The sequence below is a fragment of the Syntrophus sp. (in: bacteria) genome (assembly GCF_040768185.1).
GTDB lineage: Bacteria > Desulfobacterota > Syntrophia > Syntrophales > Syntrophaceae > Syntrophus > Syntrophus buswellii.
Window position 1 is genome coordinate 1 of sequence record NZ_JAXGNC010000011.1, and the last position, 57,671, is coordinate 57,671.

The window sequence follows — 57,671 nt, forward strand, 5'->3', positions numbered from 1 at the left end:
ACGGCGATTCAATTTCCCCCCCTGGGCTTGCTTTACCGGATTGACGGGCTAGTTTTGGTCCGCCTTTTTATTCCGGGGATCGTTTTTTTAACTTCAAGAAGAGGAGTTTTGAAACTGGAGGTTGGAAATAGGGTTGGAAATTGATTTTAAGCAAAAGAAAACAGGGACCGGAAAAATCTCCTAAGTCCCTGTTTTTATTATTGGCGTCCCCACGCGGAGTCGAACCGCGGTTACAGGCGTGAAAGGCCCGTGTCCTAGGCCTCTAGACGATGGGGACAAACCGGATATCTGTTGGATGTATTTTCAGCACGGAAAATTCCGTTGCGTGCGAATTTGGCCTTATACCCTGATGACGGGGAATATGTCAAGCTTCAAATCAATCTCCGCCGAATTTTCTTTGATGACGGCCAGCCATCACCCCTCCCATTCGAAGACGACGGGTTCCCTAAGAATCGCATCCCGGGCTTTGACGGCCAATTCCGCCATTTCGGGATGAGTCTCTCTCAGGGAGGCAATCTGCCTCAGATTGTCCGCGGTTCGCAGGATCAGCATGGCCATTTCTCCGTCGGACACGCCCAGAAGCTCCAGGATGCCGTCCCAGTCTTCTCCGGAAGCCCACGCATACACCGCGACACTTGTCCAGAAATAGAGGGGTTGAACAGGGAATCCGGCGGCCGTCATTCGTTCCGTCAAAGGACCGAGGTTCCGGACCAGGCGTGCAAAGGCCCGGCTCAGCTTGCGGGAGGTCCTGCGCTTATCCAGGGGGATCTCCTGATCGGAATCATATACGAACGGTGCAACCAGGGCGGCCAGCAGCTTCTCATCCTTTTCGGGAAAACCCTGAGTCCTCAGGCCTTCCGCTATCAGCAGGGGTTGATCGAGACGTAACTGAGACGCCCAGATGCCGTTATCCGTCAACCGGTCCGAAGAGTCGACGAATCCTTCGGATTTCAGAAATTCGAGATGCCGCAGGAACTCCCTCCACAAATTGTGCTTCTGGAGCTGATAGGAAGCCAGGGAGTTTTCAAAGATGTCCCGGATCGTTTCCGGAGTCTGGGACAGCAGAAGATTCAACACCATGGAAAAATCATTCCGGATCTGGCTGAGAATCTCATCCGGCGGCTGAAAGAGAAGCTTCTTGACATGAACCAGGTCCATGAATCGTCCCGGCACCGCCAGCATGAAGCCGATATTGTCCTGCCCCCTGCGCCCCGCCCTTCCGGTCATCTGGTGAAACTCCGTCCCGCTCATGGGACAGAACTCGTGTCCGTTGAAGAGATCGGAATTGAACAGGACGATCGTCCTGGCTGGATAATTCACCCCGGCGGCCACGGTGGAGGTCGCGAAAATGGCCCGCAGATGACCCTTTTTCATCATGGTCTCCACAAAAAATTTCCATGCCGGAAGCTGTCCGCCATGATGCGAGGCAACCCGATAATCGATGAGGCAGGATAACTGCCGGTGCTGGCGCAGAAAGGGGAAACGGCTGAGGAGCTCTTCAAGATCGTAGAAAAAACGCTCACTGCCGGACTTCCCGGCAAGCCGCGTGCAGGATTTCAGGGCCGCATCGCACTCCGAACGGGATTTCAGAAAAAAGATGGCCGGCAGAAGGTCGTAACCCTCCATCAGACGGATGATATCCCCGATGTGGGGAGCAGCTGACTTACCCCCTCTGCGCGTCTTACCGGCAGCGATGTATTCCACGACCTTGCCGTACAATTTCCTTCCTTCCATGAGCGGCATCACCCGTCCCGAAGGATGGAGGAGAAGCGGAAAAAGGGGTACGGGCCTCCTCTCTTCCCGGATCACGGTACAGGGTTTTTCCCGAAGAGAGAAGAGCCAGGCGGCAATTTCCTCACCATTCCCAATCGTTGCGGACAGGAGAAGCAGGTTTACACGCACGGGCAGGTAGATCATGATCTCTTCCCAGACCACCCCCCGGTCCCGATCTCCCAGATAATGGGCCTCATCCAGAATGACCAGGTCGCAGCGCAGGTTTTCCCCCTGCTGCATCACATCGTAAAGCTGATTGCGAAGGATTTCCGTTGTCCCGACGATAATGGGGGCATCCGGATTTTCCTTCGTATCCCCCGTGAGGATTCCCACATGCTCCGCGCCGAATTGCTGGCTGAATTCCACCCATTTGGCATTGCTCAACGCCTTCAGCGGCGAGGCATACCAGCATCGTCCCCCCGCTCGGAAGACGGACAGAATGGCCTGCTCCGCGATCCAGGTTTTTCCGGAACCGGTGGGCGCCATCACCAGGCAGTCGGTTTTCTTAATGGCATCCAGGGCCTGAAGCTGAAATTCGTCCGGGATAAACTCCCTGTCCGGCGGCTTACCGATCCGGGAAAAGACGCCCTTCAGAACAGGTTCGATGGACGGTTGCAGGCGGGATAAAGAGGCGCTTCGCCTTCGCCCTCTGACCTGCGGTTTGGAGTCCGGCGAACGGTCTGCGGGAGGGGATTTCCTGCCCCCTTGTGTTTTTATTCGATGTTCCGTGGAAACATCCTCCATTGCTGAATTGGAATATTCTTCCGTTCTTTCTATCATGGATCGGACCTGCGGTAAAGGCCTGTTTCCGTAATAAACCTCTTTTTTCATTGACAAATCAGCGCTTCCAACCTAAAGATGCCCCGTCACGCAGGCTTTCAGGGCAGGAAAGGGGTCTTTCATCATGGGTATAAGGCGGAATCTCTACTGGGGCTGGTACGTTGTTCTCGGTGCTTTTCTGATCATGGGGATCAATTACGGAGCCCGTTACTGCTTCGGCATTTTTGTGAAGCCCATGTCCCTAGAATATTCTTGGTCCCGTTCCGTAATTTCCCTGGGCGCCTCCCTGATGATCCTGACCTATGGCATCGGCGGGATCCTTTCCGGCTATCTGCTGGATCGGATGGCTCCGCGGAAAATCATGATGATCGGCGCCATGCTCGCCTCTTCGGGAATGGTTCTCACGGCCTTTGTGACATCGCCCTGGCAGTACTACCTGACCTATGGACTGCTCTGCGGAGCGGGAACCTCCTGTTTCGGCGTGGTCGTCTGCAGCTCCTCGGTAGGGAAATGGTTTGTGACAAACCGGGGCATGGCCATTGGAACGGCGTCCGTGGGGATCGGGGTGGGAACCATGATTCTGTCCCCCCTGCTGGGGTATATCGTCCAGGAAAGCTGGCGGAAGGGGTTTATCTTTTTAGGGCTTGTCATCCTGATCGGCGTGGCGGGTCTGGCACAGGGGCTGATGAAGAAAACGCCTCCCGATAACGATGGAGGAACATCATGCCCCGGAGCCGGGCAGGCTGGTTCAGAATCGGCCCCGGATTCGACGCAAAAGGACGGACCGGCCCTCTCCCGAACGCCGGCGCCGGCAGCCTCCCTTGCCCGGGTTTTCAGAGACTCCCGATTCTGGCTCCTTGCACTGTGCTACAGCCTGGCCGTCATGTCGGAGATGGCTATCTTTGTTCATCAAGTGGCCTTCGCAATCGACCAGGGCGTCAACAGGATCGCGGCGGCTTCTTCCCTGGGATTTCTCGGGGTGGCCAGCATCCTGGGGCGGTTTTTCTTCGGCTGGTTCAGCGACCGGATATCCGATGCCAAATATGCCTCGAGCATCGGTTTCTTCATGATGGCTCTCGGTGCAGCCATCCTTATGAATGCCGACAGCACGACCACCCTGTTTCTCTACGCCTTTTTCTTCGGCTTCGGATACGGATCCATCGCCCCGATGATGCCTATTCTTCTGGCCGATCGCTTCGGTTCGGACGTGCTGGGGACGACCTATGGCGTGCTGACCTTTTTTGCAGCCGGAATCGGCGGCAGCGCCGGTCCGCTGCTGTGCGGAATGATCTATGACCGGTATGGCTCCTACGATTACGCCTGGCGGATCAATCTTGCCGTCCTGGTGATCATCACCTTCCTCATCATGATTCTGAAGCCCCGGAATCCGGGCTCGTACAGTCCAGGGATGAACCGGACCTGTCGGACTTCTTCCTCGGAGGAATAAGCAGCCGTTCAAGCCTTTCCGACACCTTTCCGGCAAGCTGCTGAAGCAGGCTCGTATCCATCCCCGGATAATAGCGCTCCGGAGAAGCGTCTCCGAGATTGAGGCTGCCGATGAGAACCCCGTCCAGAAACAGAGGAACAACGGCAATGGATTTAAGAAAGTATTTCCGTGTTTTCGGAAACAGCTTGTAAAAGGGGCGGAGATTATCATTGGCAAGGACGGTGGCTGTGTTCCCGGAAAGAATTTCAAGGAAGGATGCCTCATCCAGAATACCCACCTGCTCCTTGAGGCTTTCCGTCATGGCAAGGCGCGCAACCAGATCATTCTTGCCAGTGTGCTGCACAAGGGTAAACCACCGGTAGGGAATGTTGAATTCGGTTTCCAGCTCCCGAAGAACCGTTTCCAGCAATTTCGAGGGGGTGTTGGCCAGATTCAGCACCAGCTCGACCTTCAGAAATTTTCTGGCAATTTCTTCATTCTTTTTCAGCGTATCCAAAATGTCACTCATATATCGCCGCTCCTTCCCCCCTTTTCTTGTACGACAAACTCTTGCGCCCTCATTTTCAGGTACGCTCCTTGTCGATGACGATACCGGCTTCATGACGCGGCTCATGGACACATGCCCCGCTTCCCTGCCGTTCCGCGTCGGTCGGCTTTCACCCGGCATGGCACACGTCCGCCCCTTTCCGCCCGACCTTCATAACATGAAGTCTGCAAAGAGGACCACATGATCCGACGGCTTGTCTGCCGTCCGGGAATTCATGTCGATAGCGCATCCACTGCAGCGTTGGGCAAGGCCAGGCGTGGAAAGAATGTGGTCAATGCGCCAGCCCAGTTTTCTTTCCACCGCCCCGGGAACGCGGTAATCAAAAAAGGTGTAGCTCTGCGGCTCGCCGGGATGAAACTTCCGGAACAGGTCCTCCAGCCCCCAGGACTTCACACGGGCAAAGGCATCCCACACCTCGGGCGTAAAGCAGACATGCCCCAGAAGCCGCTTGGGGTCATGGACATCGATGCTTTCCGGGGCCACATTGAGGTCACCGCACCAGATCAGCGAATCGTCCGGCGACCAGTTCCGCTCCAGAAAGCTCCTGAAGCGGTCGTACCAGCGGAGCTTATAGGCAAACTGAGGGTTTTCCTTGCCCCGGCCTTGAGGAACATAGGTATTGATCACCCATATGCCCGAATGGCGGACGGCAATCAACCGATCCTCGTCGGCCTCCTCCCCTCCTGCCTCCAAACCGAGCAGCACGTTTTCAGGATCGCCCAGAGAAGCCACGGCAACGCCGTTGTACTGTTTATTTCCCCGAAAAACGATGGAATAGCCGATATCGGAAAAGGCGCCGGCAGGAAAACGGTCATCCGCCACTTTCGTTTCCTGCATGCAGAAGACATTGGGCCGGTTTTCCTCGAGCCAGGAGAGCACGATAGGGAGACGGGATCGAATGGAATTAACGTTGTAGGTGGCGATCTTGAACCGGTCCACCGCTTTTTCCTGATTCTCCTTCATCTTGACGGCTCCTGTCTCCACCCCACGGTGCGTTCCATAAAACAGCCTCAGCAATCCTGATTCGCTTCCCCTGGCCGCCTGAACACGCCCCTTAAATCCGCGGGTGGCTGCTTCGCGTTGAGTTTTTTCAGCATCCGGGCGATCTTTTCCGGAGGCAGAATATATGACGCCGCATTCATTCCGATGGCCTCTCCCGGCATCCCGAAAACGACCGAACTCTCCCTGCTCTGTGCGATGGTAAGCATCCCCTTGTCCTTCATGGCCTTGAGTTCGTGAGCCCCGTCTCTTCCCATTCCCGTCAACAGAACCCCCGCGGCGTTCTTCCCATAGGCGCGAAGCACGGAACGGAAGAGATGGGACACGGAAGGGCGCAGCCCGTGATCCGGCTCGCCTCTCGCCAGGACAATCTTTCCGAAGCCATTCACCCCCATATGCAGGCCGTCCGGTGCGACATAGGCGTGACCCGGACGGATTTCCTGGCCGTTGACGGCAACGGAGACGGGATAATGAGAGGCCCGGGACAGCCAGTCTGCAAACCCGCCGATAAAACCCTGGGTCATATGCTGCACAATGAGGATGGGCGCCTGAAAGTTTTCGGGCAATCCCGACAGGACCGTTTTCAAAACCGTCGGCCCCCCCGTTGATGCGCCTATGGCCACAACATCGAACGGCTGTTGAACCACTTTCCCGACATCCAGGTCATCCGGAACGGTCAGGGCTGCTTCACCCCTGGAATTCCGCGCCCACCGACGCACAACCTTGACCTCGGACATGACCTTCACGGCCCGGATCAGCTCCCGCGCCCGAACATCGATGCCGACGGAAGAGGCGGACGGCTTTTCCAATACCGCCAGCGCCCCCGCTTCAATGGCCCGGAACGTCTTTTCCACCTCGGTGCTGACCCACGCCGCGCTGACGATAAGAATCGGGGTGGGGACTTCCTCCATGATCCTGCGGGTAGCCTCAAGCCCGTCCATGCCGGGCAGGATGACATCCATGGTGATCAGGTCGGGATGAAGGCGCTTCGCCTCCCTGAGGGCCTCCTCACCGCTTTCCACGGCCCCGGCGACGCGGATCTGCGGATCGGAATCCAGGATGGAAATCAGCAGATCCCGAACCACGGGGGAATCCTCCACAATCAGGACGGAAATGTTTTTGTTGTCCTCACAGAAAGGCATTCTCCGATACCTCGATTATCCCACTCTTCTGATGACATCCAGCAAATTGCTCTGATCAAAACGACTCTTGACGATGTAGGCATTGGCGCCGACATCGATTCCCCGCTCCTTGTCCTCCCGCGATTCCAGGGCCGTGACAAGGATCACCGGCATGTCTGCGAGTTTTTTATCCGCCCGGATCCGGGCCGTTAAATCGAATCCGTTCATCCTGGGCATTTCCACATCGGAAACCACGAGATCAACGGACTCCGTCCGCAGAATCGTCAGGGCGTCGATTCCATCGACCGCCGTCATGACCCGATAGCCGGCAAATTCGAGAATATTGCGAATAAGCGTCCTGGATGTGATGGAATCCTCCACGACGAGAACCGACAGCCGCTGAGATTCCTCGGTGCTCTCCCGTCCGGGCGCCGGCCCTGAAGATCCTCCCGAATCCAGTTGCCTTATGGCGGACTTGATCAGGTCAGCCACATTCAGCACCGGAACCGCCTCGCCGGTTCCCAGTATGGTCGCCCCGGCGATATTTCGCACGCGCACAAGCGGCCCCCCCAGGGGCTTCAGGAGGAATTCCTGTTCATTCCTGATCCGGTCCAGGCCGAACGCAAGGCTTGTGCCGGCGGAGCTCAACACGGCAATCTCCACATGTTCCCGTTGCTGCACCGCATCGACGGCCTGGGGAAAGCCCAATACCGGCCCGAGAGAAACAAAGGACAGGGTCCTGTCATACAGGCGGACGGTTTCCCGGTTTTCCGCCGTCTTGATCTCCGAACGGCGGATTCGCGCCACCCGTTCCACATTTCCAGTGGGAAGAACAAAAAGCTGCCTGCCTGCCTCAACAAGAATACCCCGGAAGGTCGCCAGAATCCTCGGCAGGATGATCCGGATGGCTGTTCCCTGATCCGGTGCGGATTCCGCGGAAATGGAGCCTCCGAGTTTTTCCACCTTTTCCCGAACAATGGCCAGCCCAAGCCCCCTTCCGGAGACATCCGTCAGAATGGGTACCGTGGACAGTCCGGAGAAAAAAATCAGATTCAGCTCATTCTCCCCGGTCAGTTTGTCCGCCTCCTCCCGGGAAAGCAGGCCGCTCCTCAGGGCAGCCCCCCGGACATTGTCCCGGCGGATCCCGGCTCCATCATCCTGCAGCAGGATCTCCACCTTCCCGCTTTCCTTCGATGAAATGCACAGCCTGATTTTCCCCGACGCCGGCTTCCCCTTCTCCAGCCGCCTTTCCGGCGTTTCGATTCCATGATCAACGGCATTTCTGAGAAGGTGTATCAGGGGATCCTTCATCTCCTCCAGGATTCGCCGGTCGATTTCGATGCCTCCGCCCTCGACCAGGAACTCCGTCTCCTTGCCCAATTCCCGGGCCAAACGTCGAACGACATGAGGATACATGTCCAGCAGAGAGGAGAAGGGCAGAAAGAGGGTCATCTTCATGTCCTCCAGAAGATGATCGATCCTGCCGCTGAATTCATAAGAATTCTGCTGAAGAGCTCGAGAGGCGGCCTTGAACTCATGCTCCAGCGATGACAACCGCTTCTCGTTTTCTTCAAGAAAATTGATCATTTTCGAAAAAAACGGGAGCGCTTTGCCGTCAATGCCAGCCCCCTCCGCGTGTCCCGGGGCATGCCACACTTTTCTGACTTCCGCGGAAGTCCTGGTCCCCTCCAAGGCCACATCAAGGAGCTTCCGCTCCAGGTCCTGCAGATCGGCATACCTGGCCCGGATATTACCTTTAAAAACAGAGAGTTCCTCCACCTGCTGGAACAGGTGGTTCAACCGTTCCGTCGGGATTCTCACCGTGTCCTCGGCCAATCCTCTCCCTTCGGCGGGGGCCGCAGCCCCTTCCGTGGCCGTGTCGGGCAGAGGGGACACCCGGCTGGTTGGTTCCTCTTCACAATGATCCTCGGGTTCCTCCAGCGCTTCTTCCGTCTTCCGCTCCGGTAACCGGCCGGATGCCGCGTCGTCCAGTTTTAAAACCGTCTGCGAGACGAGGGACGCCTCCAGCGCCCGGGAATCGGGAGATTCCGAGGCAAGGATCCGCTCCAGGATATCCATTGCCTCATAGAGAACGTCATACAGGGCAGGTGTCGCCCGCAGGGAGTCATTTTTCAGGGCGGCGAAGACATTTTCCAGCGCCTGGCAGAGAATTTCAATCTCATCCCAGTTGACGGCACGGGCGGCTCCTTTCAGACTGTGAGCCTCCCGAAAGATGGTCTCCAGGATCTCAGGATGCCGTTCCGAATCCTGGCGCCACTCCAGGTCCGCCAGCCCCGCCAGAATCGTTTTTTGATGCTCGGCGGCTTCGACGCGGAAGGTGCCCATAAGCTTTTTCAAAAAGGCTTCCTGCTTGGTTACCATGGCGCCTTACCCGGATTAGAGCCTGTACCGGTCGATCAGCTGCTTGAGCTGCTGACCGAGATCATGGAGATTCTGAGCGGCATTTTCCACCTGCTTCGCCCCGGCAACGTTCTGTGAACTGGCCTGATGGATATTCGTAATGGCAAGCACGACCTGATCCATTCCAACGAGCTGCTGCTGGCTGGACGCCGTAATTTGAGTCGCTGCCTGAGCCGATTCTTCAATGGTATCCGCCAGGCGGCGGAAAGAATCCCCCGCTTCGGAGGTCTGCTTCATCCCCGTCTCAACAGCCTTGATCTCCTGCTCCGTCGACATGACCGCCTCACCGACCGCCCGCTGGATTTCGTTCAGGATGGTCCTCACCTGCGCGGTCGCCTGCTTGGACTGCTCCGCCAGGTTTCTCACTTCCTGTGCGACGACGGCAAAGCCTTTTCCCTGATCGCCCGCCTTGGCCGCTTCGATGGCCGCATTGACGGCCAGCAGATTAGACTGATCCGCTATATCGTTGACCGAGGCGATGATCTCCCCGATGGCCTGACTGCGTTCGCTCAATTTCATAATGCTTTCGGAAATGGCGTCGGTCTGGGTCCGAATGAAAGTCATTCCCTCTACGGCCAGGTCGATGGCCTTCCGGCCCTGCTGAGAAACATCCGTGGCCTTCCGGGCGCTGTCAAAGACATACTTTGCCTTCTGTGTGGACAGATGGGCGGTCTGCTTGACCTCCTCCACGGTGGATGTGGTTTCGCTGACTGCTGACGCCGTCTGACCGGCCGCCGAGGCCAGCTCCGTGGTCGAGGCGGAAATCTGACTGGCCGAAGAGGCGATGACATTGACGGCTTCCCGGATGGCCTGCATCTCGCCGCGCATCGCGGCGACCATGGCGGCAAAGGCCCTGCCCATCACGTCTCTGTCCGACGGGGTTTTCACCGTTACCGTGAGGTTTCCGTTGGCGATCTGCTGGAACAGCTCGGCTTTTTCCTGGAGAGACTGGGTCATCTTCATGAACGACCGCGCCAGCACCCCGATTTCATCCTGACGGTTCTCGTCCGAAATCTGAACACTGAGATCGCCCTCAGCAATCTGCTCCGCCGCTGAAACGACTTTTTCCAGCGGACGGGTCAAACTCCTCGAAAACAAGTAGAAAAAAGCGGCAGCGATCAGCAGAGAGACGACCCCTACGCCAGCGATCAGGTTGCCTGTAAAGATCGCCGGCTTGAGCAGCTCCGACCGGGATATCGTCGTGAGCGCCGTCCAGCCTGCAACTTTCATGTTCGAAAAGGCAAGCACCTTGTCCATGCCCTCGAATTGATATTCCACCACCCCGGTTTCCTGATTCGCGACCTTTTCCACCATGTGCTCCAAACCTTTGACCTGCTTGTAGTTGAGCTTCAGGATGTTCTCCTTCACGGGGTGCGCCAATATGTAACCCTCTTTGTCCACCAGCAGGGAATAGCCGGTTTGACCGATTTTTACCCTGTTCACCATATTCATCAGGTGGGTGACATTGATCATGCAGCTCGCCACACCGATGATTCTTTGATTCCTTCCCGAGAAAATCGGGCAGGCGGCCATGCAGACGAGATTGCCGGTCGCTTTGGATTTGACCACATCGCCGAGGTTGCACTGGCCCTGAAGGGCCTTTCGGTAGTACTCCCGGTCCGAGGCATTGATTCCGACATCCCTTCCCTTGACACCGTCGGCAAAGACAAGCCCGTCCCGCCCGAAAAGGACGATCGTATCATAACGGTCGCCGGCGGCCTCCCGTATCTTGCCGAGTTCGCGCTGAGCGAGGGCGATTTCACTCCCGCTTGCCTCTCTGCCGGCCTCTGCCACCTTTTCCGCGGCAGCCACAACACTGTTGGAAAGTGAAATCGCCTGGGCAAGGCGCAGTTCCTCCGAAAGTCCAAGGTCGATGGTATCCGACAATACCTTGGACACATTCAGCATCTCTTCATGGGCAATAGACGAAATGCTGTCTGTCGCCTTGTAAACCGAGGCAATGCCGATCACGATCAAGGGAATGACAACAACCAGAAGGCCACCGGCCAGCAGCTTCGTCCCCAGTTTTCTCTTCATCTTTCGCCTGTACCCCTTTCTTTATATAGCCTCATCCCTCGTCATTGACCAGGATCCGGTCATCGGAGAGGATTTTTTCCGCCTGCAGCACAATCGTACCCGTATCCGTGACACCGGCCAGATAGTTTTCACGAACGCCGGTCAGGGTCGGGAGGGATGGCTGCAGGGAATCCTTCGGAATCTCCTGGATGCCCAGAAGGCCGTCGGCAACAATCCCCACCTCCATCGTTCCATGACGGACAACAATCAGTTTATGGAGGTCCGTCAATCCGCTGTCAGGAAGATCGAAAAATTTTTTAATGTCCATGACGGACAGAATCCGCCCCCGGACATTTGCGATTCCCAGGATGAAACCGGGCAACCCGGGAAGATACGTCAAATTCCGAAGCGGCATCGTCTCGGTGACGCACCGGGCTTCGATGGCATACCGCTCCCCTGCCAGCATAAAGGAAAGGACCTCCAGGCAGGGAACGGATTGAGCCGATGCCTCCGGCTCTTTCGCCAGGCGCAGGGCGCGCTCCTTCAGAATTCTTTTAATGTCTTCCCCGTCCGTAACCGGTGAAGCGTCCTTGGATTGCCTCGATTCCGCCAAATCGCCCCTCACTTAAAGAAAAGATCATCCTCCCGGTGGGAAGAAACTCTGCATCTCCGCCATCACGATAATGTCTCGTAACCTCCCGGCCGTCACCCCATCGGATTCCGGGATGATATCCTCCGGCTGATAGTTCTGCAGCATCAAAAGGGCATGTTCAAAATGCTTCGACGAGAGGGTGATCCGCCCTCTTTGCCGGGCAAGGCTGCCCAGGGTAAAATGGGCCAGAACAAAATCCGGCTTCAGATAAAGGGCGCAACGAAGGGCCTTCTCCGCTTCATCAAAGGCCTTCTGCTCAATGAGAATAACAGCCCGGAGATAGTGACAGCCCGGATCAAGCTTATGAATTGAAAGTGCTTTTTCACACGCCGTTCGGGCTTCCTGGAGATTCCCCGAATCCGCATAAAGCCTGGCCATCAGTGCATACCCCTGGAAATGTTCCGGATTCTGCTCAAGAAAGGCCTTCAGGATGTCTTCGCATTCCCGGTGGCTTCCCTCCCGGAAAAGGTGCAGGGCCTTTTCACAGGGGCATTCCTCTGCTTCCTCGGCAGCCGTTTCCCCGACCGGAAGTTCAGGAGGAAGGGGCGCATTCCGTTCCAAGAGCGGATCCGCACTCCACAATGCAGCGGAAACAGTCGCATCCCCCGGCGGAACGGACGGCTCGCTCAAGGAACCGGACGGGCCGTTTGCCGCCATTCCCTCTTCAGGGGCATTCCAGGGGGAATAGAGCGCCAGTTCTCCTCCCCGATTCTCCTCCTTCTGGTAGAGAATCACCCCGGGAAAGGTGACCGAAACAAATGAAGTCGAGAGCAGATGAAAGCCTTCCGTGACACTGGGAATGGCCCAGCCGCCATCAATGAGCGCCCGGTGGAACCGTTGGATGATCCTTTTCGCCAGCGCGGGCTCCATATACATCAGGACATTCCTGCAGAAGATGATGTCCATGGCGTTCGTGTTGTTGAAGAGCGAAGGATAAGGATCCGAAGCCAGGTTAAGATAATTGAAGGTGACCATCTCCCTGATCTTGTCTGAAATCCGGTAGCTGCCGTCCATCGTCCTGGTAAAATACTGATCCTTGAGCCATTGGAAACTACCGCGGAACGACCATTCCCGGTAAATTCCCTGGGCGGCTCTTTCCAGGAAACGCGCATTGATATCCGTAGCCAGCAGGGTGATCCGCCATTTTTCAATGTCCGGAATAAGGCGTTGCAGCAGGATGGCGAGCGTGTAAGGCTCTTCACCCGTTGCACAGCCGGCGCTCCAGATCCTCAGATATTTCATGCGCCGGCGGGAAGCGATCAACTCCGGAAGAATATATTTTTCCAACGCCTCCAGGCTGATCATTTCCCGGAAAAAATAGGTTTCTCCAATCGTCAGATAGCCGGCCAGCATCTCAACCTGCCGCCGCGTCAGCTTTGTGGAAAGCAGCCAGGAGACGAACGGCTCGATGGAGCCAAAAGAGAATTCCCCCGCAGCCGACAACAGGCGCCGCTTCAGGTCCGGCAGACGATCCTGCGGAAAGTGCAGCCCCATCTGGAGGGTGATCCACTGGGTCAACTGCCGCCATTGTTCATCAGAAATCAACCGGTCCATGCCCCTCTATGAGAATTGCAGCAGTTCCAAATCCAGAAGATCATGATCCTTCGGGGAGAGATAGCTTTCCGGATTCTGAAAGATCAGGAGTTCCTCACCGTTTTTGACAATGCCCTCGACGGACTTCAGCGAACGTGTAATCTCCTCCGCAGCGGTCCACTGCCCTTCATTGCATTCCTGCAATCCAAGAACGTCATCCACCCAAAGGGCTGCCATCCGTCGCTCAAGCTGCAGAACAATCAGACGATCACTCAATTTCAGGCCTCGCTCCGGAAGACCGCAGCACAGGCGAAGGGAAACGACCGGGACGATCCCGCCCCGTATGTTGACGACCCCGGCAACAACCGAAGGCGATCCCGGCAGCGTCGTTATTTCGACCATGGGAACCACCCTCTGCACAAAGGATATGTCGAGGGCATAGTTCCGATTCTCGACGCGAAACACCAGAAGCCGGCAGGGAAAATGTTTCAAGCTCTCATTCATAAAAAAGCGGACATTGCGTTTACTATCATGTTTTTCTTGAATATTGAAGCATTCAGATTCCATCCTGAAGAGATTTTTTCCAGGTTTCGGGATGGGTCTCTGTCCGGGCTGCAAGAACAGCGCTCCGACAGCGCCTCCTGTGCGCCCTGCGGTCTGCACGGGCGCGGCCTCCGAGGTGGAGCCACCTTCTTTCTCAAAATTTTCAACACCTTTATAAACGAGAGAACCGGTTTTGTCACGAAATCGTTGAAAGAAAAAGGGCAGGCGGGGCGGCGCGGACGCTCACGGGGATTTTCTGCAGATTTCAGGGATATTCCGATAATGCCTTCCGATATTCACGAATCAGAACAGCCTTGTCGATCCCGTGATCGATGAAATCCCAGGGGAGGAATTCCGAGAGGCCCTTGGGGCGGTAGACATAAAAATCCGGATTGAGAGGAACTTTTTTCAGTGCCTGGGACCAGTTGCCCTCCAGTTGATGAACCTCTGCGAGGATTTGGCCGACCCGGCGATCCCCCAGGGAGAGCAGCGTCTGAATGTAATTCCATTTGGGGAGATCGTGAAAAACCTGCACGGGCCCCTCATTGTGAAGGGCCTTTTTGATTCTTCGAAGTTTTTTTTTAACGTCCTTCACCTCCTCCAGGGGATGCCACTGGAAAGGGGTGAAAGGCTTGGGAATGAACTGATTGACGCTCAAGGTGATCCGCCTGAAGGGTTTTTTCCCCTTTGAAAGCTGGAGGGCCTGGTGGCGGATTTTCCGCGTAAGACGAATGAGACCTTCGATGTCCGCCTCGGTTTCCGTCGGCAACCCGACCATGAAGTACAGGCGTATTTGCCGGATACCCTGTTGAACCAGGTGCTCCAGGGCAGAAAAGATATGATCCTCGGAAATTCCCTTGTTCAGGACATCCCGCAGGCGCTGTGTTCCCGCCTCCGGTGCCAGCGCCACGGTCTCCACCCCCGATTCCCGGAGCAGACCGGCCATTTCCGCAGATACTCGATCCATGCGCAGCGAACTGAGGGCAAAAGTGCCTCCCCCTTCCAGAACGCAGCGGCACAGATCGGCCAGTTGGGGATGGTCGGAAACCGCCGTGCCCAGCAGACCGATTCTCTTTCCTTCGGAAATACCCCGAACGAAAGAGGGTTCAAGGGCCTCCTTTCGCCGAAAGCGGACGGGCCGGTACACGAACCCGGCGGCACAGAAGCGGCATCCCCGTGCACAGCCGCGGCTTACCTCCGCCAGGAAGAGATCGCCGAATTCTGAACCCGGTGTTGAAATGACCTGATCGGTTCGAAACGCGGAGAGGTCCTTTTCCCATCGTCTCCGGATTTTCCGGGGCAGTGAGGAATCAACGGGCTGAACATCCTCCAGCGTCCCATCGGGCCGATAAGAAACGGAATAAAGCTGAGGGACATAAACGCCCGGCACACGCCGCTGTACGTCAAAAAGGAGCTCCCGGCGATCCGGACCCTGAATCAAGGCTTCCCGGTACAGAGCGGCCAATTCAGGAAGCGCCTCTTCCGCTTCCCCTATGAGGAAAAGATCAATGAACGAACTCAAAGGCTCGGGATTGAGGGTTACAGCAATCCCCCCGGCCATGACCAGCGGCTCGAAATCTTTGCGCAGCGAGGCCTGAAGTGAAATTCCAGCCCCCGCGAGCAGGGCGAGCACATGGGGATAATCGTTTTCAAAGGGGATGGAAAAGGCGATAATATCAAATTCTTTCAGGGGTTTCTGGGATTCCAGGCTAACCGGACTCTTCCCCCGGGGTGCATCGCCTTCTCCCGGTGGAGAGAAAAAGACCCTCTCGCAAAGGCAGAAAGGCAGATCGTTCAGAAGGCTGTAGACCGCCTGGTAGCCGAGATTTGCCATTCCGATGCGGTAAGCATTCGGGTAGGCGAGACAGACCGTCAACTTGTCTCCCCAGGCCTTCCGGCAGTATCCTTTCTCCTGCGCTAAAAGCTGTTGATCCCTCTTGTGCTGCTTCCAGGACATGGCAATACCAGATCCGCATGATTCCCGCTGCGGCGATTTCTCCTTCCCGGCATGTGTGCGGTCAATGGCTCTGAATCCCGCAATCGGCTTCCGGGTAGCCCCCTGTCAAAGCCCTGGCTGCGTCCGGATCGCCTTGCCGGTCTTGTGGGATGCAACCCGGGATCAATCCGCCTGGCGCCGCAGGAATGTTGGAATTTCCAGGTCGGGATCCTCCGTATCGTCAATCAGCCCCATCCGGATGACGTTCATATCGCTGTTACCGGAAGCGCTCTTGCGCATGAACGCCGGGACGGCAATGTCGCGATTGCGGTTCGCTCCCAGGGAAGCCAGATTGGCCAGGCCCTGGCGCTTCTTTCCAACATCCTCGAAGCCGGTGGCGATGACGGTAATCCGTATCTCATCGCCCATGGATTCATCGACAACAGTACCAAAAATGATATTGGCCTCATCATGCGCCTCCGCCTGAATCAGCGAGGAGGCCTCATTGATTTCAAAGAGGGTCATGTCCGGACCGCCGGTAATGTTCAGCAGCACACCCCGCGCCCCCTGGATCGTATTGTCTTCCAGAAGCGGCGACGAAATGGCCCTCTGCGCGGCTTCCACTGCACGGTTTTCCCCGCTGGCTGAACCGGTGCCCATCAGGGCAAGCCCCATTTCCGACATGACGCTTTTCACATCGGCAAAATCCAGGTTGATCAGCCCGGGAATCGTGATCAGGTCGGAAATCCCTTTGACGGCCTGATACAGGATATCATCCGCTTTTTTGAACGTCTCAAGAAGGGAGAGGTTTCTTCCACCCAGGCTCAGGAGCCGCTGGTTGGGAACCACGATGAGGGTATCGACAATCCTTCTCAAGTCATCAATGCCTTCATCCGCCTGGCTGTTGCGCTTCTTGCCCTCGAACTGAAAGGGCTTCGTCACGACGGCTACCGTCAGGGCCCCCAGCTCCTTGGCAATTTCAGCCACGACGGGAGCTCCCCCTGTCCCCGTGCCACCGCCCTGGCCGGCGGTTACAAAAACCATGTCCGCCCCTTCCATGTGCTGACGGACCAGGTCCCGAGTCTCCATGGCGGCCCTTTTCCCCACATCCGGATTCGAACCGGCCCCAAGACCCCGGGTGACCTCCTCGCCCAGCTGAATTTTCACGGATGCGAGCGATTGCCCAAGGGCCTGCGCATCTGTGTTGGCTACGATAAAATCAACCCCCTGAAGGTTGGAGCGAATCATGGTATTAATTGCGTTTCCACCACCACCACCGATACCAACGACCTTGATCTTTGCCGAACTGAAATTTGATGATTCTGACAATTCAAACATGATTCCCCCCTAGAAGAATTCTAATAACCATTTTTTGAATCTGGCGAATGCGTCCCCCGCATTCCCTTTATCGCCTTTCCTCACAACGATCTTGGATAGATTCTTGCTGCCGTACAGGACAAGGCCGACCCCCGTTGCATGCATGGGGCTGTTCACCACATCGGTCAACCCCCCGATGCCCTTGGGATACCCTCTCCGGACCGGCATATTGAAAATCTGCTCCGCCAGCTCCGTAATGCCGTCCAGGAGGGATGTCCCACCGGTCAGCACGACGCCCGCGGCCAGAACATCTTCATAGCCGGAACGAACGATCTCTTTATACGCCATGGTCAAAATTTCTTCGGCACGCGCTTCAATGATCCGTCCCAGAATCTGCCGCGATACGGAACGGGGCTCTCTTCCCCCCACGCTGGGAACCTCAATGGTGTCCTCCTTGGAAATCATAGGCGGATAGGCGCAGCCGAAGTCGATTTTTATCTTTTCCGCCTCATTGAGGGGCGTCCTGAGGCCCGTGGCAATATCGCTGGTCACATAGTTTCCACCGACGGAAATCACCGCCGTGTGGCGGATACTCCCCTCACCAAAAACGGCGATGTTCGTCGTGCCCCCTCCGATGTCCAGCAGAGCCACTCCCAGATCCCGCTCATCATCGCTGAGAACGGCCTGGCTGGCCGCCAGATGCTCGAGGACGATGTCGTTGATGTCCAGGCCGACACGGGTGACGGATTTCTCAATATTCTGTATGGAGGTCCCTGAACCGGTCACCACATGGACCTTGGCCTCCAGCCTGACCCCGGACATGCCCACAGGGTCCCTGATCCCGTCCTGTTCATCCACAACATAGCTCTGGGCAAGGGTATGGAGAATCTGCCTGTCCAAGGGGATGGCGATCGCCTTGGCCGCTTCGATGGCCCGCTCCACATCATCGTTTCCGACCTCCCGCCCCTTGACTGCTACAATGCCGAGGCTGTTTTGCGCCTTGATATGCCCGCCGGCGATTCCCGTGAAAACGGATCCGATTTCACACCCGGACATGCGCTCAGCCTCTTCAACCGCCTTTTTGACAGCCTCTACCGTGCTGTCGATATTGACCACGACCCCTTTTCTCAATCCGTCCGAGGGATGCGAACCAATGCCGATAATATCAATTCCCGTATCTGTTATTTCTCCGACAATGGCACAGGTCTTTGTCGTGCCTATATCCAATCCGACGATGACATTTCCCTGCATACCCATGTATTCCGTCCACCTTTCTTGATAGATGTGATGCCGATCCGATCTTCCGATTGCGCTACAGCTTGTATTCCTTCCGCAGATTTGCAGTCCCTGCGGGAGCGGGGATATTTCTCCTGGAAACAGTCACTTTCAGGGGATTTCTCAAATCGATCCGGAAGAACCCTCCACCAAGGGGACGCCGTTCCAGATCCTCGAGAATCGGAGACAGGCGCTGCAATTTGTCCCCATAGCCGTCAAACCCGAGGACAAGGCACAGTCCGTTGTCGGTAAAAACCGAAAGCCCCAGAACCTCATTGCCTTGAATCTCCGATATCCGCTCAAGGGTTGGATACGATTTGGAAACCGCAAGATCGCCTAACAGGCGCAGTGCGCTCTTCAGCAGCGACTCGTTCAATTTGCCCTGAATGTAAAGACCCGTCAGCACAGGAAGATCGATTTCATCGTTCTTTCCCAGCTTCTTGAAGATAACGCCTTCCCGGTCCATCAGATAAAGATTGGCATCCTGTCGAATCACGGCGACGGCGGAACGCTCAACAATCTGAAGCACGAGGCGGTCCGGCAGCTCTCGGCCGATCGTGGCCGTCTTTATCCAGGGATTCGCTGTGATCCGCCGCAAAATGGCTTCTTCATTCAACGCCAGCAGACTCTGTGAAGACGTTACCGAACTGAGACGAAGCACTTCCTTTTCCGTGACTTCCCGGCACCCGCGAACGACTGTTTCCCGTATATGGAAACAGGGTGCGCTGATGGTGAAGTTGTAAACGAAGATCAGCAGAACGCCGATGACCATCACCGCACAGACCAGCAGAATCGACCGGGTCATGTCCAGGAAGATGGTTCTGCCGCGACGTTTCAACCGATACTTTCTTGCTTCCAGCTTTCTTCTGAAAGCCCTCTTCATCCATCCTCTCCGACAATCTGGACCTCGGCTTCCAGATGGACGTCCCGGCAGTCTCTTACCCGAATCCTGACCTCTTCCATCAGATCCATAATTTCGGCAGTCCGGGCATGCCCCAGATTGACGATAAAGTTGCCGTGCAGTTCAGAAACCATGGCATCTCCCCGGCGTGTCCCCTTCAGTCCGGCTTCCTCAATCAGCCGCCCGGCAGGCATACTTCGAGGATTTTTAAAGATGGAACCCGCATTGCGCAGGTTCAGCGGATGCTTTCTTTTTCGCAGGGAAAGGATTTCCTCAATCTTCGCCGCGATCTCTTCCCGGTTGCCCGGAGACAGAACGAACTCGGCACTGACGATCACAGCGGCATCAGGAAGAACCAGGCGACGGTACTCAAAGGAGAGATCCCGCCGGGACAGGGTCTCCAGCTCCTGGTGCTCATTCAGAACGGCAATCTCCGCCACCACGTCCTTCATTTCGATCCCATAGGCCCCGGCATTCATTCGAACCGCCCCACCGACACTACCGGGGATGCCGGCGCAGAGCTCCATGCCGGTCAGGGATTCCCGCTGGCAGAGACGCACGATCGCCGCAAGGGCGACCCCCGCTTCGGCCCGGACCCGCACCTTCCCTTCGGCACCTGGCACCCAGGACAGTTGTTTGAGCCCCTGCAGAGAGACAGCAACCCCACGGTACCCTCCATCCCGGACAAGCAGATTGGTCCCGTTGCCCAGGGCCAGAAAAGGCACCCGGCTTTTCCGAAGGAGGGAAAGCAGATGAGCCAGCTCCTGCCGATTCTGAGGGAAGACCAGGACGTCCGCAGGCCCCCCCACTCCCATGGACGTATAACGGCCCAGGGGTTCATCAAAGAGGACGGGGCCCGAAACACAGGATGTCAACTGCTCTTTGAAAGAGGCGTCAAGCGGCACGGGATTTTTTAACCTCCTTCAGTCGGTTCAACAGGGACATCCCCACGGAATTGACGCTTCCCGCGCCCTGGGTGATGACCAGATCCTCCGGCTGAACGATGGACAGCAGATAATTCGTGATTTCTTCAAAACCAGGCATGTAGAGCACTTCGCGCCGGGTGAAGGAGCGGATGCCGTCACAAAGAGCAGCCGCCGTCACCCCTTCAATGGGATCCTCGCTGGCGGGATAGATGTCCGTCACGATCAGAAGATCCGCCTCAGTAAAGGCTCCCAGAAATTCGCGGAAAAGGGCCTGGGTCCGCGTGTAACGGTGGGGTTGAAACACCACGATCATCCTGTCCTTCCATACCTGTCTCGCCGCCGCGAGCGTCGCGCTGATTTCCGTGGGGTGATGGCCATAGTCATCCACAACGGTGACTCCGGCTTCTTTTCCCTTGATCTCCAGTCTTCGGCCCACGCCGACATAACTTTTCAACCCCTCCCGGATGGCCGCCATGGTCATCTCCAGTTCCCTTGCCACCGCAACCGTGGCCAGGGAATTATAAACGTTAAAGAGACCCGGGACGGAAAGCTCCACATTTCCCAGACATTCCGTTCGGCAATAGAGCTTGTACTCCGTCGTTCCCCCGTTAAAGCGGATATCCTCCGCCCGGTAGTCCGCAGTCGGCTCCAGGCCGTATGTGAGCGTCTTCCGCTTGATGTCCGGAAGGATGGCTTTGACGTTGGGATCGTCCTGACAAAGAACGACGGATCCGTAAAAGGGAACGATATTGGCAAACTGGAGAAAGGCGGTCTTGATGTCCTCGATGTCCCGGTAATAATCGAGATGCTCCCGGTCGATATTGGTAATGACGGCCAGAGACGGAGACAGTTTCAGGAAAGAGCCGTCGCTTTCATCCGCCTCGGCCACGATGAAGTCCCCGTGGCCCATCCGGGCATTACTCCCGATGCTGCCCAGCTTTCCGCCGATCACCATGGTTGGATCCAGCCCGCCTGTGGCCATCACCGTCGCGATCATCGAGGTGGTCGTCGTCTTGCCGTGACTCCCCGATACGGCGATGGACACTTTCATCTTCAGCAGCTCCGCCAGCATTTCCGCCCTGGGTATGACGGGAATCGCCCTTCGATGCGCCTCCAGCACCTCGGGATTGTCCCGCCGGACCGCCGTTGAGGTCACCACCACATCGGTATCGCCCAGGTTAGCGGCCTGATGCCCCTGAAACACCGCAGCGCCAAGCGCAACAAGATGTTCGGTGGTGTCCGAAGTTTTCAGGTCCGATCCGCTGACGGCATAGCCCAGATTCAACAGGACCTCGGCAATTCCACTCATCCCGATACCGCCGATCCCGACGAAATGAATGCGACGTACCTTTTTGCGCATGACATCTGTTACTCTGTAGAGCCTCATGGCGTTCAACGGCATTCCCCTTTGCTGTAAGGGCTAAAATCCCTTTATGTAGTGTAAATTTTTGATCATATATACTATATGTTGTATAATGTCCACCGAAAAAAAACTTTGTTATTTCTTGATCATGGCCAGGCAAGTATCAACAATGTCCGAAGCGGCGTAAATATTTCCCATATTCGCCGCATTTGCCGCAATCTCTTTTAACCGGGAAGGATGATCATATAAATTTTTAATTTCATCCACCAGCCGGCGGCCGTCGAGCTCTTTCTCCGGAACCATGACGGCCGCCCCCGCCTTGAGCAGAACCTTGGCATTTTCAGTCTGATGGTCCCCGATGGCATAGGGAAAGGGGATGAGGATCGCCCCTTTCCCCATGGCGGTGATTTCGGCGATGGAGGTCGCACCTGCCCTGCAGATCAAAAGGTCCGCGGACTCGTAAGCGGAAGCCATGTCCTGGATGAAGGGGACAACCCGGGCATTGAAACCCCCGGCGGCATAAGCGGCCGACATGCTCTCGCAATCCCGCTCCCCCGTCTGATGGACAATGGAAAGGACCCCCTGAAGAGGCTTCAGAAAAGGCAGGGCATCCAAAACCGCTGAATTGATGGCATGCGCCCCCTGGCTGCCGCCGAATATCAGCAGGGAAAATTGATCCGTCACTTTTTCAACCACCGGCTTACCGGTGAAAAAGGCGGCCCGGATCGGATTTCCCGAAACCCTTGTCTTTTTCGCGGGGAACCATTTTCCCCCGTCGGCAAAGCTGAGAAAGACGCGATCCACAAAACAGCCGAGAATCCGATTGGTCAGACCGGGAATGGAATTCTGCTCGGCAATGGCTGTGCGAATCCCCATGAGGCGGGCCGCAGCGACAGCCGGACCCGAGGCATAGCCTCCGACTCCGATCACGATGTCCGGCCGGAAGGAGCGGATGATCCGCACCGACTGGAGGAAACTTCCCGGAAGCTTTAAAAGGGCCAGGGTCGACCGGATCAGTCCCCGGCCCTTGATGCCTTCCACGTTCAGCAATTCCAAGGGAAAACCGATTTTCTTGAGGACTTTCTGCTCGATGCCCCGGTTCGTGCCGACAAACAGGATCCTGTTTTCCTCACTGCGGCGCAGCCATTCCTCCGCAATGGCTACACCGGGGAAAAGATGGCCTCCGGTGCCGCCCCCGGCTATGAGTACCCGGACCGTCATTGCGATTCACCCTTTTTCTCTGAAAAGGTTGAAATATTCAGAAGAATGCCTATCGCGGCCAGACTCATCACCAGGGACGTCCCTCCGTAGCTGAGAAAGGGAAGGGCCAGGCCCTTGAGGGGAATCAATCCCATCACCCCGGCAATGTTGATGACGGCTTCGAGGGCAAGAAGCATGGTTAACCCCGCGGCAACCAGGGTTCCGAAGAGATCCGGGGCCTTGAACGCGATGAGGAATCCCCGGACGATGAGCACGACAAACAGGGCGATGACCACAAAAACTCCGACAAACCCCGCTTCTTCGGCAATAATGGAAAGGATGAAGTCCGTATGAGGCTCAGGAAGATAGAAAAGCTTCTGCATGCTGTCACCGACTCCCACACCGAAGGCGCCCCCGGAACCAAAGGATATCAGGGACTGAATGACCTGGAAACCCGACCGCTGGGGATCCTGCCAGGGATCAAGGAAGGCCGTCAGCCGCTTGATCCGGTAGCTTTCGTGGACCAGAAACCAGATCCCCACGGGAATGAGACCCGCCAGCAAAGCGCCGAGATGAACCAGCCTGGCACCGGCCATATAGAACATGAGCAGCAGAATGACCGACATGATGGCGCAGGTGCCGAAATCCGGCTCCAGAATGATCAGCAGCATGATGACCGCCGTGACGCTCAGCGGCACCGCCACCCCGCGGCTGAAGTTCTTCCTGTAATCAATCTTGCGGTTCAGGAAATGGGCAAGAAAGAGAATCATGCAGATTTTAACCAGCTCGGAAACCTGGAAAGAAAAAAAACCCATTCTGAGCCATCTTGTCGCGCCGCCGGCACGGACGCCCAGGTGGGGGATGAGAACCAGCGAAAGGAGGACAATGCTGACCAGGATCCCTGGATAAGCCGCCTTTTTTAGATAGTAATAGGGAATCTTCGCCATCAGAAGCATGATTCCGAAGCCGAGGACAACAAAAACGACCTGCTTTTTCAGAAAATACCACCCGTCATGATGGTGGGCCTGACTCGCCGCGGCCATGATCGAACTGGAGCTGTAAATCATGACCGTCCCGATGCTCACGAGAATCAGCACCGCCAGCAGGAGAACGAGATCCGGCCTTTTGTCCCCTTCGGGAAATTCGGAAATCGGCAGTTCCGGCAGCGATATTTTCTTTAAAAATCCGATCATGCCAGGGCCCTCACTTCCTCCTGAAAAAATTCGCCACGAGCCTTATAGTTGTTGAATTCATCGAAGCTCGCACATCCCGGAGAGAGCAGAACGACATCCCCGGCGCCGGCCTGTCCGCGGGCAGCCGCAATGGCCTCTTTCAGGGTCGGCGCCATGAGGGTGGGAACGATTTCACCGATCCGCTCCCGGATCTTTTCCCTCGCCTCGCCAAAGAGCACCAGGACCTTGACCCGGTTCGGCAGGAGGTCGCTCAGGGATTCGAAATCCCCGTCTTTGTCCCGGCCTCCCATGAGAAGGACAAGGGGTTCCGAGAAGCTTTCGATGGCCCTTTTGACGGCTCCGACATTGGTGCCCTTGGAATCGTCATAAAATTTTACGCCCCCGATCTCCCGGGTGAATTCTATCCTGTGGGCAATTCCTGAAAAATTCGCCACCGCCTGGATGACCTCTTCCCGGGTGCATCCGCAGGCGCGGCACGCCAGGATGGCGGCCATGACATTCTCGATATTGTGAGCCCCCGGCAGACGGATGATGTTCAAGGGGTAGCTCTCCCGCCCACCCTGGCCGTTGCGGTAAATCAGCTGCTCCCCTTCCCGGTACAGACCGACATCAACGCTCTGTGACGAGCTGAAAAAACGGACCCGCGACGGAAGGGATTCCGCCAAGACGGCCGAACGCGGTTCGTCGGCATTGAGGACGGCAAGATCCCCCTTCCCCTGATTATTGAAGATCCGTTCCTTGACGGCCCTGTACGCCTCGAAGGACCCGTGGTAATCGACATGATCGCAGGTCGTATTCAGAAGCAGGGCCGCAAAAGCGTGAAACGCCTCAACCCACTGAAGCTGGAAGCTGCTGACCTCGACAACCGCATAGTCAGCATCCTGCGGTCCCGCCACGTAATTGGCCAGGGGATTTCCGATGTTCCCGCCGACAAAGACTTTCCGTCCGCTCTTTGCCAGGATTTCCCCGATCAGGGTCGTGGTGGTTGTTTTTCCGTTGGTCCCGGTAATGGCGATCATGGGTGTCCGGAGATATCGGCTGGCCAGTTCCAGTTCACTCACAACGGGGATGCCTCTCTCCAGGGCTTCCTTCAGCAGGGGGTGAAGGGGCGGAACGCCGGGTGACGGCACCACCATGTCCACGGAAGACAGCGCCGAAGTGTCGTAGCGGACCCACTCCACGCTCGCGCGGAGATCCTGCCCAAGCTGGGGAAGCACATCCTTTTCCAGGGAGAGGTCTTTTGCATCGGTAACGGCGATCCGGACGCCCCGCGCAGCCAGAAATCGTGCGGAAGCGATGCCCGTCTTCCCCCAGCCGATGATGAGAGTTTTCTGTCCCGACAGATCCATAAATGACACCCTAGCGAAGCTTTAAGGTACTGATGGCCAGCAGAGCCAGCAGGATGGAGATGATCCAGAAGCGGACGATCACTTTCGGTTCAGCCCACCCCTTCAACTCGAAATGATGATGAATCGGAGCCATCCGGAAGATGCGCTTCCCGTGCGAGAGTTTGAACCACCCGACCTGGAAGATGACGGAGAAGGTTTCCAGGACGAAAACGCCGCCCACGATGGCCAGCAGGATCTCCTGCTTGGTCGCGACGGCCAGACAGCCCAGCGCTCCCCCAAGGGAAAGAGACCCGGTATCTCCCATGAACACCTGGGCCGGGTAGGTATTGTACCAGAGGAATCCGATCCCGGCTCCCACGATAGCCCCGCAGAAAATGCTCAGTTCTCCGACGCCGGCCACACCGGGAATCTGCAGGTAGGAGGCGATTTTGTAATTCCCCGCAAAATAGGCGAAGAGCAGATAGGTCATGAAGCAGGTAATCGCCGGCCCAATGGCCAGGCCATCCAGCCCGTCCGTCAGATTCACGGCATTTGCGGCCCCGACGATGATGAAGGTCGAAAGAAGTACATAACCCCACCCCAGATCCGGCAGGGCCGTTTTAAAGAACGGAATGGCGACGATGGAGCTGAATCCCGGCTTGGCGTACAGGACAATGCTGACCAGGAGGGCGATGGCCACTTCGAAGGCAAGCCGCACGTTACCGGGCACCCCCTTGGAATTGTGACGTGTCAGTTTCCGGTAATCGTCGGCGAAGCCGATCAGTCCGTAACCCAGGGTCACCATGAGCACGAGCCAGACGTAATCGATCGTAAGATTGGCCCACAGAAGGGTCGAAGCCACAACGGCAAAGATGATCAGGATCCCGCCCATCGTCGGCGTCCCCTCCTTGGCCAGATGCGCCTCGGGACCGTCATTCCGGATGACCTGCCCCATCTTCAACGCCTGCAGCTTCCGGATCAGCCATGGTCCCAGGATAAAGCAGATGACCAGGGCGGTAATGGTGGCATAAATCGTCCGAAAGGTGATGTATCGGAAGACATTGAGATAGGAATAGGTCTCGTGCAGCGGATAAAGAAGATGATAAAGCATCCTGTCTTCCCCGTTCAGGCCGATGTTCGGTCAAGGATTTTCTTGACGATCTCTTCCATTTTCATCCTCCGTGACCCCTTGACCAGAATCCAGTCCCCCTGTTCCACGAAGGAGAGGATGGGATCAACGATTTCGTCGGCGTTCTCAAAAGAACGGATCCTTTCCCCCGGCAAGCCGCCTTTGGCGGCGCCGGCCGCCGTCGACCGGGAAAGGGGCCCTTTAAGATACAGCCTCCCAACATCCGTGGCAGCGGCTTCGAGCCCGACGGCTTCGTGAAGCTGCTCCGCAGACGGCCCCAGCTCCAGCATGTCGCCCAGGATTGCCACGCTGCGTGAGCTCCCCTTCAGAGTCTGGATGGTTTTCAAGGCTTCGCGAACGGATGCCGGGTTGGCATTGTAGGTGTCATCAACGAGAAACGCGCCATTCGGCAGGCAGTGGATTTCGAAGCGAGCGGTTACAGGACGGAAATTCCGGAGACCTTGAGAAATTTTATCGATGCCGAGCCCAGAAGCCCTGGACAACGCGGCTGCAGCCAAGGCATTGTATATGTTGTGCATACCGGAAGCAGAAAGCCGGACGGAAACCGAATCCGGACCACAGTTCAAACGGAAAGACTGCCCCGCTACGCCCTCTTTCGCAATATCCGAAGCAGTCAAATCGGCCTGGGAGATCACCCCGTAGGTCACTGTTCTTCCCGTCCACAAACGCCTCAATGGCGCCATGGCCTCATCATCTGCATTAAATACGGCCACACCGGATCTGGACATGGTGCCATAGAGATCGCCCTTCTCCTCACGGATGTTCTCGAGCGTCTTCAAGCCTTCCAGATGGGCGGGGCCGATATTGGTAACGAGCCCGATATCAGGTTCCGCTATTTCTGTCAACCGCTTGATTTCACCCCGGGCATTGGTTCCCAGCTCCACAATGGCCAGGTCGTGGCTTCGTTCCAGGCGGAGCAGGGTGAGAGGCAACCCGATCAGGTTGTTGAGGTTCCCCTCCGTTTTCAGTACGGAAAACGTCTGCTCGAGGACGGCGGCGGTCATTTCCTTGGTCGTTGTCTTTCCGGAACTGCCCGTTATGGCTATGACGGGCTGGCCGGATCGTCTCCGCCAGAAGCGGGCCAGATCGCCCAGGGCCCTTAAGGTATCCTCCACGACAATGACCGGGCAGCTTCCGGGAATTTTTGAAACCGTCTCCAGCATACCGGCATGATGGGCATCCATCAGAAGCCCGCCGGCGCCTCTCGCAATGGCCTCCCCCAGGAAATCATGGCCGTCGAAACGATCCCCCTTCAAGGGAATATAGAGATTGCCCTGAACAAGCTGCCGGCTATCGGTTGACACACCGCGGAGACGGCAAGCCGCCTCGCCCTGCAGAAGCTTTCCTCCCGTCGCCGTGACTACCTCGTCAGCCGGGAATTCCGGCCCGAATTTCTGATTCAAAGGAAGACCTCCCCATCCTGTATGGAATTGTCCTGTCCGTCTTAAACGCAGGAGAAAGAACCATTCCGCTGTACCAGATTCTCTTCTTCGGCAAAGGATCGTTCAGCTTCAGGTTATCAGGAATTATTGTGAGCTCTCAGGCGAGCAGAGGAATTCCGAACAGAGCGGACCCGCACCAAACCGGCGTCATTCATGATCGATCTTTGTGCTTGAAGGTGAACTCTCCAGGATTTCTTTCGCAGTCTCCCTGTCATCGAAATGGAGACGATTTGTTCCAATAATCTGGTAATCTTCATGCCCTTTACCGGCAATCAAAACGATATCTGAAGGCCGGGCCGACCGGATCGCCGCCTCAATGGCCTGCCGCCGATCGGGGATCACGACATATCCCCTGCCGGCCGGCTCCAATGGCCATTGCTCCGGAGATCCCTTGGGAATGGACTGACGATTGATGCCCACCTCGATATCCCCAATGATGGCCAGCGGGTCTTCCGATCTTGGATTATCGGAAGTCAGGATCGTCAGGTCGCTGTAATTTGTCGCCACTTTCCCCATGAGGGGCCTCTTTCCCCGGTCGCGGTCGCCGCCGCATCCAAAGACCGTGATCATCCGTCCTTGTTTGAAGGGGCAGAGGCTCTCAAGCACCCGCCGAAGCGCATCATCCGTGTGGGCATAATCGACGAACACCCGGGGCTGGGCCAATCCGCTCACCTTTTCGAGCCGTCCGGGCACCGCCGTCATCGTTTCGATTCCCCGGCAAATGGCCTCCGTGGGGATCCGCAGGGCAATGGCGGCGGAAACAGCGGCCAGAACATTCGACAGATTAAATTTGCCGATCAGGGGAGAGGCCATTTCGAAACTCGCGGGACCTACCTCGATGACCGCTTTGATTCCGTCGAGGGAAAGATCAAAGCAAGAGGGGCGTACATCGGCATTCTCTTCGATTCCAAAGGTAAGAGGCCTGTTCCCCGCCCCGGTTTCCCGGACGAGACGCTTCCCCCAGGGATCATCGACATTCACCACCATGGAATGTCGGCGAAGCTTCCGCCCCCCGGGAAGCACTTCCGAAAAGAAACGCTTCTTCGCCTGGTAATAATTTTCCATGGTCTTGTGGTAGTCCAGATGGTCCTGGGTGAGATTGGTAAAAATTCCAAGATCAAAACGGCAATCGTCGACGCGCCGGAGGTCAATGGCATGGGAAGATACCTCGGCAACCAGATGGGTCACGCCGCTTTCCGCCATATCCCTCAAAATCCGCTGCAGGTCCATGGATTCAGGCGTCGTGTTGGGGGCGGCCATCCTGATTCCGGGATAACGGTAATTGACGGTGCCCAGAACGCCGCAGCGGAATCCCGCCGCCGCAAAAATCGATTCAAGGATATAGGTGATGGTGGTTTTGCCGTTCGTTCCCACCACGCCGACCGCAACCAGCGATGATGAAGGATCGCCGTAGAACGTTCTCGCCAGACGCCCCAGGGCTTTCCTCCCGTTTTCCACACAAATCTTCGTGATGTCCGGGGGCGTTGTAACTTCTCTCTCGCAAACGACGACCTTGGCGCCGTGGCCTATCGCATCGTCGATATAGTCATGGCCGTCGGATTTAAGACCTGATATCGCCACAAAGAGTGAATTCGACGAACACTGCCGTGAATTGTAGCACAGGGACGTCACGTCCATCGCGCTGTCCGCGGGGCCGGTCATTCCCATAATGTCGAGTCCATTCAATAAGGCGGAAAGATTCATTTTCGGCAGCCCTTTTTTTCAATTCCCGTGACTGAAGATCACGGAGCAGGAGGCGGTCCGTGTCATCGGAGTTCCAGGCGCGGGATGCTGCTGCGTCGCCCAGCCGTTGCCTGCGATTTTGACTTCAATGCCACGCTGTTTCGCTTTTCTGAGGACATCCCGGATACTGAGGCCGAGGAAATTGGGCATCAGGGCTTCATCGGTCAGCATGTTCGCCGGCGCCACGCCGGGTGAAAGATCACCGGAAGAAGAAACCAGCTTCAGCTTCATGTTTCCGCCTTCTTCCTGGTCCAGCTCCGGAGTTGGATTGGGACGAATGTGAGGTTTAAAGCATGTCAGGATCTGTTCTCCAATCGCCTTGAAAACCGGAGCGGCGGCAACGCCACCCCAGCGGTCTTTTTGCGGTTCATCGAGAATAACCAGGATCGCAACCTGGGGGTCCTCAGCAGGGAAAAATCCCATGAACGACGTTTTCACCCGTTCGGATGAATAAGCATTCCGTGCATGATCATATTTCTGCGAGGTCCCGGTCTTTCCGGCAACGGAGACGCTCTCTATCCGGGCGTTCTTCCCTGTTCCGTCCTCCTGCCCCACGATATCGGTCATGATGGCCGTGAGATGCCTCGCCGTATTCGGCGATATGACCCGCCGAACTGCCGTGGGCGAGTAGCTGCTTACAATCTGACCCTTTTTGTCCACAAGAGCCCGAACGACATAGGGTTTCATCATGGTTCCCTGATTGGCGATCGTGGACAGCGCGGTGATAAGCTGAATGGCGGTGACCGAAATTCCCTGCCCAAAAGCGACCGTTGCCGCGTCCACCCTCGTCCAGTCGCCGACGGGGCGGAGCAGTCCCGGAATCTCCCCTGGAAGATCGATCCCTGTCCTCGCCCCGAAACCGAAGCTGCGGATATAGTCGTAAAATTTTTCCTTTCCCAGCTTTTCCGCAATCTTGACCGATCCGATATTGCTCGAATATTTAAGAATATCATGAACGGAAAGCATGGCGTGGCGCTTCCGCTTGGCTTCGTGAATTACCCGGTTGCCGATGGCATAGGCCCCATTTTCACAGTAGAAGCGGTCGCTTTCCCGGACGGCCCCCTCTTCGAGGGCGGCAGCAACCAGGAAGGGTTTGAAGGTTGATCCGGGGTCAAAGCAGTCTGTAACCGCTCTGTTCTTTTTGTTTTCCGAAGAGACGGTCCTCAGCGCATTGGGATCGAAGCCCGGAGAATTGGCCAGCGCCAGGATTTCTCCCGTCTTGGGATCCATCACAATCGCCAGCCCCCCCTTGGCTCCTTTGTCCCGGACAGCGGCTTTGAGCTGAGATTCCACAAGGTGCTGAATGCGGCTGTCTATGGTGAGAACGAGGCTCAAGCTTTCGTCAGACGAAATCGAAGCCTTTTCCACCCTGGGGAAAAGCACGTTGCCTTTTGCATCCCGCGTCCAGACAAGCTTTTCCGGTGTGCCCTTCAGGTATTGATCGTATTTGATTTCCAGCCCCTCCAGCCCGACCGAATCGTAACCTACCAAACCGACCAGCTGGCTGGCCAGTTCTCCGTTGGGATAAAATCTTTTGGGCTCCTTGACGAGAAAAATTCCCTCGATGCCCGCATCCTCCACCTTCCTGGCAATCTCGGAAGGGATTCTGCGGGCAATCCAGCAGAATCTTTTCGAGTGAAGAAGCTTTTTCATCACTTCCTGCCGGTCAATGTCGAGAATGGAGGCTATTCTGACGGCCGCATCGACGGGGCGGGCCATTTTCGAAGGATCCGCACAGACCGAATCGACCTGCAGACTCGCCGCAAGTTTTTCACCATTCCGGTCAAAAATGATCCCCCGTTCCGGCGGCAGTTGGAGGGTCTTGGTATGCTGCCTCTGTGCAAGCTCCTTCAAGGCCTTGCTGGACATAATCTGCAGATGAATGGCCCTGGAAAAAAGGGCAACGAACAAAACGACAAAAAAGACCAGCAGCGTCACCAGCCGAAACCTCAGCCATTTGACGGATTCCGTGTTCATCGCTTAGCCCCGCTTCCTCCAAGATGGATGATCTGTTCCCTCTCAGGGTAGGTCATCTGCAGTTTCTCTTTCACAATCGCTTCAATGCGACCCGGCGCCTTGAGCGTTGCAATATCAACTTTCAACTGGCGCTGTTCTTCCAGGAGCTGCCCCCTGCGATTCATCTCCTCGGCAATTTTATAATCCAGCTCCGTCATTCGAACGTGCGACCAGACATACACCAGGGCTACGCCCATCAGAACGAAGGCCGCGATGATCAGGTGCGTATACTTCACCCCCGTTGATTTGCTCTGCTCCGGCGACTCCTCGGGAGGCGGCATGTCCGGCGAATCGTCGATCGTCAAGGGCTAAATCCTTTCCGCAGTTCGCAGTCTCGCACTTCGTGATCGGGGATTGGCATCCACCTCGCTTGAGGACGGCGTGATGGGCTTTCTGTTCAAAACGGTCAACCGGGGACGTTGTCCACAGACGCAAAAGGGAATGTCGGGCGGACAGATGCACCCCTTCTCCAGAGAGCGGAACCGGGTTTTGACCATGCCGTCTTCCAGGGAGTGAAAGGAAATGATGGAAAACCGCCCCCCCGGCTTCAGGCAGTCGATCCCCTCGTGGATGGCCCTGTGAAGGTTGGAAAGTTCATTGTTAACGTAAATCCTGAGTGCCTGGAAGGTGCGCGTCGCGGGATGAATTTTCCTGTGCCGGGCAGACCCGGGCAATGCGCCGGCGACGATGGCGGCCAATTCCGTCGTTGTCCGAATCGGGGCGTCTTTCCGTTTCGCTGCAATCGCCCGGGCTATCCGACCTGCCATGATTTCTTCTCCGTACCGTCTTATGATGTCCTTCAATTCCCTTTCGGAACAGGAATGAAGAACATCATAGGCGCTTCGACCGGATTGCGGGTCCATGCGCATGTCAAGAGGCGCCTCATGAAGGAAGCTGAACCCCCTTTCCGCTGTGTCCAACTGATGGGAAGAAACCCCAAGATCCAGTAAAATACCGTCGACTTCAGAGATCTTTTCGCCTGCAAGCACGGCTCGAATATCGGCATAGTTCGCCTTGACAAGCCGCTTTCGCCGGCCAAAGGCCTCCAGGCGTTTCCCTGCGGCCTCCAGGGCCTGGCCGTCGACATCCATCCCGAGAAGAAATCCAGCGGGGGCCGATCGTTCCAGGATGAGCGCGGCGTGCCCTCCCCCGCCAACCGTTCCGTCAACGTAAATACCGCCGCTATGGCAATTCAGTGAAGCAACGGCTTCTTCAAGAAGCACAGGCTCATGATAGGAATCCCCCTCGGCCGGCATTCTCAGAGCCCGAGTTCCGTCATGTAATCCCCGAAACCATCGAGATTCCCCGATGTATCCTGACAATCCTTCTCATAGAGGTCCCGATTCCAGATTTCGATAACCCGCAGCATGCCGGCAAGGACGATCTCTTTTTCCAGGCTTGCATAGGCGCGAAGGCTTGGGGGAATCAGGACCCGCCCCTGGTTGTCGATGGTGCAGCTGACGGCGCCCGCCATGAAAAAACGCTGAAAAGACCGGCTTCTTTTGTCGAGCAGGGGGGCCTGCCGGATTTTGTCTTCGAGAAGCGACCACTCCTTTTCAGGAAAAACCATGAGATAACCGTCCCATTTCGCAATGATCAGGCGATTGTCATAGTAAGCAGCCAGAACCTCACGGAATTTAGCCGGAAAAATGATACGCCCCTTGTCATCAATGGTATGGGAATATTCTCCCCGAAAGCCAGCCATCCCACCCCTCACATCCACTTTAAACCACTTTACTCCACTAGGCTGCAAATATAAAGAGGGGATTCCTGTTTGTCAAGGAAAAATCACGCGTCTTTTTCCTTTGCAAGTCGGTATCTTAGAATAGCATCATTGTGTTCTTTCAGAGTCTTGGAAAACTGGTGGGATCCGTTGCCCTTGGACACGAAATAAAGATACTCCACCCTGGCGGGATTCAGCACAGCCAGGAAAGAGTCCTTGCCCGGATTCGCGATGGGACCCGGTGGAAGACCTTCTATGCGGTAGGTATTGTGGGAGGTTGGCATCGACAAATGACGACGCGTGATTTTTCCTTCGAAAGGCGCCATGTGGTAAACGGCTGTGGGATCGCTTTGAAGACGCATGCCTATTTTCAATCTGTTGAAAAAAACCGCTGCGATGAGAGGTTTTTCCGCACGATGGCCCGTTTCCTTGCCGATCAGAGAAGCCAGCGTGACAAATTCGTTCAAGGTCAGCCCCATCGCTCCGGCCTTATCGATCATTCCGGGATCGATGACGCTCCAGAATTGTTCCACCATGCGGCGAATCAGCTGTTCCGGGGTGATGACGTCGTCGAAAAAATAGGTATCCGGATAGAGGTAACCCTCGGCGCTGCCTTCTTCAATCCCCAGGCTCCGCAAAAACGTCCGGTCCGTTGCCAGGGACAGAAATTTTTTTTCATCAACAAGATGCAGCCTGGCCAAATGGGCGGCCAGCTCCCTCAAATTCATATCCTCGGGAACGGTAATTCTGCAGACATCGGTTTCACCCCGTGAAAGTTTGTTTACAATGGCCAGCGGGGTCATCTTCCCGGAGAAGGTATATTCTCCCGATCTCAGATGTCTTGCGGCACCCTTCGTCAGAACCAGGACGCAGAAAAAGGGGGTGTTGCGAACCAGCCCCTCCTTCTGCAGCTTGTCCACCACCTCGAAAAATCCTGTTCCCGGAAGAATTCTCACCTTTTTCACTGGAAGAACCGGGTCTACCGGCCGGTCGATATAAAGGAGAAACCAGCCCGCCGTCAAATAAGCCACGATCAGCAGGAGCCGCGTCAGCAGGACGTTTTTCTTACTTCTTTTTTTTCTTTTCATGAGCCCTTTTCAACTTCGGTATCCGGTGATCTTTTTTCTTTTGAAAAGGCGTCCAGGTAAGACTGGAGGATCAGGCTAGCCGCCAGGCTGTCAACCACGGCTTTTCGCTTTTTAGGGGGAACCCCGGACCGGAAAAGGATTTCTTCCGCCTCCTTCGTCGTCAGGGTTTCATCCCATAACACGACCGGGATGCCCAGGGAGGCCTCCAGACGGTGGGCAAAGCGTGCAACCTTTTCGCACTGGATCCCCTCCGTTCCATCAAGCCGAAGGGGATAACCGATGACGATTGTCTCCACTCCATATGTCGTGACAAGAGCGGCAACGGACTCCACATCCCTTCGCCAGGATTTGTGGAGGATCGTTGTCAGAGACTGGGCCGTCAATCCAAGTTCATCGCAGAGGGCGACGCCGATCCGCTTCTCCCCATAATCAAGGCCCAGGATGCGCATATCAGGACAGACTCCTTTTTTTAAGGGGACTGCTTAACAATACCCTCCTCCCTTTGCAACAGAAAAAAACAGTTCCTGTGCGTTCAACACGCTTGAATCGTGATCATTTCTCGGTTGTTTCCGGGATTAAAGGCTTCATCGGTCTTGAAAACTACGTGGTTATGGTTTAGAGTGACGTTTAACCTTTATCGGCTTCACCATTCAGGAGGATGCACATGACTGAAATCGTAGCGATTCACGCAAGAGAGATACTGGATTCGAGAGGAAATCCCACCGTTGAAGCAGAGGTTTCCCTGCTTTCAGGAATAACCGGCCGCGCATCGGTCCCCTCCGGTGCGTCGACGGGAGAACATGAAATGCTGGAATTAAGGGACGGGGATTCCAGGCGTTATCTGGGAAAAGGCGTCACACAGGCGATCCAAAACGTCATTGAAAAGATCGCCCCGGAAATCGTCGGGAGGGATTGCCTCAATCAAAGGGAAATCGATTATGCAATGGTTGCCCTGGATGGTACGGAAAACAAAGGGTCCCTCGGCGCCAATGCCATCCTGAGCGTATCACTGGCGTGCGCCAAGGCGGCGGCGGCGGCCACGGAGCTTCCCCTTTACCGATACCTCGGCGGCGTCCAGGCCAAGGACATTCCCGTTCCCATGATGAACATCATCAATGGGGGTCAGCATGCCGACAACAATGTCGACATCCAGGAGTTTATGATCATGCCCGCAGGAGCGCCGACGTTCCGCGAAGGCCTGCGCATGAGTGCGGAAGTTTTCCACAGGCTCAAGACCGTCCTGAAAGGCAAGGGATACAACACGGCTGTTGGAGACGAGGGGGGATTCGCCCCCAACCTGAAATCCAATGAGGAAGCCCTCGCCGTGATCATTGAAGCGATCGTCCTGGCGGGCTATGAGCCGGGGAAAGACATCTTCATCGCCCTGGATGCCGCTGCCAGTTCCTTCTATAAAGACGGGAAATATCTGCTGGCCGCGGAGAAAAACCCGGAAAAAACCGCAGAGGAGATGATCCGCTTCTATGAAGACCTGGTAAACCGCTACCCGATCATCTCCCTGGAAGACGGCCTGGCTGAAGACGACTGGGAGGGCTGGAAATCTCTCACAGAGGCCCTGGGGTCCCGGATACAGATTGTCGGAGACGACCTCTTCGTTACCAACAGGAAACGTCTCGAGATGGGCATTTCCAGGGGCATTGCCAACTCCATCCTGATCAAGCTGAATCAGATCGGCTCCTTGACGGAAACCCTGGAAACGATTCAGACAGCCAAAGAAGCCGGCTATACGAACATCGTCTCCCATCGTTCCGGAGAAACGGAAGACAGTTTCATGGCGGATGTCGCCGTCGCAACGAACTGCGGCCAGATCAAGAGCGGCTCCCTGTCCCGCAGCGAGCGTCTGGCCAAGTACAATCAACTGCTGCGCATCGAAGAGGAACTGGGAAGCTACGCCGTTTACCGCGGGAAGGCCACTTTTTATTCCATCAGGTAAGGTGCCTTTCCGCACAGAACGGGCGAATCGTATACGCATGCGGCAACGTCGGGCATTTATTGAACCCTGAATTCGGGATGCTTCCAGTTCAGGGTTCGTCTTTTTCATTACCGTCGCCGGAGCCTGCGACCGCACCTTCGCTTCTCTGAGTGCACCGAAAATGCCCCGAAGCGGCAGGGCATTCCCTAACCGCATTTCCTTCAGCGTCATCGTCAACAGGTCCAGGTTTCCCAGGATCAGGGAAGAAGAAGATCGGGAAAGGACTCCGGGGGGGCGAACGTTCGCAGGCCAGACTCGGGGAAGGTGGAGTGAGGTTGGAGCGCCGCCTTCCGCCAGGGATTGAAAATATCTTGACGGGCTGCAGAGTTTCCTTTAGGGTTAACCTTTCTTATCATCCATTGAACGTGATGCGCAGGCGGATAACATCCACAGGACGCTGAAGGCAATGCGAAAATCATCTGAGGAAAGGGAATTTTGTGGATAAATTTACTCAAGTACCGCTGAATAAAATTGAATTCAATCAGAACAACCTCTACCGGGAAGACTCCTTCACGGATATGCAGGTCGGTTCGATCCGCGTGCTCATCCCCGTAAAACCGGACGGCTCGGAGGATTCTTCCAGAGCGGCCCTCTTCATCGGTCAGGCCCAGGTCATGTCTCCACAGGGCCCCCTGCCTCTTCAGGGCCCTATTGAGGCAAAATCCCTGAGCGAAGCCATGGATAAATTCCCGCAGGCCATGGAGCAGGCGCTGAAACAAATGCTCTCCGAGGTCAGAGAGTATCAGCGTCAGCAGGAATCAGGGCTCATCCTGCCTGGCAAATGATTCCAGCAGAAGGAGCCAAGGGGGATGCTCTGTACCGCGACGGGCGTCCCTATTGTCCAGCCCCCTGGAACTCCTCGGGAAACCGCCTCCTCATGTAATGCTCCACATAATCGCGTATTTCCGTCGCGGAATTGAATGCAAGGACTTTATTCAACAGTTCGCGGGATTCCTGCAGGGTGGCATTCTGGATGATCTTCTTCATCCGGGGAATCCCCAGGGGATTCATGCTCAGCTCATCCAGTTCAAGGCCAAGAAGAATCAGCGCGTAGAGGGGTTCCCCCGCCATCTCGCCGCACATCGCCACGCGGATGCCGTTTCGGTGCCCGGCGGCTGTAATCTGTGCGATGAGCCTTAACACGGCAGGATGAAGGGGCTCGTAGAGGTAAGCGACCCGCTCGTTGATCCGGTCGATCGCCAGGACATACTGGATCAGATCATTGGTGCCGATGCTGAAAAAATCCACTTCCTTCGCCAATTCTTCCGCAACGATGCCCGCGGAAGGCACTTCAATCATCACCCCGATTTCAATATCGCGGCCGATGGGAACATGTTCTTCAATCAGGTCCCCTTTGACGATATCGAAGATGCGCTTGGCTTCATGGATCTCCTCGATGCCGGAAACCATGGGGAACATGACCCGGAGCTTGCCGAAGGCGCCGGCGCGGATAATGGCCCGCAACTGCACCTTGAACTGCTCGACTTCCTTCAGACAGAAACGTATGGCCCGCAGTCCGAGCTGAGGGTTCATTTCTTTGGCCAGTTTCGGATCGGAGGTAAACTTATCGCCACCCAGATCGAAGGTCCGAATCGTCGACCAGGCCAGTCCCTCGATTCCGACGACCTGACGGTAATGGGCAAAATGCTCCTCCTCTGTCGGCAGACGATCCCGGTTGATATAGATGAATTCCGTCCGATAAAGGCCGATTCCTTCTGCGCCATGAAGAACCGCTGAAGGGATTTCTTCAATAAATTCTATGTTGCAGCCGATATCAACGCGGCAGCGATCTTTCGTCATGGCCGGAAGCCGGGCATATTTCAGGAAATCTTCCTGAACGAGCTCATAATGCTTCTTCTTCTCCTGGTAACGCCTGGCCACTTCCGGATCGGGATTAACGATAATCAGCCCCGATGTTCCATCAATAATCAAGTCGTCATTGGTTTTAACGACGCGCGTGATGTTCTGCAGACCCACAATGGCCGGAATTTCAATCGAACGGGCGACAATGGCGGTGTGGGATGTTTTGCCACCCATATCCGTGGCGAATCCCAGGACCTTGTGAACCATCATCTGGGCCGTATCAGCCGGAGAAAGATCCGAAGCCACAACAATAACCTCTTCCCGGATTTCGGAAAAGGGCGTTCTCTTTTCTCCCGAAAGATTGCGGAGGATTCGCTTTCCCACATACTGGATGTCACTGAATCGACTGCGGATATATTCATCCTCCACCCGGTCGAACAATTCCCGGTATTGATCCAGGGTCATTCGGACGGCCCATTCGGCATTGACGCACGATTCCTTGATATGCCCGACGGTGTGGCGGATGAACGCCTGATCCCGTAACAGCATAAGATGGACATCAATAATATACAGGGGCTCGGAACCGATCTTGCCATGAATGCCATCCTTGATGGCACGGAGCTCCCTCTCGGACTCCTTTAAAGCGGCTTCAAAGCGCTTGATTTCCTGAGGGATCAGGGATGTGTCACTCAGTTTGTACAAGGAAAGATCACTTCCCAGCGGATCAAAGAGGAAAGCCTTCCCACAGGCGATCCCCGGGGAAACACCGATCCCTTTCAACACGAACGTCTTTTTAACATCGTCCGTTATGCTCATGATTCACCAAATTTATCCTCAAAAAGCCCTTCGAGACTTTCTATGGCCTGAAGGGCATCGGCACCTTCCGCCCGGACCGTCACCCGGCTTCCTTGAGGACAGGCCAGGGTCAGGATGCCCAGGAGACTTTTTCCATTAACCTCCCGACCATCTCTTTCCAGAACAATTTTTGACTTAAATCCTCTGGCGGCACTTACAAGTTTTGCCGCAGCGCGGGCATGAAGACCCAGTTTATTTTTCAGTTCAAACGTCCGAATTTCAGTCATTTTACTGTGCACAGAAGGAAAACGATCACCACCATCCCGTACAGAATGTGCGCGGGAGACACCCCCTTCTTGACGGCCCAGAAGCACAAGAGGATACAGAAAAGCACCCCGATTTTCATGCCGATCCGCACCAGGGGAACAAGGGAAACCGCAACGTCTTTCGAGGCGATGAATGCCGCCAGAAGGGCAAGAAAGGACAGGGAAATCCAGCGGATCTTCCTTGCCTTCCCGAGAAGGTCCAAGCGCCGCACAAAATCGATCCCCATTTTACCCAATCGGTAGCCCTCGGTAAATCCCTTCCATCGCACCCATAAAGCCACCGAATTGTACATGCAGAAGGCAATCAGAGGCGCGGCAACAGATTCATGAACGGCCAGCAGCACGCCGGCCAAGGCGGACAGCGGACGATACGCTCCCCAGAAAAATGAATCCCCTATAGCCGCGTAGGGTCCGCAAAGGGCGTTTTTCAAGGTGCCGGCATCTTCATTTTGGATGGATTGCTTCTTCAGGTTTTCCTCTTCAATGTGAACAACCGAGCCAAGAATGGGGCCGGTCATATAAGGATGGCTGTTAAACAATTGCAGGTGCCGCACCAGCAACTCCTGCGTGCGCCCCCGATCACGGTTCAGCAACCGGATAAAAGGAATCAGGGCATAGACAAAACCCAGATTTTGCATTCTCCAGAAATTAAAGGACGCCTGGATCAAGAGGGACCGCAAAAAAATTGAAACCAGCCGGGAAGATTTCATCACAAAGATCCCTTAATTTCCGCAACACAGCTTGCTAGCACGAAACTGCCATGAAGTCAATGAATTCGGCTGAGGCTTACAAAAATTTTCTTCCGGGAAAGGACTCGCCAAGTTTTGCTTGACAGGCCCCGATTGTTCTGTTAGTGATCACGCCCTTGGATATTAAATAAAGCTCAAGAGGTAAGAGAAATGCTTTGTTCAACAATCAAACCGGGAACCGACTGCGGATTCATGACCAAAAAAGGGTGCAGCTATGCCGGCGGTTCCTGCAAACCCGTTATCGACAGTTGCCTCGGATGCAATAAGATCGTTGAATTTGAAAGTGGAAACTACTGCAAACTCTATCCCGAGCCTGCCATCAAATGGCTCAAGGGAAAATGTCCCAGCGCTTCCCATGTCAAGCTCGAAATCAAGGAAGTCCAGGCGATCAACCCGCTGAAGGCCTCCAAGCGGGCTTCCAAGAAAAAATAATCTCTTGATTGATCGGCCGGTGAAAAATCCGGCCATAGTCAACAATAAAGCCCTTTGAAAACACAGCCTGGTCCCGCCGGGTTCCGCATTTTTCAAAGGGCTGAGGAAAAAATCGTTCGACAGGCGCGGTGTGCGCCTCGACATCCTGTATGAAGATGCCTCACTGTGGCACGGTGAGGGAAAAAATCTGTTTTATTATTCTTTGAGCCACTCCCGAAGTTGTGTCAATCCCGTCTTGATTTCCGCCAGCTTCCGAGCCGTATCCGTTTCGCCGGCTTGAGCCTCGCGTCCCCGCTTCCGCAGAAGAAGCTGTCTTTTCGCACCTTTTATCGTAAAGAACTCTTCGTAGAGGAGGGTCTTGATCGTCATCAGTTCTTGAACATCCTGTCTCCGGTACAGCCTTTGATCGGCTTTTGTCCGAACCGGCCGCACGGACTTGAATTCCGATTCCCAGTAGCGGAGGACAGAAGGCTCAACCCCAAGAATTCGGCTCACTTCGCTGATGCGGAAATATGCTTTTTCCGGGGGAAGGACATCGTTCATTATGAATTTTGTCGCTGATCCCGATCTTCAGAAATCAGATAAAAAAATGATGTTTTCAGTTCCCCTGCCTCAACACCTGAATGAACGGTGAGTTGAATCGAAAAGGCCTGCCCGGCTTTCCGAAGTTAAGGCATACCATTTTTCCTGAAGACTTCAATCGTTGAGCGCTTTCCTGAGGACCTGGCTGGATTTGAAAGTCAAAACCCTGCGTTCTGAGATGGAAATTTCATCTCCGGTCTGCGGGTTTCTTCCTCTTCGCGATTTTTTCTCTTTAACGACAAAATTACCGAAACCGGATATCTTGATCTTTTCACCCCGCCCGAGACTTTCCTTAATGATATCAAAAACAGACTCGACGATGCGGGCCGAGTCTTTTTTGGAAAAACCCAATTTTTCATATACATTCTGAATGATATCTATCTTAGTCATTTGAGACCTCCTTGAAATGGTACAGATGCTCTGGCGCCAATCATCTGATCTGAGCTCCCGTCCGGTCAACGATCCGTTGAACGATCGTTGAGTGAACCCGGTTCACCGTATCATCCGTTAATGTCGCAGTAAAGGACCGGTACGTAAACCTCAACCCCAGACTCTTCTTTCCTTCAGGAATGCCAGCACCGGCATATACATCAAAAATACGGACTCTTTCAAGCAAATCTTCACCTGTTGAAAGGGCCATATCCAGCATGTCACCCACTTCCATGGTCGAATCGATGACGAAGGCAACATCCCTCGAGCTCTCCGGATAACGTGAAAACTCCCTGTAGGTGACACTCTGTGGAACCTCCCCGGAGATGGCATCTACATCCAATTCAAAAACCAGGGCGCGGTTCTTCAAATCCATGCGGGAAAGCACATCCGGATGAACCTCCCCCATGAACCCTATGGATTTTTCACCGAGAAAAATTCCACAGGCCCTGCCCGGATGGAGGAAGGTCTCGAGCGCCTTTGAACGGAACTGAACCCCCTTCAGCCCCAAGCTGTCGGTCAGGCTCTCAACGCAGCCTTTCAAATCGTAGAAATCGACACCCGGCTCTCCCAAAGACCACAACTCATTATCCCGCATGCCTGTCATAAGACACCCCAACCGCTTCTTCTCCGTGGGCAGTTCTCCAGGCTTCCCCTGCAGAAAGATTTTGCCGAACTCAAAAATCTTCAGATTATAATCCCCGGCATTGACATTTTCGCGCATCACCTTAAGCAGGCCGTAAATCAAGGTGGTCCGCATGACCGACTGCTCTTCCGTCAGCGGATTTGAAATCGAAACGACCTTCCTGCGCTCATCCTCAACATTCAGCGCCAGGATATCAGCGGCATCTGGAGAAATAAAGCTGTAGGTAATGACTTCAGATAATCCATTGCTTGTCAGGTGGTTCCGAATCTTTTCCTCGAGGACTCTTCTTAAACTCCTGTGAGCCGGAACCATCCCCGCGAGAGGGAGCGTCACCGGGATATGATGGTAGCCATGGATTCTTGCGATTTCTTCCACGAGATCAATCTCGCGGGTAATATCGACTCTGAAGGAGGGGGGCTTGACCAGATATTCCTCTTCTCCGCCCTCTTTCCGGCTGACTTCCATACCCAGATTTTCCAGGATTTTCGCCATGTCCGCCGCAGGGATCTTCGTTCCCAGAACAGCATTGGCTCTACCGCAGCGCAGGGAAATTTCCTCAACGGTCTTTACCTGCCTCGGATGTTCGTCAATCCTTCCCCTGCAGATCGACCCTCCAGAGAGCTGGGCGGTCAATTGGGCGGCCCTGTCCAGCGCCCGAACAAGGCCTTCCGGATCAATCCCGCGCTCGAAGCGAAAGGCCGCATCCGTACTCATGCCCAAATCCCTGGCTGAGCGCCGGATGGAGGAGGGCGTAAAGTAGGCGCTTTCCAGGAGGATATCCCGTGTATCCGGCTTTATTTCCGAATTGAATCCCCCCATGATGCCGGCAATAGCCACCGGTTTGACGCCGTCACAGATCATCAGGGTGTCGGCCTTGAGAATACGCTCCTTTTCGTCGAGGGAGACGAATCGCTCTCCCTGCGTTGACCGCCGGACCACGATACGGTTCTCCTCCAGAAAACGGTAGTCAAAGGCATGAAGGGGCTGCCCCAGTTCCATCATGACAAAGTTCGTCACATCGACGACATTGCTGATGGAACGAAGCCCGACGGCTTCAAGGCGCAACCGCATCCACAGGGGGGAAGGCCCCACCGTTACATTCCGGACCATGCGCGCCGTATAACGCGGGCAGAGATCGGGATCAAGGATTTGCACCGAAGCAAGCCCCTGGATGTCTTCATCCCTTTCCTGGAAGCGGATCTCCGGCAGACGGACCGTCCGGCCGGTGAGAGCGGCTATTTCCCGGGCGATGCCGATCATGGAGAGGCAGTCGGAACGGTTTGGCGTGATTCCGATGTCAAAGACCGTATCCTTCAAGTCGAGGACCTCGGCAAGGTCGCCTCCCAGGGGAAGATCGGGAGACAGGATCATGATGCCTGTCGCATCTTCACCGATGGCCAATTCCTCCTCGGAGCAGAGCATCCCATCCGAGTACTCGCCACGCAGCTTTGAACGCTTTATGGTATAACCTCCCGGAATGGTCGCACCCACCCTGGCCAGGGGCACAACATCACCCTCGTGGATATTGTCCGCTCCACAGACGATGGGCAGGGTTTCAGCTCCCGTTGTCACGTCACACAGGTGAAGTTTGTCGGCGTTGGGATGGGGGCGGATTGACAGAATCTTCGCCACCACGACATGAGTAAAGGAGGGTCCAACTTCCCGCACCGCATCAACTTCGAGGCCGGTCATGGTCAGACAGTCCGCAACCTCGGCGGGCGTCAGATCAATGTCCACATAGTCTTTAAGCCATCTTAAACTTACTTGCATAATGATCTTTTACTCACGAATGAGATACCACCCTGTTATTAAAACTGCTGAAGAAACCGCCATTCGTTCTCAAAGAAAAGGCGGATGTCGGTAATCCCGTATTTGAGCATGGCAATACGCTCCACTCCCAGGCCGAAGGCAAACCCTGTAAACTCTTCCGGATCATAACCGACATTCTCAAAAACGGCAGGATCTACCATGCCCGACCCGAGGATTTCCAGCCAGCCGCTCTGCCCGCATATGCGGCAGCCGCTGCCTTTGCACATGACGCACCGGATATCCACCTCTGCGCTGGGCTCCGTAAAGGGAAAATAGCTGGGCCGGAAGCGGATCACCGTTTCCTCCCCGAAGATCTGCTTGAGAAACGCGTCGAGAATGCCCTTGAGGTCGCCGAAAGTGACGCCCCTGTCGACCAGCAGGCCCTCAACCTGATGAAACATCGGCGTATGGGAAACGTCGGAATCCGGGCGATACACGCGCCCTGGAGAAATGATTCTCACCGGGGGCGCCTGCTTCTCCATGATCCGAATCTGAACGGGAGAGGTATGGGTACGCAGCACGACCGTTTCCTCGATATAAAACGTGTCCTGCATGTCCCTGGCGGGGTGATCCTTGGGGATGTTCAGAGCCTCGAAATTGTAATAATCCTTTTCAATCTCCGGCCCGTCAACAATGGAAAAACCGATTCCTGAAAATATGGCACAAATTTCTTCGAGAACCTGTGTAACCGGATGGATCCGGCCATAGCCGCTGCGCCTGCCGGGCAGCGTGACATCAATCGCCTCTCTGCGAAGGGCGTCCTCCCTTTTCAGAGCGGCCAGGGCCCCCTGGGCTTCTTCAAAGCTTGAAGCCAGGATGTCCTTGATCTCGTTTGCCCGCTTCCCGTAAAGCTGCTTCTCCTCGATGCTTAATTGGCCTAAATTGCGCAGATACTGGGTCAGCAGTCCCTTTCTTCCCAGGAATTTGACCCTTACGGCAGACAGATCCGCTTCGGCTTTCGCCGCCTTTATCTCAGTCTCCGCCTCCTTCCGCAGTTTCTCCAGATCTTCAATCATGAAACAGGCTCACGCTTTGCGAGAAGAACGATTTCCGAAAACCCGCGGGGGTCATTAATGGCGATATCGGCCAGCACTTTTCGGTCAATCTCTACATTGGCCTTTCTCAAGCCGTCCATGAGCCGGCTGTAGGTCAGACCCTGTGCGCGCGAAGCGGCATTGATTCTGGCAATCCATAGCTTCCTGAATTCCCTCTTCCGTACCCTGCGATCCCGAAAGGCATAACTCAAAGCCCGGTCCACGGCTTCCGTCGCCGTCCGCAGCAACCGGCTCCTCGCACCAAAGAACCCTTTGGCTAATTTGAAAATCTTTCTTCTCTTTTTCTTGGCGGTAACACTTCTTTTAACCCTAGGCATGATCCTAAGCCTCCTATGTGTAATTCCACTCCCTGTTCCTCGGCTCCGAAAAGACGGCGCCTCCTACAGATAGGGAATCAGTCGTTTAATCTGCCTTTCATCCCTTTTGTCAAGAATGGCGGATTTTCTCAGGTTTCTTTTACGCTTTGTCGTTTTTGTCGTCAGAATGTGGCTGGCATTGGCATGGTGCCTCCGGACTTTTCCGCTGCCGGTCAGTTTAAAGCGCTTCGCAGCGCCACGGTGTGTTTTTAGTTTCGGCATTCTTCTCCCCTTGGTCTCCAAGCTGCCCGCAGAGGCAGTTCAGTCTGTTAGAATATCGTACAATCAAATAAAACACGGCAAACAGGATTCCCTGCCCCTAAATCCCGGAAAGGAACGAAAACCCCGCTATGTCATGATCCGCTATTTCTTAGGGGATAAAACCATCACCATACTTCTGCCTTCCAGTTTCGGCTGTTGATCTATGGTGCAGCTGTCACCCAATACACTTTTTATCTCTTCCAGGAGCCTACGCCCGATCTCCGTAAAGGCGATTTCCCTTCCCCGGAACAGGACGCTCACTTTTACCTTGTCATGCTGTTCAAGAAACTTTTTGATATGCTTGACCTTGACTTGAAGATCGTGCTCCTCAGTTTTCGGTCTCAGCCGAATCTCCTTTACCTGGATGGTGCTCTGGCTTTTCTTGGCCGTCTGAAGCTTCTTGCTCTGCTGGTACCTGAACTTTCCGTAATCCATGATCCGGCAGACAGGCGGCGCGGAAGTGGCGGCGACTTCCACCAGATCCAATCCCTCTTTCCTCGCTTCAGCCAGCGCCTCAGCCAGGGTCAATATCCCCAACTGCTCTCCCGTATGGCCGATCACCCTGACCGCGGGCACCTTGATCTCAGTATTGATCTTCAGATCCTTAGCTATTGGACACCTCCTGCATCGTTAAAAGAATATACCTGGATTTCCTTCCCCTGCCGCTGAAGCATGGCGCTTCCGTCCGCATTACAAATACCGCCTGCACCTATCCTGCACAAGCTCAATAAAGGAAGAAACCGGCATGGCTCCCAGATTGTCCCCGCCACGCTCTCGGGGCGCGACCTGCCCCGACGCCATTTCCTTGTCGCCGATCACCAGCATGTACGGTATTTTCTGGGTCTGAGCTTCTCGAATCTTATAACCCAGCTTCTCGTTTCGAAAGTCTGACTCCACGCGAATCCCGGCTTCCAGAAGCTGCGAACAGACCGTTTCTCCATACGGGATGTGCCGGTCCGTGACCGTAACGAGAACGGCCTGCACCGGAGACAGCCAAAGGGGAAAGGCCCCGCCGTAATGCTCGATCAGAATTCCCATGAACCGCTCAATCGCACCGAGAATAACGCGATGAAGCATCACAGGCCGATGTTTTTCGCCATCCGCCCCGACATACGTGAGATCAAACCTCTCCGGCAGGGTAAAGTCGCATTGGATAGTCGCACACTGCCACTTTCGCTTCAGCGCGTCCTTGAGCTTGAAATCAATCTTGGGGCCGTAAAACGCGCCGTCGCCTTCGTTGATATCATAGCTCATGGCGTTGTCCTTTAGGGCGTTCTCCAGAGCGGAAGTCGCCAAGTCCCAGTCCTCGTCGGTCCCTATGGAGTTTCCCGGCCGGGTGCTCAATTCGACTTCATATTCGAACCCGAAGATTTTCATGGCATAGCCGACAAAATCCGCGATGGCCCGGATTTCCGAATTCAGCTGTTCCGGGGTGCAAAGGATGTGGGCGTCATCCTGGGTAAACTGCCGCGCACGCATCAGGCCGTGCAGAACCCCCGTCTTTTCATGCCGGTGGACTGTGCCAAGCTCAAAGTAGCGAAGGGGAAGATCCCGATAGCTCCGCATCTTGGATTTGTAAATCAGCATATGGGAAAGGCAGTTCATCGGCTTGATCCCGTAGGATTGCCCTTCCACTTCGGTGAAATACATGTTTTCCCGATAGTGATCGAAGTGGCCGGATTTCTTCCAGAGATCCACCTTCAGAATCTGAGGCCCCATGACCATGCCATACCCGCGCTTCAAATGTTCCTTCCTCTCCCAATCCTCTATCAGGGTGCGCAGCATGGTCCCCTTGGGATGGAAGATGATCAGCCCGGCTCCCGCCTCTTCGCTGACCTGGAAAAGATCGAGATCCCTTCCCAGCTTGCGGTGGTCCCGCTTTTTGGCCTCTTCGATAATCCGGAGATACTCCTCCAGATCCTTCCGCGTGGCGAAACCGGTTCCATAGATACGCTGGAGCATCTTGTTCCGCTCGTCTCCGCGCCAGTATGCGCCGGCGACGTTGAGAAGCTTGAAGGCACGGATCATGGACGTCGAGGGGATGTGAGGCCCCCGGCAGAGATCGGTGTAGCCGCCCTGCCTGTAAAGGCTGACGGTTTTCACCTCTTCGGGCAGATCCTTTAACAGCTCGACCTTGTAAGACTCGCCCTTGCCCTGGAAAAAGGATATGGCCTCCCCGCGGGAAACCTCTTCCCGCATAAACGGAAGATCTTCCTTTATAATTTCCTGCATCCGGGTTTCTATTTTTTCGAGATCCTCCAGGGTGAAGGTGTTGTCATATTCAAAATCGTAATAAAAGCCGTCTTCAATGGCCGGACCGATACTGACCAGCACCCCGGGGAAAATATCCTGAACGGCCTGAGCCATCACATGAGATATGCTGTGCCGAAGAATTTCCAGACCTTCACGGGACGCGACATCGACCAGTTCCAGTGTTCCGTCCTCGGTGAGCGAGCGGTTCATGTCAATGAGGCCCCTGTTGAATCTGGCCGCTACGGTCACAGCAAGCACTCTCGGATCCAAGGAAGATACGACTTCCTTTACGGTGACTCCTTCCGGATAAGCCCGCTTTGATCCATCGGGTAAAACAATCTTGATTTCCTTCATAATCCCAATATTAACATCCAGGTTAAGGACTCTTTAATTCCCTTTATTAAAGAAAGGGCATCAGCGCGTTATCTTTGCGGATGCCCTTTCCCAACAGATCATATCTTCTTGAGTCGGTGAGACGAATCGCTCTGCAGGCTTGCATTGTAAAAAATGGTAGGCACGCAGGGATTTGAACCCTGGACATCCACCGCGTCAGGATGGCGCTCTCCCCCTGAGCTACGTGCCTTCACGCTTATCTTACCGCCAAACAGGGCGTAATACCTAACAACAAATCGGTCTCTTGTCAAGGCAAAAACTAAACTCCTTTGCTTTTTCCCGCCTTCTTCCCATCCCTCGGGAAGAGAACCCGGGAAAAGATTTCTCGGCCTGCCATCTGACAGGTTTACCCGTTCAGTATCCCGCACACAAAGCCCGTTGCAAAAGGCCCTACTGCAGAGAATTGATTAAGCGAATGCCACGGATCAAATAGACAATTCCGGATAGAATCGTCACCAGGGCGGTTACCCAGTACATCAGATACATTCCGCTGTATTCCCCTCCGCCGGCCAGGCCATGGACCATCAACACCATCAGCACCGTCAGAAGTTGTAACATGGTGGTGACCTTGCTGATGAAGGCGGGGCGGATTTCAACGGATATGGACATAAAGGACAGAACCGCAATGCCGAGCAAAATGATGCAATCCCTGCTGATGACGACGACGGTGAGCCACCCGGGAAGAATTCCCAGGATGGCGAGCGTCAAAAAACTGCTGGTTAACAGGGCTTTATCGGCAATGGGATCCAGATAGGCCCCCAGCTTCGTCTGCTGCTTCAGAGTGCGCGCCAGAAATCCGTCCAGCCCGTCGGACAGACCGGAAACGGCAAATACGATGAGGGCCTTGAAATACGAGCCTTCCATCAGAAAGATGACCAACACGGGGGTGAGAATAATGCGCAGCAGAGTTAAAATATTAGGTATATTCATTCGAGGATCGGCGATTCCCCCGTTGCAGAAATCGGTAAAGAATGGCCCCTTTCAATTTCCGTCAGGAATGATAAAGAACCCGATGGGATTTCCGATAGAAAATCCGCTTTAATATTGATCCGGAAGCCCATCACCTTCCATCACAAAGCCGTCCGTCCGCCAATTCACCCAAGAACCTCGGAACTGTCAGGGATTCCCTTCATCGCCTGATCAACCAGTTCCTGAATCGCGTCTTCATAGACCTGGGCGCCCTTTAACCGAAGGGAATCCTTTGACAGGCCATAGGTTCTCTTGATGGTGCTGTAGGAACTCCGCCAGAGCAACTGGCCGCTTCTGGCGCTCCGCAATTCAAAAACAGCGGAAACGGACAGAGGCGAATAGAGCCAATAATAATGGGTCCGGCTTTCCTGCAGGTCGCAATAAAGAACGGCGTCAACCTGCATCTGCCTTCCCAGTTCCCGGGAACATTCCGCTTTATCCTGTATCTCCGGCTCCTTAACCTGTTCGCCGTTCAATGTCTCATCAACAAACTGGGCCATAATTTTGGGATATCCCTTGAAGTAAAGGGCGTTCTGGATCTTTTCCCTCAAAAGCCGGGCGGCCTGCTGATCAGAAGTCTCATTGAAAACGGGGAACACGGCAATCCGATGAACCTCTTCCCTGTTGCCGTCTTTCAACACAGCGGCCGATTTTGCCGGGCCACACCCCGAAAGAATCAGCACGGTCACCAACAGCACGGAAAAGATAACATTTCTGCTTCGGTATATCATACTATACAGCCTCCTCCTCAGAATCCTGTTTCAATTTTTCGATTTCTTCTCTAATGACTCTTTCCGCAATGACCGGAATCATTTCCCGGGCCATTTTTTCAACGGTTTCCGTAATCAGTCTCCCCACTTCTTCCTGCGAAAGGCCATGGGGCTGATCCAGGATCGGCTTTTCTTCTATGGCATCGACGAGATCATGGATGATATCTGCCGGCGGTGGTTCCTTTTCATAGCCTCTGCCATCGATCACCAGGACCTCATGAGGCTCCCTGTTCCGCAAAATATCCGGCTCCTCGACAACATCGTTGAGATCATAAATTTTTGTCCGGGAGTCCTCAACGATCTCGTTAAGATCATAAATCCTGTCCCCAGGCCCCGGCAGATGCTGTTTCATCGTGCCTTTATTTATGGCGAATTCCCCGCCCCTGCTGAATTCCGGAACCTCTGAATCTCCGCTCATCCCTTTACTCTCCGGTTTTTATGATCGCTGACCCTGCAATTCTTCCGTATGCCCTTCTCTGGTTAAAACCCGAATTCTTCAGGAAATTATCATAGATATCCACTTAGTTCAATACATTATCGCTGAAGCCCCCAATTTCCATCCTTCCGGGAACCGCGAAGGAAACGCCTCAGCGATCAGGTCCGGGATTTTCAGAAATGACGGCAATCACAATTGCATAAACCCGCTTCCTGGATATTCCCGTTTCTTCGACGATCCGGTCCACGACATCCCGATCGGACAAACCGGTTTCCTCCCGATGCCGGAAATAGAGGCTTCGAACGTCTTCGTCAGACCAGGCCCTGGACTCCGGCTCCCGCCCCGCGATGACCAGTGTGATTTCCCCTTTGATCCGCCTGTCGCGCAGGCCGGCCAGAAGGTCCTGCAGCCTGCCCCGTGAAATCTCCTCATGAAGCTTTGTCAGCTCTCGCGCAATCACGATCTCCCGGTTGCCGAAAGCAGAACCGATGTCTTCCAGGGAAGCCGGCAATCGGTGGGGAGCTTCATAGAAAATCATTGTCCGTGATTCATTGTGTAACGAAGCCAGCAACTCCCTCCGCCTGTTTCCCCTGGCAGGCAGGAACCCCATGAAAACAAAGGAATCCATTGGAATACCGGAAACGCACAGGGCCGCGATACAGGCGGACGCCCCCGGGATGGGAATCACCTGGATGCCGCATTCCAGGGCCTGGCGAATCAATACAAAACCCGGATCGGAGATCCCGGGGGTTCCCGCGTCAGAGACGTAGGCCACATCATGGCCTTCCTTGAGCCGATCCATCAACGTCCGGCTCCTTTTGAATTCATTGTGCTCATAAAGGCTGATCAGGGGCGTGCTGATCGAATAAGCTTCAAAGAGCGTGCGGGTTCTCCGGGTGTCCTCGGCGGCAACCAGAGAGACCCCCTTGAGAACCCGGATCGCCCGGAGGGTGATATCCTCCAGATTGCCGATCGGTGTCGCCACAACGAAAAGTTTTCCTGATTCTTGCATACTTTATTCCCTTTTAAGATATTCCCGATGAGACAGGTTCATCCCATGATCGCTCGGATACAACATCAAGGCGGCAGACGGGTCGATGAAAGTCTCAACACTGGCACGATATTTGACATAAAAAAGATTTTACATTTTGGTGCTGATGCTATAAGGATATCGGCGTAAAATCAAGCGTCCCGAACAGCTTCTGAAGAGTCTTGAACACAAATCAACGGAAACATCCCTGCAGGCATCGTCATGCGCATATTGATTACCGGTGGAGCCGGCTTTCTTGGGTCCCATCTCTGCGAGCGGCTGCTCGCTGAGGGTCATGATATCCTCTGCCTGGACAATTTTTTCACCGGCAGCAAGGACAACATCCTTCACATGGTCAGCAATCCCCGATTCGAGCTGATCCGTCACGACATCACCCTGCCCATCTACCTGGAGGTGGACCAGATTTACAATCTCGCTTGTCCGGCTTCTCCCGTTCATTATCAGCACAACCCCATTAAAACCATCAAAACCAACGTCATGGGCGCCATCAACGCCCTGGGGATCGCCAAGCGGGTTAAAGCCAGAATTCTTCAGGCGTCCACGTCGGAGGTCTACGGTGATCCGGAGGTCCATCCCCAGCATGAAGCATACTGGGGGCGGGTCAACCCCATCGGGATACGCAGCTGTTACGATGAAGGGAAAAGGGCCGCGGAATGCCTGATGATGGACTACCGCCGCCAGAATGGCGTGGATGCGAAGATCGCCAGGATTTTCAACACCTATGGCCCCCGCATGGCCTTGAATGACGGCCGTGTCGTCAGCAATTTCATGATTCAGGCCCTCACAGGAAGGGACATCACCATTTATGGCGACGGTTCGCAGACCCGGTCATTCTGTTATGTCGATGACCTGGTCGAAGGCCTGATCCGGTTGATGAACACACCGCCGGAAATCTCAGGACCGGTCAACCTGGGCAACCCGGTGGAATTCACCATTCTCGAGCTTGCCGAAAAAATTCTCGCCATGACGGCCTCATCTTCCCGGATTCTTTTTTTGCCCCTGCCTCAGGACGATCCCATCCAACGGAAGCCGGAGATTTCTCTCGCCAGGAGGATTCTGAACTGGCAGCCGGGCACTTCGCTTGAAAAGGGATTGGAACTTGCGATATCCTATTTCCGGAACAGGCTGGGTTGAACCCCGTTGACGGAATCTCCTCAACTCATTCCAAGGATGGAGTCTTATGACATTTGAAAAGCATATCCTCTGCATCGGCGCCGGTTACGTCGGCGGCCCCACCATGGCCATGATTGCCCACCAGTGCCCGCAGTACAGAGTGACGATTGTGGACATCAACCCCGACCGCATCGCCCAGTGGAATTCCGATGTCCTGCCGATCTATGAACCGGGCCTCGATGAGCTCGTCAAGGCCACCCGGAACCGCAACCTCTTTTTCAGTACGAACATCGAACATGGCATCCAGGAAAACGAGATCATCTTCGTCAGCGTCAACACGCCCACCAAGACCTTCGGAACGGGAGCCGGCATGGCTGCGGATCTTCAGTACTGGGAGAAGACGGCCCGCCAGATCCTGGAACACTCCACTTCGCCGAAAATCGTCGTTGAAAAAAGCACCCTCCCGGTCCGCACCGCCCAGGCCATGGAGCGCATCCTCAACACATCGCAAAACCATGTCCGGTTTGACGTCCTTTCCAACCCGGAATTTCTTGCCGAAGGAACGGCCATCAATGATTTGAAAAACCCGGATCGGGTTCTCATCGGTTCCCGGGAGACGGAAGAGGGGTTGAAAGCAAGAAACACGCTGGTTGAAATTTATGCAAACTGGGTCCCCCGGGAGAAGATTCTCACCACCAACATCTGGAGCAGTGAGCTTTCGAAGCTGGTATCCAACGCCTTTCTGGCCCAGCGGGTTTCCTCCATCAATGCCATCTCCGCCCTCTGTGAAAAGACGGAGGCCGACATATCCGAAGTGGCAAGGGCCATCGGGACGGACAGCCGCATCGGCTCCCGCTTTCTGAATGCCAGCATCGGTTTCGGGGGCTCCTGCTTCAAGAAGGATATTCTCAACCTGGTCTATCTCTGCCGATACTACGGCCTCGAGGACGTGGCCGATTACTGGGAAGGCGTCATAAAAATCAACGGCTACCAGCAGGAACGGTTTGTCAGGAACATGCTGACCGCCATGTTCAACACCTTGTCAGGCAAGCGGATCTGCCTTTTCGGGTTCGCTTTCAAGGCCAACACGGGCGATACGCGGGAAAGCCCGGCCATTTACGTCGCCCGCCGGCTTCTGGAAGAACAGGCCGAGGTCGTGATCACGGATCCCAAAGCCCTTGATAACGCCAGAATCGATCTGGCCGACGCCCGGGGCACGGTCCATTTTGTGGATGATCCCTACGAGGCTGCCAGGGGATGCCATGCCATCGCGATCATGACCGAGTGGGCGCTCTACGGCGAACTCGATTATGCTCGGCTTTACCGTCAGGCGGAGAAGCCAGCCTTTATTTTTGACGGCCGGAATATTCTGGACCCCCGACGCTGTTTTGAGCTGGGCTTCAATGTCTTTTCCATCGGGAAGCGACCCCTGACCCATTTCTAGCCTCTCAGACCCGAGGCGGCTCCCCCGGGGATCGCTCCCCCCGGGTCTCTGCCAGCCGGGATTGCGCAAACGCCAGGGCACCGGCAAAATCGCGGATTTCCCCGTTCAGGCACCGGTCACGGATTTCCTTCAGGCAGGCGCCCAGCTCCCGGTTTCCGGAAAACCCGATAGCCAGAAGATCCCGGCCCGAAATCGGCGGTCTGTAGTTCCGCCACGTTGTCACGTAGGTGGAAAAGATCTTTTTGAAGCTGGCAGATTTGGATCGCGACATGGCGTACAGAATTTCTTCCAGGGACGCTTTTTCCAGGATGTCGACCGCCTGCGACGGCAGAATGTCAGGCAGGGACGCCATTCTTCGCATGATTTCCCGAACCTTCTCCCGTGAGGAAAGGAGGATTTCGGCATCTTCTCTCCTCAATCCGAAGGCATCCCCGAGAGCGACGACGGTTTGAGGATCCATGGACTCCGTCATCGCCAGAAAGTAGAGGAACCAGACCCGGACTTTTTCGCGGGTGTAGAGAAGGCGGAACCACAGGAGCGTTTCTCGAACCGCATGGAAGGCCTCCCGCATCGGCTCATCGAAAATCAGGTCCGGATGGATCGCCTCAAGCACCTTCAATTCCCGGAGCCGGTCCATGCAGCGGATCGGATCCTCTTCCTGGAGGATCTGCCTCATTTCATGAAAGATTCTTCTTCCCGGGATATTCCGGAGGAAACCGGCGTGAACGGCAGAGGAAACCAGGGAGATCGTCTGCTTGCCCAGGGAAAAGCCGCGACGCTTCTCAAATCGAACGGCCCGGAGAATCCGGGAAGGATCCTCGACAAAGCTCAGGGAGTGCAGGACCCGGATCTTCTTTTCCCGAATATCCCGCTGGGCGCCGAAGTAATCGATCAGCTCGCCAAACCGTTGGGGATTCAAGGCCACGGCCATGGTGTTGATCGTAAAGTCCCGCCGGGAAAGATCCAGTTTCAGATTGGATTCCTCCACCTCGGGAAATGCGCCGGGCATCCGGTAATATTCCAGCCTTGCCGTGGCCACGTCAATTCTCACCCCCCCGGGAAGGCGGATCACGGCCGTCTTGTACTTTTCATGTGGAGAGACCTTGGCGCCGAAAGCGTTTCCCAGAACCCTGGCGAACACCACGCCGTCCCCTTCCACCACCAGGTCCACATCCAGATTATCGACCCTCATCACCATGTCCCGGACAATCCCTCCCACAAGAAAAAGATGGAATCCCATGGTCTCGGCCAGCTCTCCCGCCTTTTTCAGCAGTTCATAGATATTCTCCGGCATTCTTTCCCGGAGAAGGTACCGTACGGATTTTCCTGGAACCCCTGCCGATGAGCCCTGCTCAATCTTTGTCATCCGCTCGTGGAGGATCCTCATCAGGTCCGTACGGGTGATGACTCCCACGGCCTTGCGGTCCTCAACGACCGGAACCAGTCGCTGATTCCCGTCAATCACGAGGCTGCGGATCTCTCCCACGGAAGCCTCCGGGCGAACGGTCCGGACATCCCGGATCATGTAGTCCCTGACCTTTGCCGCCCCCAGATCATGGCCTTGGGCACGGCTGACCACCTGGCGCGTCACGATCCCGCGGATCCGTTCATCGGAAGATTTCACGATCAGGGCGTTGATATGGTATTTGTTCAGGAGTTCGCTTGCCCTGTTGATGCTTTCGTCGAGATCGATCCCTTTGACCGGGAAGGTCATGATCTCCCGGGCGGAGAGGAGGGGCCTCGTTTCCGCCCGGATATGCCGAATCAATGACGTCTCCGCCTGATGAAGATTCAGGTCTCGCAGGGAAGCCGCCGCCGCCGACGCATGGCCGCCACCGCCGAAGAACGCGGCGACCTGCGCCGCATTGAGCTGCGGTTGGGAGCTCCGGGCCACCAGATAGATGCGATCGCCCATCTGCCCCAGTGCGAACAGGGCATCCGCGGCATACATGGCCCTCAATTTGTGGACCAGGATGGCAAAGTCTTCCACGTAACCTGGTGAAGAGGCCTTCGAAACAAGGACATGGAGGCCGTTGACCTCCAGCGTGCGGATGTTTTTGATCAGCTGGTCCAGCACATCCACCTGCTCCGCACTGAGCTCCCGGTAAATCGTCCGTGCGACCTGATCCATATCCGCCCCCCAGGTCATCAGGGCCGCCAGCGCCAGGCAATCATCCGGCGTCGTGGAGGGGAAAAGAAGAGATCCCGTATCCTCATAGAGGCCCATGGCCATGACCGTGGCAATCTCAGGGGGAGGCCGCAGCCCCCGCTCATTGAGAACCTTGACCATGAGGGCCACCGTTGAGCCCAGTTCCTCGCAGTACTCCAGATCCCCGGCAATGTCATCGGGCGACGAGCCATGGTGATCATAAAGGATAACCGTCAATCCCTCCCGGCCCAGAAGTTGGGAAAACCTGCCGATCCGGGATGCCTGCCTTGTGTCCACCACGATCATTCTCGATACGGCATCCAGATCGAGCTGCCGGGTCTTCACCATGTCCTCACGAACCAGGGATGGAGCATCCAGTAGATAATCGCGGACACTCTTCTCCTGTGAACCGGGAAAGACGATCAGGGCATCGGGATACAGAATCTTCGCCGCTAGCATGGATCCCAGGGCATCAAAATCCGTCTGAATATGAGAGGTAATGATATCCATGAAGTGTCAGTTCCTCCCGCCGGATGATTGCCCTGTCTGCCTTCCGCTGACGCGCTCCACCGGATTGCCCGCCGCTACCAGATCGATCACCGTCACTTCCGGAGGGCTGAGAAAGCGGATGGGCGGCCCCCAGGTTCCCGTTCCCCGGCTCACATGAAGGCGGGAAATGTCGGATAGGCGGAAGGAGCCCGAGTGGAAGGGGAAATACCACCGGGTGATGAGGCTGAAGGGGAAGATCTGACCCTTATGGGTATGGCCGGACAGCTGAAGATCAAACCGGTCCACGGCATGTTTGTCCACCAGGGGCAGATGCTTCAACAGGAGGGTAAAATGCTGCACCGGCATCGTGTTCAGCAGCTCCCCTTCCTCAACCGGGCGATGCCCTTCCACCGCCCGTCCGGTCGGATCGTCGATCCCCACGATATTGATCAATCCGGCAACCGTCACCCCCTCTCCCCGAAGCATCTGAAACCCCGCCTTGCGGGTGAATTCCGACGCCTGCGCAATCCCGGCGTAGAATTCATGATTGCCCGTTACCGCGTACTTGCCCAGACGCGGCCGGAGTTCCTGGAAAAGGGGAAGAACCTTCTCTATGCTGTTGATCTGTCCGTCCACAAGATCTCCGGTGGAAAGGAGAAGATCCGGCCCCGCCTCCTGAATGACCCGGACCATCCTGGAGACAAACCCGGGACCGTTCATCAGGCCGATGTGGATGTCGGAAATCTGGACAAGCCGCAGGCGGCCTGTTTCCGGGGGGATCTTGTCCGTTTGTATGGTCAGCGACTCGATCCGTATGTTGCGGGCGTCAAACCAGCCGTAAACGAAGATTCCCAAAGCCAGGAACAAGGGGAGGAAGAAGGCAAACCGGGCTGACAACAGAAAGGGAACGGCTTCCATTCTCCAGACCAACCCCGAAA

Annotated in this window: 50 protein-coding genes and 2 tRNA genes (1 of these 52 running past the window's edge); 6 read left to right on the forward strand and 46 right to left on the reverse strand. The window is 55.4% G+C overall.

Translation table 11 applies throughout. The features are described from left to right. Positions 1–201 precede the first annotated feature (201 nt). Both AB3175_RS10820 and AB3175_RS10825 read right to left on the reverse strand, forming a co-directional pair. Positions 202–277 (reverse strand) — tRNA-Glu (locus AB3175_RS10820). Between the two features lie 137 nt (positions 278–414). Further along, complete coding sequence (locus AB3175_RS10825; protein WP_367360957.1) at positions 415–2,553, reverse strand: DEAD/DEAH box helicase; 2,139 nt, start codon at positions 2,551–2,553, stop codon at positions 415–417. A 124-nt stretch (positions 2,554–2,677) separates the two neighbouring features. Here AB3175_RS10825 and AB3175_RS10830 point away from each other — a divergent pair, with 124 nt between their 5' ends. After that, positions 2,678–4,000, forward strand: coding sequence for an MFS transporter (locus AB3175_RS10830; RefSeq protein ID WP_367360958.1), 1,323 nt, complete (start codon positions 2,678–2,680; stop codon positions 3,998–4,000). On the opposite strand, the gene AB3175_RS10835 is transcribed toward AB3175_RS10830, so the two are convergent. The 26 genes from AB3175_RS10835 to ruvX all read right to left on the reverse strand — a co-directional run bounded on the left by AB3175_RS10835 (position 3,918) and on the right by ruvX (position 34,882). Continuing rightward, positions 3,918–4,667 carry a DUF484 family protein gene (locus AB3175_RS10835; protein ID WP_367360959.1) on the reverse strand — a complete coding sequence of 250 codons (750 nt, stop codon included), beginning with the start codon at positions 4,665–4,667 and terminating at the stop codon, positions 3,918–3,920. The two genes, AB3175_RS10830 and AB3175_RS10835, sit on opposite strands and share 83 nt — an antisense overlap. A 30-nt stretch (positions 4,668–4,697) precedes the next feature. Next, positions 4,698–5,510, reverse strand: coding sequence for an exodeoxyribonuclease III (xth, locus tag AB3175_RS10840; protein WP_367360960.1), 813 nt, complete (start codon positions 5,508–5,510; stop codon positions 4,698–4,700). Positions 5,511–5,557: 47 nt separating this feature from the next. After that, positions 5,558–6,688, reverse strand: a complete 1,131-nt coding sequence (gene cheB / locus AB3175_RS10845) for a chemotaxis-specific protein-glutamate methyltransferase CheB (protein WP_367360961.1) — start codon at positions 6,686–6,688, stop codon at positions 5,558–5,560. A 15-nt stretch (positions 6,689–6,703) separates the two neighbouring features. Continuing rightward, complete coding sequence (locus tag AB3175_RS10850) at positions 6,704–9,025, reverse strand: response regulator (RefSeq protein ID WP_367360962.1); 2,322 nt, start codon at positions 9,023–9,025, stop codon at positions 6,704–6,706. A gap of 39 nt (positions 9,026–9,064) precedes the next feature. Continuing rightward, positions 9,065–11,125, reverse strand: coding sequence for a methyl-accepting chemotaxis protein (locus AB3175_RS10855; RefSeq protein WP_367360963.1), 2,061 nt, complete (start codon positions 11,123–11,125; stop codon positions 9,065–9,067). 31 nt (positions 11,126–11,156) lie between these two features. Next, entirely contained in the window at positions 11,157–11,729 is a 573-nt protein-coding gene (locus AB3175_RS10860) for a chemotaxis protein CheW (protein ID WP_367360964.1), read from the reverse strand. Positions 11,730–11,741: 12 nt separating this feature from the next. Next, positions 11,742–13,310, reverse strand: coding sequence for a CheR family methyltransferase (locus AB3175_RS10865; protein WP_367360965.1), 1,569 nt, complete (start codon positions 13,308–13,310; stop codon positions 11,742–11,744). Between the two features lie 6 nt (positions 13,311–13,316). Further along, the gene (locus AB3175_RS10870; RefSeq protein ID WP_367360966.1) at positions 13,317–13,781 is read right to left on the reverse strand and encodes a chemotaxis protein CheW; all 465 of its coding nucleotides are present in this window, start codon (positions 13,779–13,781) and stop codon (positions 13,317–13,319) included. Between the two features lie 316 nt (positions 13,782–14,097). Next, positions 14,098–15,789: a radical SAM protein gene (locus tag AB3175_RS10875; RefSeq protein ID WP_367360967.1), complete on the reverse strand. Its 1,692-nt coding sequence runs from the start codon at positions 15,787–15,789 to the stop codon at positions 14,098–14,100. A gap of 162 nt (positions 15,790–15,951) precedes the next feature. After that, on the reverse strand, positions 15,952–17,106 hold the full coding sequence (gene ftsZ, locus AB3175_RS10880; protein ID WP_367360968.1) for a cell division protein FtsZ: 1,155 nt from the start codon (positions 17,104–17,106) through the stop codon (positions 15,952–15,954). Between the two features lie 9 nt (positions 17,107–17,115). Continuing rightward, positions 17,116–18,342, reverse strand: a complete 1,227-nt coding sequence (ftsA, locus tag AB3175_RS10885) for a cell division protein FtsA (RefSeq protein WP_367360969.1) — start codon at positions 18,340–18,342, stop codon at positions 17,116–17,118. Between the two features lie 55 nt (positions 18,343–18,397). Next, the gene (locus AB3175_RS10890) at positions 18,398–19,243 is read right to left on the reverse strand and encodes a cell division protein FtsQ/DivIB (RefSeq protein ID WP_367360970.1); all 846 of its coding nucleotides are present in this window, start codon (positions 19,241–19,243) and stop codon (positions 18,398–18,400) included. Next, positions 19,240–20,166, reverse strand: coding sequence for a UDP-N-acetylmuramate dehydrogenase (murB, locus tag AB3175_RS10895; RefSeq protein WP_367360971.1), 927 nt, complete (start codon positions 20,164–20,166; stop codon positions 19,240–19,242). The genes AB3175_RS10890 and murB overlap by 4 nt, the downstream gene beginning before the upstream one ends. After that, a complete protein-coding gene (gene murC, locus AB3175_RS10900; protein ID WP_367360972.1) occupies positions 20,156–21,547 on the reverse strand; it encodes a UDP-N-acetylmuramate--L-alanine ligase in 1,392 nt (463 codons plus the stop codon). The genes murB and murC overlap by 11 nt, the downstream gene beginning before the upstream one ends. Before the next feature lie 138 nt (positions 21,548–21,685). Then, the gene (gene murG / locus AB3175_RS10905; protein ID WP_367360973.1) at positions 21,686–22,771 is read right to left on the reverse strand and encodes an undecaprenyldiphospho-muramoylpentapeptide beta-N-acetylglucosaminyltransferase; all 1,086 of its coding nucleotides are present in this window, start codon (positions 22,769–22,771) and stop codon (positions 21,686–21,688) included. Next, positions 22,768–23,943, reverse strand: a complete 1,176-nt coding sequence (ftsW, locus tag AB3175_RS10910) for a putative lipid II flippase FtsW (protein WP_367360974.1) — start codon at positions 23,941–23,943, stop codon at positions 22,768–22,770. Before ftsW ends, murG begins: the two co-directional genes overlap by 4 nt. Next, positions 23,940–25,292, reverse strand: coding sequence for a UDP-N-acetylmuramoyl-L-alanine--D-glutamate ligase (murD, locus tag AB3175_RS10915; RefSeq protein WP_367360975.1), 1,353 nt, complete (start codon positions 25,290–25,292; stop codon positions 23,940–23,942). Before murD ends, ftsW begins: the two co-directional genes overlap by 4 nt. A gap of 10 nt (positions 25,293–25,302) precedes the next feature. Continuing rightward, entirely contained in the window at positions 25,303–26,382 is a 1,080-nt protein-coding gene (mraY, locus tag AB3175_RS10920; RefSeq protein ID WP_367360976.1) for a phospho-N-acetylmuramoyl-pentapeptide-transferase, read from the reverse strand. A 14-nt stretch (positions 26,383–26,396) separates the two neighbouring features. Beyond that, positions 26,397–27,824, reverse strand: a complete 1,428-nt coding sequence (gene murF / locus AB3175_RS10925; RefSeq protein WP_367360977.1) for a UDP-N-acetylmuramoyl-tripeptide--D-alanyl-D-alanine ligase — start codon at positions 27,822–27,824, stop codon at positions 26,397–26,399. A 186-nt stretch (positions 27,825–28,010) separates the two neighbouring features. Then, positions 28,011–29,567, reverse strand: a complete 1,557-nt coding sequence (locus tag AB3175_RS10930; RefSeq protein WP_367360978.1) for a UDP-N-acetylmuramoyl-L-alanyl-D-glutamate--2,6-diaminopimelate ligase — start codon at positions 29,565–29,567, stop codon at positions 28,011–28,013. An 18-nt stretch (positions 29,568–29,585) separates the two neighbouring features. Beyond that, a complete protein-coding gene (locus tag AB3175_RS10935; protein WP_367360979.1) occupies positions 29,586–31,583 on the reverse strand; it encodes a penicillin-binding protein in 1,998 nt (665 codons plus the stop codon). Then, positions 31,580–31,927 carry a cell division protein FtsL gene (locus tag AB3175_RS10940; RefSeq protein WP_367360980.1) on the reverse strand — a complete coding sequence of 116 codons (348 nt, stop codon included), beginning with the start codon at positions 31,925–31,927 and terminating at the stop codon, positions 31,580–31,582. The genes AB3175_RS10935 and AB3175_RS10940 overlap by 4 nt, the downstream gene beginning before the upstream one ends. A gap of 3 nt (positions 31,928–31,930) precedes the next feature. Beyond that, positions 31,931–32,878 (reverse strand): 16S rRNA (cytosine(1402)-N(4))-methyltransferase RsmH, encoded by a 948-nt coding sequence (gene rsmH, locus AB3175_RS10945; RefSeq protein ID WP_367360981.1) that lies wholly within the window; start codon positions 32,876–32,878, stop codon positions 31,931–31,933. 2 nt (positions 32,879–32,880) lie between these two features. After that, positions 32,881–33,327: a division/cell wall cluster transcriptional repressor MraZ gene (gene mraZ / locus AB3175_RS10950; protein ID WP_367360982.1), complete on the reverse strand. Its 447-nt coding sequence runs from the start codon at positions 33,325–33,327 to the stop codon at positions 32,881–32,883. Positions 33,328–33,410: 83 nt separating this feature from the next. After that, on the reverse strand, positions 33,411–34,433 hold the full coding sequence (mltG, locus tag AB3175_RS10955) for an endolytic transglycosylase MltG (protein WP_367360983.1): 1,023 nt from the start codon (positions 34,431–34,433) through the stop codon (positions 33,411–33,413). Next, a complete protein-coding gene (ruvX, locus tag AB3175_RS10960; RefSeq protein WP_367360984.1) occupies positions 34,430–34,882 on the reverse strand; it encodes a Holliday junction resolvase RuvX in 453 nt (150 codons plus the stop codon). The genes mltG and ruvX overlap by 4 nt, the downstream gene beginning before the upstream one ends. 215 nt (positions 34,883–35,097) lie before the next feature. Between ruvX and eno the strand changes: the two genes are divergently transcribed. Both eno and AB3175_RS10970 read left to right on the forward strand, forming a co-directional pair. Further along, positions 35,098–36,384, forward strand: a complete 1,287-nt coding sequence (gene eno, locus AB3175_RS10965; RefSeq protein ID WP_367360985.1) for a phosphopyruvate hydratase — start codon at positions 35,098–35,100, stop codon at positions 36,382–36,384. Positions 36,385–36,860: 476 nt separating this feature from the next. After that, positions 36,861–37,208, forward strand: a complete 348-nt coding sequence (locus AB3175_RS10970; protein ID WP_367360986.1) for a hypothetical protein — start codon at positions 36,861–36,863, stop codon at positions 37,206–37,208. A gap of 49 nt (positions 37,209–37,257) precedes the next feature. On the opposite strand, the gene ptsP is transcribed toward AB3175_RS10970, so the two are convergent. The 3 genes from ptsP to AB3175_RS10985 are packed head-to-tail and all read right to left on the reverse strand — an operon-like array spanning position 37,258 to position 40,057. Beyond that, the gene (gene ptsP, locus AB3175_RS10975; RefSeq protein ID WP_367360987.1) at positions 37,258–39,042 is read right to left on the reverse strand and encodes a phosphoenolpyruvate--protein phosphotransferase; all 1,785 of its coding nucleotides are present in this window, start codon (positions 39,040–39,042) and stop codon (positions 37,258–37,260) included. After that, positions 39,039–39,308 (reverse strand): HPr family phosphocarrier protein, encoded by a 270-nt coding sequence (locus tag AB3175_RS10980; RefSeq protein ID WP_367360988.1) that lies wholly within the window; start codon positions 39,306–39,308, stop codon positions 39,039–39,041. The genes ptsP and AB3175_RS10980 overlap by 4 nt, the downstream gene beginning before the upstream one ends. Beyond that, on the reverse strand, positions 39,305–40,057 hold the full coding sequence (locus tag AB3175_RS10985) for a PTS system mannose/fructose/sorbose family transporter subunit IID (RefSeq protein WP_367361034.1): 753 nt from the start codon (positions 40,055–40,057) through the stop codon (positions 39,305–39,307). Before AB3175_RS10985 ends, AB3175_RS10980 begins: the two co-directional genes overlap by 4 nt. Positions 40,058–40,246: 189 nt before the next feature. Here AB3175_RS10985 and AB3175_RS10990 point away from each other — a divergent pair, with 189 nt between their 5' ends. Then, positions 40,247–40,528 carry a PxxKW family cysteine-rich protein gene (locus tag AB3175_RS10990; RefSeq protein WP_367360989.1) on the forward strand — a complete coding sequence of 94 codons (282 nt, stop codon included), beginning with the start codon at positions 40,247–40,249 and terminating at the stop codon, positions 40,526–40,528. 195 nt (positions 40,529–40,723) lie between these two features. Here the strand turns inward: AB3175_RS10990 and AB3175_RS10995 are convergent, their stop codons facing one another. The 13 genes from AB3175_RS10995 to rsmI all read right to left on the reverse strand — a co-directional run bounded on the left by AB3175_RS10995 (position 40,724) and on the right by rsmI (position 51,499). Then, positions 40,724–41,071, reverse strand: a complete 348-nt coding sequence (locus AB3175_RS10995; RefSeq protein ID WP_367360990.1) for a MerR family transcriptional regulator — start codon at positions 41,069–41,071, stop codon at positions 40,724–40,726. A 153-nt stretch (positions 41,072–41,224) separates the two neighbouring features. Beyond that, entirely contained in the window at positions 41,225–41,500 is a 276-nt protein-coding gene (locus tag AB3175_RS11000) for an integration host factor subunit alpha (protein WP_367360991.1), read from the reverse strand. Positions 41,501–41,540: 40 nt separating this feature from the next. Then, positions 41,541–43,955 (reverse strand): phenylalanine--tRNA ligase subunit beta, encoded by a 2,415-nt coding sequence (gene pheT, locus AB3175_RS11005; protein WP_367360992.1) that lies wholly within the window; start codon positions 43,953–43,955, stop codon positions 41,541–41,543. 38 nt (positions 43,956–43,993) lie between these two features. Further along, positions 43,994–45,010, reverse strand: a complete 1,017-nt coding sequence (gene pheS / locus AB3175_RS11010) for a phenylalanine--tRNA ligase subunit alpha (RefSeq protein WP_367360993.1) — start codon at positions 45,008–45,010, stop codon at positions 43,994–43,996. Then, complete coding sequence (gene rplT / locus AB3175_RS11015) at positions 45,007–45,366, reverse strand: 50S ribosomal protein L20 (protein WP_367360994.1); 360 nt, start codon at positions 45,364–45,366, stop codon at positions 45,007–45,009. The genes pheS and rplT overlap by 4 nt, the downstream gene beginning before the upstream one ends. 63 nt (positions 45,367–45,429) lie before the next feature. Beyond that, positions 45,430–45,627 (reverse strand): 50S ribosomal protein L35, encoded by a 198-nt coding sequence (rpmI, locus tag AB3175_RS11020; protein WP_367360995.1) that lies wholly within the window; start codon positions 45,625–45,627, stop codon positions 45,430–45,432. A gap of 141 nt (positions 45,628–45,768) precedes the next feature. After that, complete coding sequence (gene infC, locus AB3175_RS11025; RefSeq protein WP_367361035.1) at positions 45,769–46,278, reverse strand: translation initiation factor IF-3; 510 nt, start codon at positions 46,276–46,278, stop codon at positions 45,769–45,771. 78 nt (positions 46,279–46,356) lie between these two features. Beyond that, the gene (gene thrS / locus AB3175_RS11030) at positions 46,357–48,273 is read right to left on the reverse strand and encodes a threonine--tRNA ligase (protein ID WP_367360996.1); all 1,917 of its coding nucleotides are present in this window, start codon (positions 48,271–48,273) and stop codon (positions 46,357–46,359) included. Between the two features lie 154 nt (positions 48,274–48,427). Beyond that, a tRNA-Val gene (locus AB3175_RS11035) sits at positions 48,428–48,502 on the reverse strand. A 200-nt stretch (positions 48,503–48,702) separates the two neighbouring features. Continuing rightward, complete coding sequence (locus AB3175_RS11040; protein ID WP_367360997.1) at positions 48,703–49,242, reverse strand: CDP-alcohol phosphatidyltransferase family protein; 540 nt, start codon at positions 49,240–49,242, stop codon at positions 48,703–48,705. A gap of 164 nt (positions 49,243–49,406) precedes the next feature. Further along, a complete protein-coding gene (locus AB3175_RS11045; protein WP_367360998.1) occupies positions 49,407–50,012 on the reverse strand; it encodes a GNA1162 family protein in 606 nt (201 codons plus the stop codon). Position 50,013: 1 nt separating this feature from the next. Beyond that, on the reverse strand, positions 50,014–50,469 hold the full coding sequence (locus AB3175_RS11050; RefSeq protein WP_367360999.1) for a hypothetical protein: 456 nt from the start codon (positions 50,467–50,469) through the stop codon (positions 50,014–50,016). Between the two features lie 169 nt (positions 50,470–50,638). Further along, the gene (rsmI, locus tag AB3175_RS11055; RefSeq protein ID WP_367361000.1) at positions 50,639–51,499 is read right to left on the reverse strand and encodes a 16S rRNA (cytidine(1402)-2'-O)-methyltransferase; all 861 of its coding nucleotides are present in this window, start codon (positions 51,497–51,499) and stop codon (positions 50,639–50,641) included. A 240-nt stretch (positions 51,500–51,739) separates the two neighbouring features. On the opposite strand from rsmI, the gene AB3175_RS11060 reads away from it, so the two are divergent. Both AB3175_RS11060 and AB3175_RS11065 read left to right on the forward strand, forming a co-directional pair. Continuing rightward, positions 51,740–52,672 carry a UDP-glucuronic acid decarboxylase family protein gene (locus tag AB3175_RS11060; RefSeq protein ID WP_367361001.1) on the forward strand — a complete coding sequence of 311 codons (933 nt, stop codon included), beginning with the start codon at positions 51,740–51,742 and terminating at the stop codon, positions 52,670–52,672. A 46-nt stretch (positions 52,673–52,718) separates the two neighbouring features. Next, the gene (locus AB3175_RS11065; protein WP_367361002.1) at positions 52,719–54,095 is read left to right on the forward strand and encodes a nucleotide sugar dehydrogenase; all 1,377 of its coding nucleotides are present in this window, start codon (positions 52,719–52,721) and stop codon (positions 54,093–54,095) included. Positions 54,096–54,099: 4 nt separating this feature from the next. Here the strand turns inward: AB3175_RS11065 and AB3175_RS11070 are convergent, their stop codons facing one another. Together AB3175_RS11070 and AB3175_RS11075 are read right to left on the reverse strand one after the other, a co-directional pair. Beyond that, positions 54,100–56,754, reverse strand: coding sequence for a CBS domain-containing protein (locus tag AB3175_RS11070; RefSeq protein WP_367361003.1), 2,655 nt, complete (start codon positions 56,752–56,754; stop codon positions 54,100–54,102). Positions 56,755–56,760: 6 nt separating this feature from the next. Next, positions 56,761–57,671, reverse strand: partial view of a metallophosphoesterase gene (locus AB3175_RS11075; protein ID WP_367361004.1) — the 3' portion only. It continues 286 nt past the right edge of the window; the window shows 911 of its 1,197 coding nt (coding positions 287–1,197); its start codon lies off the right edge, out of view; its stop codon occupies positions 56,761–56,763.

Bases quoted from the DNA above. Each gene is read 5' to 3' on its own strand.
- AB3175_RS10825 (WP_367360957.1), bottom strand. From the start codon at position 2,553: ATGATAGAAAGAACGGAAGAATATTCCAATTCAGCAATGGAGGATGTT.
- AB3175_RS10830 (WP_367360958.1), top strand. From the start codon at position 2,678: ATGGGTATAAGGCGGAATCTCTACTGGGGCTGGTACGTTGTTCTCGGT.
- AB3175_RS10835 (WP_367360959.1), bottom strand. From the start codon at position 4,667: ATGCCGGGTGAAAGCCGACCGACGCGGAACGGCAGGGAAGCGGGGCAT.
- xth (WP_367360960.1), bottom strand. From the start codon at position 5,510: ATGAAGGAGAATCAGGAAAAAGCGGTGGACCGGTTCAAGATCGCCACC.
- cheB (WP_367360961.1), bottom strand. From the start codon at position 6,688: ATGCCTTTCTGTGAGGACAACAAAAACATTTCCGTCCTGATTGTGGAG.
- AB3175_RS10855 (WP_367360963.1), bottom strand. From the start codon at position 11,125: ATGAAGAGAAAACTGGGGACGAAGCTGCTGGCCGGTGGCCTTCTGGTT.
- AB3175_RS10865 (WP_367360965.1), bottom strand. From the start codon at position 13,310: ATGGACCGGTTGATTTCTGATGAACAATGGCGGCAGTTGACCCAGTGG.
- AB3175_RS10875 (WP_367360967.1), bottom strand. From the start codon at position 15,789: ATGTCCTGGAAGCAGCACAAGAGGGATCAACAGCTTTTAGCGCAGGAG.
- ftsZ (WP_367360968.1), bottom strand. From the start codon at position 17,106: ATGTTTGAATTGTCAGAATCATCAAATTTCAGTTCGGCAAAGATCAAG.
- ftsA (WP_367360969.1), bottom strand. From the start codon at position 18,342: ATGGGTATGCAGGGAAATGTCATCGTCGGATTGGATATAGGCACGACA.
- AB3175_RS10890 (WP_367360970.1), bottom strand. From the start codon at position 19,243: ATGAAGAGGGCTTTCAGAAGAAAGCTGGAAGCAAGAAAGTATCGGTTG.
- murC (WP_367360972.1), bottom strand. From the start codon at position 21,547: ATGCGCAAAAAGGTACGTCGCATTCATTTCGTCGGGATCGGCGGTATC.
- murG (WP_367360973.1), bottom strand. From the start codon at position 22,771: ATGACGGTCCGGGTACTCATAGCCGGGGGCGGCACCGGAGGCCATCTT.
- ftsW (WP_367360974.1), bottom strand. From the start codon at position 23,943: ATGATCGGATTTTTAAAGAAAATATCGCTGCCGGAACTGCCGATTTCC.
- murD (WP_367360975.1), bottom strand. From the start codon at position 25,292: ATGGATCTGTCGGGACAGAAAACTCTCATCATCGGCTGGGGGAAGACG.
- mraY (WP_367360976.1), bottom strand. From the start codon at position 26,382: ATGCTTTATCATCTTCTTTATCCGCTGCACGAGACCTATTCCTATCTC.
- AB3175_RS10930 (WP_367360978.1), bottom strand. From the start codon at position 29,567: ATGAATCTTTCCGCCTTATTGAATGGACTCGACATTATGGGAATGACC.
- AB3175_RS10935 (WP_367360979.1), bottom strand. From the start codon at position 31,583: ATGAACACGGAATCCGTCAAATGGCTGAGGTTTCGGCTGGTGACGCTG.
- rsmH (WP_367360981.1), bottom strand. From the start codon at position 32,878: ATGCCGGCCGAGGGGGATTCCTATCATGAGCCTGTGCTTCTTGAAGAA.
- mraZ (WP_367360982.1), bottom strand. From the start codon at position 33,327: ATGGCTGGCTTTCGGGGAGAATATTCCCATACCATTGATGACAAGGGG.
- mltG (WP_367360983.1), bottom strand. From the start codon at position 34,433: ATGAAAAGAAAAAAAAGAAGTAAGAAAAACGTCCTGCTGACGCGGCTC.
- ruvX (WP_367360984.1), bottom strand. From the start codon at position 34,882: ATGCGCATCCTGGGCCTTGATTATGGGGAGAAGCGGATCGGCGTCGCC.
- eno (WP_367360985.1), top strand. From the start codon at position 35,098: ATGACTGAAATCGTAGCGATTCACGCAAGAGAGATACTGGATTCGAGA.
- ptsP (WP_367360987.1), bottom strand. From the start codon at position 39,042: ATGAGCATAACGGACGATGTTAAAAAGACGTTCGTGTTGAAAGGGATC.
- AB3175_RS10980 (WP_367360988.1), bottom strand. From the start codon at position 39,308: ATGACTGAAATTCGGACGTTTGAACTGAAAAATAAACTGGGTCTTCAT.
- AB3175_RS10985 (WP_367361034.1), bottom strand. From the start codon at position 40,057: ATGAAATCTTCCCGGCTGGTTTCAATTTTTTTGCGGTCCCTCTTGATC.
- AB3175_RS10990 (WP_367360989.1), top strand. From the start codon at position 40,247: ATGCTTTGTTCAACAATCAAACCGGGAACCGACTGCGGATTCATGACC.
- AB3175_RS10995 (WP_367360990.1), bottom strand. From the start codon at position 41,071: ATGAACGATGTCCTTCCCCCGGAAAAAGCATATTTCCGCATCAGCGAA.
- AB3175_RS11000 (WP_367360991.1), bottom strand. From the start codon at position 41,500: ATGACTAAGATAGATATCATTCAGAATGTATATGAAAAATTGGGTTTT.
- pheT (WP_367360992.1), bottom strand. From the start codon at position 43,955: ATGCAAGTAAGTTTAAGATGGCTTAAAGACTATGTGGACATTGATCTG.
- pheS (WP_367360993.1), bottom strand. From the start codon at position 45,010: ATGATTGAAGATCTGGAGAAACTGCGGAAGGAGGCGGAGACTGAGATA.
- rplT (WP_367360994.1), bottom strand. From the start codon at position 45,366: ATGCCTAGGGTTAAAAGAAGTGTTACCGCCAAGAAAAAGAGAAGAAAG.
- rpmI (WP_367360995.1), bottom strand. From the start codon at position 45,627: ATGCCGAAACTAAAAACACACCGTGGCGCTGCGAAGCGCTTTAAACTG.
- thrS (WP_367360996.1), bottom strand. From the start codon at position 48,273: ATGAAGGAAATCAAGATTGTTTTACCCGATGGATCAAAGCGGGCTTAT.
- AB3175_RS11040 (WP_367360997.1), bottom strand. From the start codon at position 49,242: ATGAATATACCTAATATTTTAACTCTGCTGCGCATTATTCTCACCCCC.
- AB3175_RS11045 (WP_367360998.1), bottom strand. From the start codon at position 50,012: ATGATATACCGAAGCAGAAATGTTATCTTTTCCGTGCTGTTGGTGACC.
- AB3175_RS11050 (WP_367360999.1), bottom strand. From the start codon at position 50,469: ATGAGCGGAGATTCAGAGGTTCCGGAATTCAGCAGGGGCGGGGAATTC.
- rsmI (WP_367361000.1), bottom strand. From the start codon at position 51,499: ATGCAAGAATCAGGAAAACTTTTCGTTGTGGCGACACCGATCGGCAAT.
- AB3175_RS11060 (WP_367361001.1), top strand. From the start codon at position 51,740: ATGCGCATATTGATTACCGGTGGAGCCGGCTTTCTTGGGTCCCATCTC.
- AB3175_RS11065 (WP_367361002.1), top strand. From the start codon at position 52,719: ATGACATTTGAAAAGCATATCCTCTGCATCGGCGCCGGTTACGTCGGC.
- AB3175_RS11070 (WP_367361003.1), bottom strand. From the start codon at position 56,754: ATGGATATCATTACCTCTCATATTCAGACGGATTTTGATGCCCTGGGA.